The sequence below is a fragment of the Plantactinospora sp. CNZ320 genome (assembly GCF_002846275.1).
The window spans coordinates 7,301,274-7,357,738 of record NZ_PJMP01000001.1 but is presented as its reverse complement, the minus strand read 5'-3'; the positions used below and the strand labels follow the sequence as shown (position 1 = coordinate 7,357,738).

Here is a 56,465-nt window from a genome sequence, read left to right as displayed (position 1 = left end):
GGTCGACGACGCGCTGGCCGAGATCGAGCGGCTCCCCGGCCGGCACCTCTACTTCCTCGACGACCACCTCTTCGGCAACCGGCGGTTCGCCCGGGCCCTCTTCGACGGGATGGCCGGAATGGGCCGGCTCTGGCAGGCCGCCGGCACCGTCGACGCGGTACTCGCACCGGACCTGCTCGAACGCGCCGTCGACGCGGGGCTGCGCAGCCTCTTCGTCGGTTTCGAGACGGTAAACGACCCGCCGAGCTGGCGCTCCCCTGCCGGTACGTCGTCGCCCGGCTGCCCGGCGCCCCGCTGCGGGACGGCTGCGCCGACCTCGTCTACACCGGCAAGGGCGCGCTGATCTGGATGCCCGATCTGGCGGCCTGGGCCCGGGACGTCGCCCGGCTGCTCCGCCCCGGTGGCCACCTCTTCGTCTACGAGGGTCATCCGGCGGTACCGCTGTGGAGCTGGGACTCCGACGAGCCCCGGATCCGGCCGGACCGCAGCTACTTCGGCCGGTCACACGTCAACGACACCTTCCCCGGGCACGGTGCCGTGGAATGGCAGTCGACGCTGGGCGAGGTGGTCAACGCGGTACTCGGGGCCGGCCTCGAACTGCGCCACCTCGCCGAGTTCCCCGAACCGTTCTGGCGGCCGGGCGGGGTCTCGGCGGCCGCCTGGCAGGGTCGGCTGCCCAACACGTACGCCCTGCTGGCTCGGCTGCCGGGCTAGCCAGGTCGACCGGACGCCGTTGCTATATATATCGTGCTGCGATATATATAGAGCATGGAAATCAGCGAGCAGACGTTCCTGATCCTCTCCGCCCTCGCCGACCAGCCTCGGCACGGCTACGGCGTGGTGACGGAGGTCGACGAGATGACCGGCGGCAGGATCCGGCTGCGCGCCGGCACCCTCTACGGAGCCCTCGACCGTCTCGTCACCCAGGGACTCATCGCCCCCGACCACGACGAGGTGGAGAACGGCCGGCTACGCCGCTTCTACAGACTGACCGACGCGGGGGCAGAGGCCATCCGCGCCGAGAGCCGGCGGATGGCCACCGCGGTCCGGCTCGCCGAGGAACGCCTCAACAAGCGTGCCGCCCGCACCGCCCCGCGCTTCGGGACCAGCGGATGAACCCGGACGTGAGCCCGCTGGAGCGACGATATCGGCGGCTGTTGCGGCTGCTGCCGGCCGCACACCGCAGCGCCCGTGGCGAGGAATTGCTCGGCCTGCTGCTGGACCTCGACCACGGCCGCCGACACCCGAGCTGGCAGGAGACACTGCACATCATCGCCCTGGCGATCCGGCTACGACTCAGCACGCCGGTCGCCACCGCAGCCCTCAGCACCGCACTCAGCGCCCTGCTCGTCGCCGTCGGCACCCAGCCCGCCGGCAGCGTCCTGGATCTGTTCACCGGTGCCGTCCTCGCCACCGACATGCCGGCCGTCATCTCCGGTTGGCCGCGACTCGTCGCGCTCGGCCTGCTGCCCCTCGCGCCGCTGATCGCCTGGCTGTGCGGCGCGACCCGGACCGCCCTGACCGTGCAGGCGATCCTCCTGACGGTCATGGTCGGTTGGTTGGTCGTCGACATGCTCAGCGGTGCCGGCCTGGGAATCAACCCCGGCCAACGGCTCTTCGCGTACGTCGTACCGGTCCTGATCGTCGTACTGCTCGCGATCGCCGTCCGCGAGCGGTGGCCCGCGCCCCGGCCGCAGCTGTTCTGGTGGGCCCTCGTCCCGCTCGGGATCCTCGCCTGGAAAGGCACCGGGGAATGGGGACGCCACGGCGTGTACGTTGTCGACGCCGTGCCGACGATCCTCGGGATCCTCACCGCCGCCACCGCCGCTGGCGTAGCCGCCCTCGCGGTCCGCCGCCACCGGCCCGCCGTCGTCGTCGGCGTCGGACTCACCGGCTTCGTCGCCGGATGGCTCATCCCCGATCCGCTGCTCTCCAACACGGCGATGCGGCACTTCGACGGTCAGCCGCTACCACTGGCGATCCTCATCACGGTGATCGCTGTCATCCTGACCGGCATCAGTCACCTGGCCCGTCGGCACAACTCCCAGCTGCGGTCGCCATCACCCGACGAACCTGCGACGCACTGAACACCAGCCTCGACTCGGACCAGCCGCGCCCACAACGCCGGATCCGCTCAGCGCAGCCGGCTGGCGGTGGGCGGTGTCCCCGAGACGGAACCTGGCCCGGTTCCCCCACCCCGCTGCGGGTGGGGGAACCGGGCCAGGTCCGTGTCACCGACTCAGCGCCGGTACGTCGTGGTTCAGCCGGCGCGCTCGCCGGCGCTCCGCTCGACGCAGAACTCGTTGCCCTCCGGGTCGGCGAGCACCGCCCAACCGGTACCGTCCGGCCGCCGGTGGTCGGCGACCAGGGTGGCACCGAGCCCGAAGAGTCGCTCGACCTCCTCGTCCCGGGTACGGTCATTCGGTTGCAGGCAGATGTGCAGCCGGTTCTTGCCCGACTTGCCCTCCGGAACCCGCTGGAAGAAGACCTGCGGGCTGACGCCGTCCGGCGACACGAGGGCGATCTCCTCGTCGCCGGGCTGGTCCTCCGGGTGCAGGGACCGGTCCAGCACCCTCGCCCAGAAGCTGGCGAGCTGGTACGGGTCGGCGCAGTCGAAGCTGACGTTGTGGATGACGGAACTCACGGATCCTCCATGCTGGAGTGTGCGCCTCGCGGAGGAACGCGGATCGGTCAGCGGTGGCCGATGCGAGGCGCGGGACAGGACAGCGCAACCATCTACCGCACCTCCTCCCATGATCCGGGCTGACGGCGGCAAGCCTCGCACGAGGCGCCGGGATCGGCAACCCGGATTCACACCGTGCCCGGCCCTGCCCCTCGGCGTGGGCATGGCGCGACGACAACGCCAAGCACATGGACGGCCACCAAGCGGTGAGCGACACGCCGGAAATCCAGCCGGTACACCGGCCGGGCCGCTTCGGCCGTAAGGATGAGCGGTCAGGCCGGCTGGTCCGCTGGGCCGAGAGGAAGCACGACGACAGGCAAGGAGCGACGGTGCCCCTCCCACAGCTTCGCCGGGTCCGCTGGGCCGTACGCGCCACCCTCGCGCTCGGGGTCGCCGCCTCGGTGGTCGCCAACATCCTGCACGCCAGGGACAACCCGATCAGCCAGGCCATCGCCGCCTGGCCGCCACTGGCCCTGCTGCTCACCGTCGAGTTGATCTCACGGGTACCCGTGCACCGCCGCTCCCTCGCGTTCGCCCGGATGGCGGCCACCGCCACCATCGCCGGGATCGCCGCCTGGGTGTCGTACTGGCACATGGTCGGGGTGGCCGCCCGGTACGGCGAGACGGGCGCGTCGCCGTACCTGCTGCCGCTCTCGGTCGACGGCCTGATCGTGGTGGCCAGCATCTGCCTGGTCGAGCTGGGCGGCCGGATCGCCACCGCACAGGCCGCGACAACAGTCGACCCCGCCCAGGCCGCTCAGGCCGCTCCGGCACCCGACAGCCAGCCACTCGGCGCGGTCGAACCGGCCGGCACAGCCCCACCGGCCGGCACGGTCGAACCCATCAGCGCGGTCGAACCCGTCGGCGCGGTCGAACCGGACGGTCGGGTGAACGGCCAGGCCCTCCCCCGGCGGACCGGTGGAACGGGCACGGTGAACGGAACGGGCACGGTGAACGGAACGGGCACGGTGAACGGAACGGGCACGGTGAACGGGTCGGCAACGGGCGCGGTGAACGGGACGGGGACGGGCGCGGTGAACGGGACGGGGACGGTGCACGGGACTGGAACGGTGAACGGGACGGGCACGGGCGCGTCCGGCCGGACCCGGAAGACCGCGACCGCTCCGGCCCGGAAGGGGGCCTCGACCAGCCGGGCGGCCAGGTCGGGTGCTACCGCACGGCCGCGCCGCCCGATCACCGAGACCGCCGCGCTGGCGGCGGCGATCCAGGCCGAGCGCCCGGAGGCCAGTGACGCCGACGTGGCACAGGAACTCGGCATCACCACCGCCCGCCTGCGGGCGATCCGCCGCGAGGTACGCGAACTCGACCTCGTGGCGTAACCGCGACGCCGCCCTTCCGGAGCCGCCGGTCAACCGGGTACCTGATCGGTGCCCGGGCGGGTCTGCGCCAGGTCGCCCGCGCCGCCGGCGGTCGGCTGTGCCGGCGGGGTACCCGGAACCGGCACGGCGGCCGGGGTCGCCCGGCTGGACGCCGAGCCCAGCGGAACCGTGCTGGCGGCACTCGCGGCACCAGCGTTCGCCGGGCTGGCGGCACCAGCGTTCGCAGGACTGGCGGCACCAGCACTCGCGGGGCTGGCGGCACTGGCGGTGACGTTCGCCGGCACCGGCCGGACCGGCCCGGTGCCCGGACCGCCGCCGACCACCGCCGAGGCGGCCACCACCGGAGTCGTCTCGGCCGCCGGAAGGGTCACCGTCACCTCCAGGCCGCCACCGTCCTGGGCGATCGCGCTGACCGTGCCGCCGTGCGCGTCGCAGACCGCCCGGACGATCGACAGCCCCAGCCCGGAGCCCCGGGCACCGGTCCGCTCCCGGCCGCCCCGCCGGAACGCCTCGAAGAGCCCCGGCACATCCGCCTGCTCCACCTCGAAACCGGTGTTGCCGACCACCAGCCAGGCCTGCTCCGGATCCGACCCGGTCCGCACCCACATCCGGCCGTGCAGGTGGTTGTAGCGCACCGCGTTCTCGATCAGGTTGCCGGCCAGCCGCTCCAGCAACCCGGGATCGCCGACCACGGGTGCCGGCGACAACGCCGTCTCGACCTGGAGCTTGAGCCGGGCGGTCTCGTTGCGGACCGCCGAGAGCGCCGCGCTGGCCCCGGTGGCCAGATCTGTCGGCGCCTTGCGGGCCAGCCGGCGACCGGCCTGCGCCTCGCTGCGGGCCAGCACCAGCAGCGCGTCGACCAGGTTGTTGGCCCGCTCCGAGGCGTCCCGGACCACCGTGGCCATCCGCCGGTACTCGGCGACGTCCGCCTCGTCGTCGGCCATCGTGACGTCGATCTCGGTACGCATCACCGCCAGCGGCGTACGCAGCTCGTGCGAGGCGTTGGCGACGAAGCGTTTCTGCGCCTCGAAGGCACCCGCGATCCGGTCCAGCATCGCGTCGAAGGTGCCGGCCAGCTCGGCCACCTCGTCGTCCGCGCCCGAGTAGCGGATCCGCTGGTCGAGGGTGGCCTCGCCGAGCCGCCTGGCGGTCGAGGTGACCTGGTGCAGCGGGCGCAGCGCCCGACCGGCCACCGCGTACGCCCCGAGCACCCCGACGACACTGATCACCAGCAGCGCCAGCAGCGCCTTGACCAGCAGTTCCCGGGTCGCCGCCTGTGCCATCTCCCGCTGCCACTCGACAGCGCCGACCGTCCGACCGTCGGAGAGTTCGAGCGTCGGGTTCGACCGCAGCCGGATCTCCGGGGTCAGCACGTCGGCCACCAGCAGCCAGGCGAGCAGCACCAGGATCGCCCCGGCGCCGATCAGCAGGATGCCGTTGAGCAGGGTCAGCCGCAGCCGCAGGGTGGGCCGTACCCGGGGCCGTCGACGGGTCAGATAGACGGTCACGCACTCACCTGCCCTGGCACGTACGGGTCGGGTACCCGGTAGCCGGCGCCGACCACCGTCTCGATCAGCGGCGGATCGCCGAGCTTCTTCCGCAACGTCATCACTGTCACCCGGACGGTGGTGGTGAACGGGTCGGTGTTGGCGTCCCAGACCCGCTCCAGGAGTTCCTCGCTGGAGACCACCGCCCCGCGAGCCTTGAGCAACTCCTCCAGCACGCCGAACTCCTTACGGGTCAGGTCGATAGGCATCCCGCCCCGGGTCGCCACCCGCCGGGCCGGGTCGACCACCAGGTCGGCGACGGTCAGCACCGGCGGGGTGACCGGGGTGGCCCGGCGGCCGAGCGCCTGCACCCGGGCGACCAGCTCGTCGAAGGCGAACGGCTTCGGCAGGTAGTCGTCGGCACCGAGCTGGAGCCCCTCCACCCGGTCGGCGACCGTGCCGCTGGCGGTCAGCATCAGCACCCGGGTCAGCGCCTCCGAGCTGACCAGGTCGGCACAGATCTGGTCACCGTGCATGCCGGGCAGGTCCCGATCGAGCACCACCACGTCGTACCGGGTGACGAAGGCCATCTCGTGCCCTGTCGAACCGTCGTACGCGACGTCGACCGCCATGCCCCGACGGCGCAGCCCACGGACGATCGCGTCGGCCAGGTTGCGCTCGTCCTCCACCACCAGTACCCGCACCACGACCTCCCCGGCTGCCTGTAGGGGACAACCTATCCGTGCCCGACAAGTGACTCTGCCAGGCGCGGCCCGGCCGGCTGTCCGGGCAGTCGCCACACCCCGACCGAGGCGTCCGGCCGGCGGCAGTACAGCACCGTCTCGGTCAGCCCGCAGTTCCCGGACACCCCGGACAGGACCGCGAGCAGTCGGCTCCGCCAGGTCGCCGTGTCGAACTCCACCACCCAGGCCCGCTGGTCCGCGCCGTAGCGCAGGCCGACGAACCGCGATCCGCGCGGCACGACGAAGGCCCAGGGGCCGAGGTCGGCGAGGGCCTGCCCGGTGGCCGGGTCGAGGACGGAGAGCGACTCGGCCGCGCCGGTATCGGCCCGCGTGCCGAACAGCACGCCACCGGTACCCCAGACGCCGGTCCAGCGCTCGTCCGACCAGCGGATGACGCCGGTCCGCCTGTCCCGGAGGCTGACCCCGTGCTGCGGGCGCATGCTGCACAGGTCGACTCCGCAGGCGACCGGCCCGTACTCCACGACGGGCTGGAACGGGACCGACCAGCGCCGGTCCAGCCGGGGCAGGCCGTACGCGGACACCGTGCTCTCGTCGTACACCAGGAACAGCCCGGCGGCGACCTCGGCCCGCCGGTCGACCCGCGACCCGGCACCCGGCGGCGGCAGTTGGATGGTCCGCAGAATGGCGCCGGTGCCGAGGTCGCGCACCTCGACCCGACCGGTCGGCAGGGTGACGACCAGGGTCGAGGCGCGCACCGGGCCCGCCGGGCCACCTCCCGACAGGTCGAGCGCCGGCTGGGCACCGGCCGGCACCGGCAGTGACCACCGGACGGCGCCGGAGGCCGTATCCACCACCTCCAGCGTGCCCGGCCCGTTCTCCCCGTCCGGCCGCCGCTGCTCGACGGACGCCCAGAGCACCAGGTCGTCACCGGTGCTGACCGCCATCAGGCTCACGTCGCGGGTCCAGGCCACGACACCGGCCGGCACGTCCAGCACCGTCAGCCGGGCTTGTCTGCCCGACGGCCGCGGATAGGTCAGCGCCAGCAGGTGGTCGCCGACCGACTGGAGGCTGTCGACCTCGTCGGTCGGCAACGCCACCCGCCAGTCCGGCTCCACCTCCGGCAGCCGGTACGCGGCCAGCTCCGGACCGGGCTCACCGGCCTGCCGGGGTTCGGCGACGAACAGCCGGTCCCGGTCGGCGAAGACGGTGGCACCGAGCCTGGCCGGTACCGTCACCTCCGGCCAGCCGCGCGGGAGCGGATCGCCGGCCACCACCGTGCCGAGCAGCCCGGCCAGCACCGCCGCGAGCAACGCCGACCGGGGCACCCGGCGCCGGCTCGTCCGCCGCCGCGCGGTCCCGCCCGGTCCGGACACCTCCGCCGCGGCCCCGGCGGTCAACTCACCCAGCTCGATGGTGGGCATTCCCCTCCCTCTCAGGCCGCCCGGATGGTCCGGTATGGGCTGCCGCGCTGGTCCGGCACACTCCGGTCACACCGGAGCGGGTAGCGGCAATTCGGACGCGAACCCACCTGTACGATGGCGCCTCGTGGCAGTTCCGGTGGTGGACAATTCTTCGGACGCCGAAGCCGGCTCGACCGAGGTCGGTCGCTCTCGACAGTGGCGGTTCCTCCGAACGCCCGCGCGGGTCGACGTACTGGCCATCGGAGCGTACGTCCTGCTCGGTGTCTTCGTGTGTGCCAACTACTGGGTCGACATCAACCACCGGGTCTCCTCGCACCTGCCGACCGACCACAGTTGGTTCGAGTGGCTCTTCGCGCATGGCGCGTACTCGGTCCAGCACCTGGAGAACCCGCTCTTCTCCGCCCGGCAGAACGCCCCGGACGGGGTCAACATGATGGCCAACACCTCGCTGTTGGGCGTCACCCTGCCACTGGCCCCGCTCACCTGGCTGTTCGGCCCGCAGGTGACGTACGCGCTCTATCTCGGTGGTGCGCTCGCGGCGACGGCGGCCACCTCGTACTGGATGCTCTCCCGGCACCTGGTCTCCTCCCGGGGTGCCGCATTCGTCGGCGGGGCCTTCCTCGGCTTCGCCCCGGGCATCATCCACCACGCCAACGGCCAGCCGAACTTCGTCTCCAACTTCCTCCTCCCGCTGATCGTGGTCCGGGTGTTCCGGCTGGGCGAGCCGGGGCGGTGGCTGCGCAACGGGCTGGTGCTGGGGCTGCTGGTGGCGTACCAGATCTTCATCAACGAGGAGATGCTGCTGCTCACCGCGCTGGCCTGCGCGGTGGCGGTACCGCTCTACGCCGCCTTCCGCTGGTCGGTGATGCGCCACCGGGTCTGGAACCTGCTGCGCGGCCTCGGCGTCGGCGGCGCGGTGGCGCTGCTGCTGGCCGGCTACCCGATCTGGTACCAGTTCAACGGTCCGCAGTCCTACCGGGGTTTGCAGGGCGGCGTCTTCCACAACTGGGGCGAGGACCTGCGGGCCTTCGTCACCTACTCCCGGGACACCATCGCCGGTTCCCCGGAGGTGGAGAAGACGATCGGGGTCACCGAGCAGAACACCTGGCTGGGCTGGCCGCTCGTCGGGTTGGTCGTGCTGGTCGCGGTGCTGCTCTGGCGGACCTCCGTGGTCGCCCGGATCGCCGCGCTGCTCGGTGCCGGATTCGCGCTCGCCTCGCTGGGCCGGCAGATCCGTTACGACGGCCGGCTCACCGAGTACGAGGGGCCGTGGCGTCTGCTGCCGGAGGACCTGCCGCTGATCGAGATGATGATGCCGACCCGGCTGAGTCTGGTCACGGTCGCCGCCGTCGGGATCCTGGTCGCGCTCGGCTGGGACGAGGTCGCGAAGAGCCGGCCCGGACCGGCCGCCCCGAACGGCGACGCGCCCGGGGAGGTCGAGCCGGCCAGGCCACGACTGCGGATCATGGCGTACGCCGCGATCGCCCTCGCGCTGCTGCCGATCATCCCGCGCCCGCTGCCGGCAATGCACATCGATTCCCCGCCGCGTTTCATCACCTCCGGGGCCTGGCGACCGTACGTGCCGGAGGGCCGGACCCTGGTGCCGGTGCCGATCCCGAGCAACGTGCACGGCCTCTCCACGCTGCGCTGGAGCGCGCTGACCGGGCATGAGTTCCCGATCCCGGCCGGCTACTTCATCGGGCCGGACACGGAGGGCTTCGGGGTGTTCGGCGCCCCGTCCCGGCCGACCAGCCTGCTGATCTACGGAACGATTGACCGGGGTGCCGCGCCCCTGGTCACCGAGGAGAACCGGCGCCAGGCGATCGAGGACCTACGGTTCTGGAAGGCCTCGGTGGTGGTGCTCGGCGACCACCCGGCCGAGCCCGCCCTGCACGTCCTGCTCGCCGGGCTGCTCGGCCCGGGCCAGCGGGTGGACGACGTCTGGCTCTGGGACGTCCGGCCGCTCGTGGGCTGACCGTCGCCACAGCGCCTGACTGACCGACTCCGGCTCTTCAACCGAATCTGTCGGCCACCCGCGGCGTGGGTTGCGGGGCATCACCCGTTCGCGCGTGATGCCTGGGTGTCATCACGATGACTACCAGGCATCACGCTCACCGGTATCTACCGCGCCGTCCCCTACCCACCCGGTCGCGGCTCACCCGACCAGGGCGCGGACGTCCCAGACCCAGGCGCCGGAGATCTCCCGGCCCGGCCCGAGCAACTGGTCGAGTGCGTCCCGGACCGGCACGCCCCGGTGCAGCCCGCCCTGCACCACGATCGCGGCCCGCCAGTGCCGCAGGTCCTCGACCGCCTGCCGCCGTTCGGCCTCACCGATCGGCGGTACCTCGCCGGTGGCGGCGACCCGGTCGAGCAGCACCGCCGTCGGCCGGTCCGGCGCACCCCAACGGGCCTGCCGATCGTCCGGTCCGGTGGGTCCGATGAAGTAGCCGCCCGGAGTGGTGAAGGCGAGGCCGGTCCGGGCCGACCAGTACATCCCGGCGGTCGCCTCGGAGCCCCGGGTCGGCGGCACGGCCACGAGGGTACGGCCCGGCGGCACGTACGACCGCCACTCGCCGCTGGCGACGAACTCCGGTACCGGCCAGACCGGTCTGGTCTGCAACGGTGTCGGCACCAGCGGCAGCAGTACGGCGACCACCGCCCCGGTCCAGAGCAGCCGGACCGGCACCCGCCCACCGCCCGTTGTGCCATCGCCCGTTGACACGCCGCCCGCCGTACGCCGGGAGACCCCGTCGAAGGAGAGCGCCAGCAGGATCGCCAGGGCCGGTACGCAGATCAGCGGAAACCGGGCCGGCACCGCCAGGTCGATGAGCGGCAGCCCGGAGACCAGCCGGTACGGGCCGGGCAGGTCCAGCACCTCCCCGTTCAGCCGCAGGTCCTCGCCGAGCGAGAGGGCGGCGAAGACAAGTGTGCAGAGCACCAGTGCCCGCACCAGCGGCCGCCGCCACTGCCAGACCGCCACCACCGCGCAGAGCACGATCAGCGCCAGCCCGAAGAAGGAGTTCTCCTCGGTCAGGTTCGGCGAGAGCATCCCCGGCACCGAGTCGTGACCGGTGATCGACTGCCGGGACGCGGCGGTGAACGACGCCAGGTCCAGCGGGTACGCCTTCGGGTCGAACGGCAGCCCGCGATAGTGCCCCGGCCCGAAGAACTGGAACCACAGCGGGTACGCCAGCAGCACCACCCCGACCAGCGTGCCGACGCCGAGCCGGCCGACGAACGCCGGAGCCAGCCGTCGGGCGGTGCGCGGGGCCGAGACCGCGTAGCCGACGGTGAAGAGGCCGCAGGCGAGCACCAGGAAGGCAAGCACCTCCTCGCCGAGGAAGACCTGGTAGCTGACCAGCACGCCGAGGAGTACCCCGCGCCGGAGCACCCGGTCGGTGCGCGGATCGAAGACGACCGCCAGGATGGCCGGCACCAGGAACTGCGAGATCATGTGCAGGTGCCCGGTGGCCTGGGAGATCATCCCGGGCGCGAACCCGCAGAACAGGCCGGCGACAGCCGCGCCGAGCCGGGAGCCGACGATCCGGCGGGACAGGAAGAGATACCAGGCGGTGGCCGTACCGGCCAGCGAGAGCACCACCGCGAGCAGATAGCTGGCCTGCGAGCCGGCCAGCAGGGTGACCGGGGTCAGCGGCACGCCCAGGCCGAGCACCGAGGTGTTCGCCATCAGGTTGATCCCGTCCGGCGCGTTCAACGCGGTGCTGTAGAACGGGTTCTCCAGATGGGTCACCGCCCGGGCTGCCCGAGCCAGCATCCACTCGAAGAGCATCATGTCGTTGCTGGCGTAGGTCATCCGGTCCCGGTGCAGCCACATCCCGGAGGTGACGTAACCGGCGGCGGCCAGGTAGAGCAGCACCACCGCCACGTCGACCAGTGCCGCCCGCCGCCGCGCCGCCCAGCCCCGCAGCGCGCCGAGCCGCTCGGCGGCGACCCGCCGCAGCGCCGCCCGGCGCCCGGCGGTGCTCGACGGCACGGCCGCCGGGACCGCGACGTCCGGCGCGGTCTCGGCGGGTCGTCCCGACGCGCTCACCCAGCCGTGCGGTCGGTCAGGGCGCGCACGTCCCACACCCACACGTCGGCGGTACGCCGGGCCGGGCCGGCGAGCTGGTCGACGGTGCTGCGCAGCGCCTCGGCGTTGTCCTGCCGGACCGGGAGTACCAGAATCGCGGCCCGCCAGTGCCGCAACTCGTCCAGGGCCCGCCGGCGCTGCCGGTCGGTGAGCGTCGCCGGCTGGCCGCTGGTCGCGACCCGGTCGAGTACCGCGCTGAGCCCGCTTGGCCGGCCACCGAACCGGCCGGGGTCGCCGGTGTTGCCGTTGCGGGGAGCGAGGAAGTAGCCGCCCGGGATCTTGAAGTCGAGGTTGACGGCGGCGGCCCAGCGCATCCCGTGGGTGTGCCCCATCGCCGGGATCGGCACCGGCACCAGCGTCTGGTCGGCGCCGACGTAGGGCCGCCACTGGCCGGAGGTGATGAAGTGCGGCACCGGTGGCCGGCTGACCTCGCGCAGTGGCAGCGGCAGGATCGGCACCAGCGCGATCACCAACGCGGTCACCACCACGGTACGCAGCGCCCGCCGGTCGGCGATCTCCAGCTTCCAGGCCCGGTCGGTGGCGAGCGCCAGCAGCAGGCCGATCACCACGGTGGTGATCAGGCCGAACCGGGTCGGCACCACCGCGTCGAGCAGCGGGGCCTTCACCAGGATGTCCCACGGCCCCCAGAAGGCGCCCCGGTTCCACCAGGAGATCCGCTCGCCGAGCGAGAGGATCGCGAAGAGCAGCCCGGTGACCGCGAGCGCCCGGATCACCACCTCGCGGCGCAGCCAGACCACGATCGCCACGGTCAGCAGCGCCAGGCTCCAGCCGAAGAAGGCGTTCTCCTCGGAGTAGTTCGGGGCGAGGTCGAGGTTGGCCCGCTGGTTGCCGCCGAGCGTGGTGGAGCCGGGTACGAAGAACGCCGCCAGGTCGTTGCCGTAGTCCCGTACCGCGTCGCTGAGCCCGTGGTACGCCTGCCGGCCCGCGAACTGCACAATCAGCGGGTACGCCAGCAGCGCACCGGCCAGCACGGCGCAGACGGCGAGACCGGCACCGAGCGGGCGCCACGCCGCCCTCCACCGGGACGGCTCCTGCACCAGTACGGCGAGCAGGAAGACCCCGCAGGCCATCGCGGTGAAGAGCAGGATCTCCTCGTTGATGAACGCCTGGTATGTGACGAGCAGGGCGAGGATCACGCCGTCCCGTACCGGCCGGGTGGAACGGGTGAGCACCAGTACCCGCCAGACGATGAACGGCAGCAGGAACTGGGAGATGATGTTGGGGTGCCAGTTGGCGTGTGAGAGCAGCGCCGGGGAGAAGCCGCAGAACCAGCCGCCGACGACAGCCGCGATCGGTGCGCTGACCAGGTGCCGGGAGAGCACGTAGTACCAGGCCGAGGCGGTGCCGGCCAGACCGATCGTCACGAGTACCACGAAGGAGACCGCCGGCCCGAACAGCAGCGTCACCGGCACCATCGGAATGCCCAGGCCCAGGATCGCCGTGTTGGCCATCAGGTTGACGCCGTCGGGATAGTTCAGCCGGTCGGTGAAGAACGGGAACTCGCCGTGCAGCACCACCCGTACGGAGTGGGCGAGGAAGTACTGCACCTGTGCGGGGTCGCTGCTGTAGAGCGAGGCGACCCGGCCGGCGGGGTCGAGCCAGATCTGGCTGGTCACCCAGAAGCCGGCGACCAGGAATGCCGCGTAGACGGCGAGGTCACGTCGCCAGGTGGGCCAACGGGCCGGCCGGGTGGCCGGTTCGCCGGTGTTCCGGTCCGGGGTACCCGAGTCCTCGCCCACGGCACCGGAACGCGGCGCCGGCTCCCGGTCGGCGGCGGCCGCCGCCGGCGCGATCTCCGAGCCGGTCTCGGAACCGGTGCCCGAACCCGCCGGCTCCGCCGCGCCCCCGTCGGTTCCGGTCGCCGTTCTGCCTCCGGACTCGGGGCCCTCCGGGTCCGGGGTGCTGTGCAGGCGTGGCTGGGCAAGCGTCACAGTCGGCGGAGTCTACAGGAGTACCCCATTGGTCCCAGTTGCCTGGGCCGCGGGTTTCCGCAGTGCGAGTCGTGCTGCCCGGCCGGCCGTCCCCGATCGGTCGGCTTTTCCGGGTCACGCCCGAGGCGCGTCCGAGATCTCGTAGGATGTGGCTTCTGTTGACGACTGAGGCGGATCGGGAGCACAGCGGTGGGTTCACTCCCTCGTAGCGGGATCGTCGGCGCGGCCCTCACCCTCGCCCTGCTCACCGGCGGCTGCGGCACCGTTCCTAAGGAACCTCCGGTCGCGCTCCGGGTCGGCTACGACACACTGGACGGAACACTCCAGGTCTGGCCCTCGCGGGGCACCCTGGCCGGTGATCCACAGGCGACCGAGGCGGTGGCCCGGGCCGTCGACGAGTGGCGCTCCCCGGTCGAGGACCGGGTGCACCTGCCCTCCTCCGGCATCCTCTGGCTCGGCGAGGTCGACGGTGGCCGGCTCGCCCTGGTCGCCGCCGACGTGCCCGGCGAGGCGGGATCCTGGCTGTTGCAGCTCACCGGCGACGGGTCGGACTTCCGCGTCGACCGGGCGGTGGAGTACACCGAGCCCGGCTACCTGGTCTACTCCGACGTACTGCCGGTGCAGTTGCCCACCGGCCGGCGCTACCTCGTCTCCGCCCGGGTCGACCGGCTCCTCGGGCCGGACCGCCAGCCGCTGGCCGTCACCGACGGCCTGACCGGCCCGGTCGCGGTGCCCGCCTGCGCCGCCCGTACCGTCACCGCGCGGCTGCGCCCCAGCGAGTCGCTGCCCAGCGGCAAGGCCGCCGACCGGCTCATCGACCTCGGCACCGGGATCGAGGGGCCGCGCTATCCGCTGGTCGGCGACGACACAGGCTCCGGCGCCACCGTGCTGGACGGCCTGGACACCTGCGCCCTGGCCGCCAAGACCGGGCCGTTCGGCAGCATCCCGCACCGGGTGCACGGCGAGGTCCACGCCGGATCGGTGCCGGTCTCCTGGCCGATCGACCGGCTGTCGGCGAAGGAGCTGGCCGAGGTCGAGCTGGTGGGTGCCGGGGAGAAGCCGGCCAGGCTCGAACAGCTCAGTTGGCGTACCGACGAGGGCATGATGACTGCCGCCCTGCTCCGGCCCGCCGACGGCCCGCCTGTGGTGTCGGCCGCCGACCGGCTCGAACCGCTCCAGGCGTACGTCCTGCCGCTCTCCAGCCCTGTCGTGGTGCTGGCCTGGCAGCCGAATTCGGAGACCAGTCTCGCGGTGCCGCCGAACACCACCCGGCTGGTCGACCGCCCCGGTCTCGTGGTGGTGCCGAAGCCGACCACCCGGGAGACCTTCAGCCTGATCACCCCGGACAAGACCACCGACCGCTCGGCCGGCGGCAACTGAGTCGCTCCAGCGGCATCCCAGTGATTAGGGCGGCTGTTCCACTGACAGCGCGGCTGTTCCGGCGTGATGTGGTGGCCTCGCCTGACGACGAGGCCACCACGTCAGGGAAGTAGCGGGATCAGGCGACGCCCCGGCCGTTGCGGCCCTTCGCGGCGCGGTCGCCGTTGGGGGCGGTCATCCGCACGGGGGCGATCGGTTCGTCGTCCAGCTGGGAGACCCAGCCGGTGACGTCCCGGGCCACGTCCTGCGCGGTCAGTCCCAGGTCGGCGAGGATCTGCGCCCGGGTGCCGTGGGGCTGCCAGACCGACGGTACGCCGAGGTCGCGTACCGGCACCCGCAGGTCGGCGTCGCGCATCGCCTTGGCCAGCGCGTCACCGACCCCACCCGCGCGTACGCCGTCCTCGACGGTTACCACCAGCCGGTGGCTGCCGGCCAGTGTGAGCAGCTCCGGCGGGATCGGCCGGACCCAGCGCGGGTCGACCACCGTCACGCCGTACCCCTGCTCGGCGACCCGGGTGGCCACCTCGACGCCGAGCTGCCCGAAGGCGCCGACCGCGACCAGCAGCACGTCGGTACGGGCGGACTCGGCGAGTACGTCCACACCGCCGGTGACCGAGTCGGCGGCGGTGACCCGGCGTATCGCCGGCAGGTCGGCGACGACGGAACCGGTCGGGAAGCGCAGGATCGTCGGCCCGTCCTCGACCGCGACCGCCTCGCGCAGTTCCGCCCGCAGGGTGGCGGCGTCCCGGGGAGCGGCGATGCGCAGCCCGGGCACCACTCCGAAGACCGACATGTCCCAGATGCCGTAGTGGCTCGGCCCGTCCGGACCGGTGATCCCGGCCCGGTCCAGCACGAACGTCACCGGCAGCCTGTGCATCGCGACGTCGAGCAGCACCTGGTCGAAGGCGCGGTTGAGGAAGGTCGCGTAGACGGCGACCACCGGGTGCAGGCCGCCCATGGCGAGACCGGCGGCCGAGGTGGCCGCGTGCTGCTCGGCGATGCCGACGTCGTAGACCCGCTCCGGGTACTTGCGGGCCAGCGGCGCGATGCCGGTCGGCTCGGCCATCGCGGCGGTGATCCCGACCACGTCCGGCCGCTCGTCGGCGATCGCCACCAGCTCGTCGGCGAAGACGTGCGTCCACTTCACCGTGGGGGCGGCCAGCAGCTTGCCGGTCTCCACGTCGAAAGCGCTGCTCGGGCCGTGCAGACAGTCGGCGTCGTCCTCCTCGGCCGGGCGGTAGCCGAGGCCCTTGCGGGTCACCGCGTGCACTATCACCGGCCCGCCGAAGCCCTTGGCCCGGCGCAGCGCCGACTCCATCGCCGCCACGTCGTGCCCGTCGACCGGACCGAAGTACTTGATGCCGAGGTCCTCGAACATCGCCTGCGGCGCGACCGCGTCCTTGATGCCCTTCTTGACCGCGTGCAGCACCTCGTACATCGGCCTGCCGACCAGCGGGGTGGAGCCGAGCGCCTCCTTGACGGCGTCCAGCACCTTCTCGTAGCCGGGGTTCAGCCGCAGCGTGGCCAGGTGGTCGGCCAGGCCGCCGATCGTCGGCGCGTACGACCGGCCGTTGTCGTTGACCACGATGACCAGCGGGTTCCGGGCGGCGGCGATGTTGTTGAGCGCCTCCCAGCACATGCCCCCGGTCAGCGCCCCGTCGCCGACCACCGCCACCACGTTGCGCGACTCGCCGCGCAGCGCGTACGCCTTGGCCAGCCCGTCCGCATAGGAGAGCGCGGTCGAGGCGTGCGAGTTCTCGATCAGGTCGTGCTCGCTCTCCGCCTGGCTGGGATAGCCGGAGAGGCCGCCGCGCTGGCGGAGCTGGTCGAAGCCCTCCTGGCGCCCGGTGAGCATCTTGTGCACGTACGCCTGGTGCCCGGTGTCGAAGAGGAAGCGGTCCCGGGGCGAGTCGAAGACCCGGTGCATGGCCAGGGTCAGCTCGACCACCCCGAGGTTCGGGCCGAGGTGCCCGCCGGTCCGGGAGACCTTCGCGACCAGGAAGTCCCGGATCTCGGCGGCGAGCAACGCCAGTTGTTCGGCGGACATCCGCTTGACGTCCTGCGGCCCACGGACCGTGTTCAACAGTCGTCCGGCCGACGCCTCCGGCTCCTGCACGGTCATGCCGTCACCTCGCCGCGCTCGGCAGCGGTATCGGGCCGCACGGCACTGGGCTGGCTGATTCGCTCCCTACACAGGCTCATAGCCGCAGAGTCTATCGGGGCCGGGCCGACTCGCAGCCGGGCCGCCGAAGCAGGGCCACCGATCGCGCTCCGGGCGTCCGGTCGCGGGGTAGGTGCTCGACCCGGCGGGCCAGGGTAACCGATCGAGGCCGCGCTGGCCGGCTAACAGCCGCGCCGGCCGGCTAACAGCCGCGCCGGCCGGTTGCGGGCGGTCGGCGATCAGCAGAGTCCCGTTGACCGGACGGTGCCGCGGTCGCGGACAGTCGACGATTCCACACCGCGAGTGGCGGGTCGGGGTTCCGCCGAACGAACGAAAAATCGGGCAGATGCCGCCAAGGGCCGTAGCATGGCCAGTAATCCCGCCCTCCCCTAAGGTCTCGACATGTCGCCTGCTGGCTCCCGCCCCGACCGGTCTGCCGGTCGCGCCCGAACCACCCCGACATCCGGCCGGTACGCCGCCGGTCAGGTTCTCGCGGTCGGCATCGTGTTGCTGGTCGCCCTGCCGCTGCTCCCGCTGATTCTGCTGATCGTCGCCTGGATCCGGCTCCGGGACCGGGCCGCCGCCCGGGCCGCCCGCCGGGATACGGAGGCGGTCCCCACCCCGCCCCGGTCCGCCCTGCACGTCACTCCCTGACCCCGCGTCGCCTCTCACCCGCTCTCCCGGCGACCGCCGCGCTGCTCGCCGAGCGGCTGCCCGGGATCGACCATCGCCGTGCCGGTCGGTTCGTCGGAAACTCCTTGCCCGCCCGTCGGTGACCCCGGCAGAGTTGCCGGCACCGCGGCGGGTGGACGGCCGCACGGCTGGTGAGGAGGCGACGTGTCCGACTTCAACGTTCGTACCGCGAATTTGATCACGATCAACTCGTTGACCAAGTACCCGTCGATCCCGACCTACCACGCGCTGGACCCACGCAACGGCGGACTGCTGGACGAGACCGTGCGTCGAAGCACTACACCGAGTCCCGCACGGTAGGCGCCCGGCTCTTCGACGTGGTGGTGCTGGAGGACTACCCGGAGTTGCTGGAATGGCCGGTCGAGCGGATCTCGTCCTGGCGGGAGTCGGGCGGTCAGCCGTTCCTCGCCGAGCCGGAGCTGCTGGCCAGGGCCGCAGCCGCCGGGCTGCCGACGGTGCCCCGGCTCGACACGGTCGACGCCGCCGAGTTGCCGACCGACCTGGAGAAGACCCATCGGTTCCTCACCGAGCAGCTACCGGCCACGACGGTGGCCCTGGACGGTACGCCGGGCCGGGCCGAGGGCATCGTGTTGCGTTCGCAGACCCGGTCGGTGATCGCCAAGGCGCGCTTCCAGGACTACGAGCGGACCCTGAAGCGGCGCCGTACCGGCCGCTGAGCCGGCGCCGGAGGTCACCGTGTGAACCGGCGGCGGAGGTCGACACCCGGACGGGCTCGACCTCCGCCGCCGACCCGACTCAGCTCTCGTCGGGCAGCAGCAGCGCGACCAGCTCCACGTGCTGGGTCATCGGGAAGAGGTCGTAGCCGCGCAGCGCGGCGAGCCGCCAGCCCGCCTCCCGGAACGTCCGGGCGTCCCGGGCGAAGGCGGCCGGGTCGCAGGCCACATAGGCGATCGCCCGGCTGGTGGCCGTGGCGACCGCCCGGACGACCTCGGCACCGGCACCGGCACGCGGCGGGTCCAGCACCACCAGGTCGACCGGCCCGACGATCCGGCGCCGCCGCAGCGCCGGTCCGACCGAGGCCCGGACCACCTCGATCTGCGGCAGGTCGGCGAGGTTCTCCCGGGCGGCCTGGACCGCCGGCTCGGCCGACTCGACCACTGTGATCCGGCCGGCCGGACCGACCCGGTCGGCCAACGCCGCCGCGAAGAGCCCGGCGCCGCCGTAGAGATCCCAGGCCGACTCGCCGTCCATCGGCGCCAGCAGGTCGAGTACGGCCGTCGCCAGCGTCTCCGCCGCCGCCGGATGTACCTGCCAGAACGCCTCCGGCGGTAGCAGCCACGTCCGGCCGGCCGCCACCTCCCGGACCCGCTCCCCCGCCCCGTTCCGCACGGCGGCATCCGTCGGGCCGCCGGAGGGCGGGACCGCCGGCTCGCCGAGATCGCCACCGACGAGCGTCCCCGACGAGCGCCGCTCGTGCACCGTCACGTCGCCACCGGAGGAGGCGACCACCTCCACCAGGTCGGCGTCGGGCCAGAGTCGACCACTGGGCGTCAGCACCGGAAGTTCCTGGATCGCCGGGCGGGCGATCCGGCACCTGTCGATCGGGACGACCTCGTGCGAGCGGTGCTTGAGCAGTCCGGCCCGGCCGGCGGCATCGACGGCGTACCGGACCCGGGAACGCCAGCCGAGCGGGCCGCCGGGCAACTCGTCGACCCGGACATCCAGCTCGGCGACCTCCTCCGGGGTCAGGCCGGCCAGCCGGAGCAGCTGCTCGCGTACCACCTCCGCCTTCCAGCGTCGCTGCGCGGCGGGTGCGACGTGTTGGAGATCGCAGCCGCCGCACCGGTCCGGCCCCGCCCACGGGCACGGCGGGACGACCCGGTCCGGCGAGGCGTCGAGTACGGTCACCGCGTCCGCGCGCAGGAAGTCCCGGCGTACCTCGGTGATCTGGGCGACCACCCGTTCGCCCGGCAGCGCGTGCCGGACGAAGACCACCTGTCCGTCCAGTCGGGCCACGCAGTGCCCGCCGTGCGCCACCGGCCCGACGGTCAGCTCGACCCGCTCGGCCTCGCCCGGACCCGTCGAGGCGACCCGGGACCGCTGACCGGCGCTCATCGGGGACCCGCCGCGTCCCGCCCGGGGGCGGGCGGTGGCTCGTCGAGGTCGGTACCGGCCAGCGGCGACGGCGGCGGTGCCGTGGCGGCGGTGTTCGACGGTGGGGGTGGCCCGAGCAGGCCGCCGACCGGGGCGCCGCCGCGCGGCCCGCGGGCCGGTCCACGGCTGAGTGTGGCGTCGAACCGGTCCAGGTTCTTCCGGGCGGTCGAGGCGAGCTGCCACGGGACGCTTGTCACCATCACCCCGGGCTCGAAGAGCAGCCGGCCCTTGATCCGCAACGCGCTCTGGTTGTGCAGCAGGTTCTCCCACCAGTGCCCGACGACGTACTCGGGAATGAAGACCGTGACCACGTCGCGGGGTGACTCCCGGCGGGCCGACGCGACGAAGTTGAGGATCGGCCGGGTGATCTCCCGGTACGGCGAGTCGATCACGGTCAGCGGCACGGTCACCCCGTGCCGTTCCCACTCCGCCTGCACCGCACGGGTGTCCGCCTCGTCGACGTTGACGGTCAGCGCGGTAAGGGTGTCCGGCCGGGTCGCCTGGGCATAGGCGATCGCCCGCAGGGTCGGCTGGTGCACCTTGCTGACCAGCACGATCGCGTGGTTGCGGGCCGGCAGCACCGGGCGTCCCTCCGGCGGGGTCAGCTCGGTGGCGACCCGGTCGTAGTGCCGGCGGATGGCCAGCATCATGGCGTAGATGACCGCCATCGCGGCGATGGCGATCCAGGCGCCGAGCAGGAACTTGGTGAGCAGGACGACCACCAGTACCGCCCCGGTCAGCCCCATCCCGAAGGTGTTGATGGCCCGGGAGCGGACCATCCTGCGCCGTACCACCGGGTCCCGCTCGGTACGCAGCCTCCGGTTCCAGTGCCGGATCATCCCTGCCTGGGAGAGCGTGAACGAGACGAAGACGCCGACGATGTAGAGCTGGATCAGCCGGGTCACCTCGGCCTGGAAGGCGACGATCAGCAGGATCGCGGTCAGCGCGAGGAAGACGATGCCGTTGGAGAAGGCCAGCCGGTCGCCCCGGGTGTGCAACTGCCGGGGCAGGTAGCGGTCCTGGGCCAGGATCGAGCCGAGCACCGGGAAGCCGTTGAAGGCGGTGTTGGCGGCCAGGAAGAGGATCAGCGCGGTCGCGCCGGCCACCACGAAGAGCAGTACCCCGTTGCCGAAGATGGCCTCGCCGAGCTGGACGGTCACGGTCTTCTGCACGTAGTCGAGCGGGCCGTGTTCGAGCTGCCGGGCCGGGTTCTCCATGAACTGGAGGCCGGTCAGCCGGGAGAGCCAGATGATGCCCATGATCATGACGATCGCCACAGAGCCGAGCATCAGCAGCGTGGTGGCGGCGTTCTTGCTCTTCGGCGGCTTGAACGCCGGTACGCCGTTGGAGATCGCCTCCACCCCGGTCAGCGCGGCACAGCCCGAGGAGAAGGCCCGCAGCAGCAGGAAGGCCATCGCGAAGGCGGTCAGGTTGGCGTGTTCGGCGCTGACCACCAGATCGGCGCTGGGCGCCCGCAGGTCGTGGCCGAGGACGAAGATCCGGACCAGTCCGGTGAGGATCATCCCGATGATCACGATCATGAAGCCGTAGGTCGGGATCGCGAAGGCGGTACCCGACTCGCGCAGCCCGCGCATGTTGATCGCGCTCAGTACGACCACAGCGGTCACCGCCACCCCGACCCGGTGCTCGGAGACGAACGGCAGTACCGAACCGAGGTTGGCCACCCCGGAGGAGACCGACACGGCGACGGTGAGCACATAGTCGACAAGCAGCGCGCTGGCCACCCCGACGCCGAACTTCGGTCCGAGGTTGACGGTGGCCACCTCGTAGTCCCCACCGCCGGAGGGGTAGGCGTGCACGGTCTGTCGATAGCTCGCCACCACGGTGAGCATCACCACCACGACCGCCAGGGCGACCCACGGCGAGAAGAGGTACGCCGAGGCGCCGGCGATCGAGAGCGTCAACAGGATCTCGTCCGGTGCGTACGCCACGCTGGAGAGCGCGTCGGAGGCGAAGACGGGCAGCGCGATGCGCTTCGGCAGCAGGGTGTGCTGCAACTTGTCGGACCGGAAGGGTCGGCCCAGCAGCAGGCGCTTGACTAGCGAGGTGGGTCTGGCCACAACCGCTAAGGGTACGGCTGCCGGATTCGCCCGGTCGGCCGGTGCGGCCGGTCCTCGCGGTGATCCGGCTAACTGGCGTCCCGCAGGTGAGGTGACCGGGCAGCGGGGAGGTCGGGCACCACGGGCCGGGGGCCGGATGGCTACGCTCATGGTGACATCACCCCACCGGACGGGTCGGTCCCGCGGTGCTCCGGGAGGACTTGCCTTGCACGTCGTGATCATGGGCTGTGGCCGGGTCGGTTCGACCCTCGCACACAATCTGGAGTCGCGCGGCCACTCGGTGGCCGTCATCGACCAGGACGCGGACGCGTTCCGTCGGCTCGGCCCGGACTTCGGCGGGATCACCGTCACCGGCGCCGGTTTCGACGCGGAGGTGCTCCGCCAGGCCGGCATCGAGCGGGCCGACGGCTTTGCCGCCGTCTCCAGCGGCGACAACTCCAACATCATCTCGGCCCGGCTGGCCCGCGAGACGTACGGCGTCTCCCGGGTGGTGGCCCGGATCTACGACTCGAAGCGGGCCCAGGTCTACGAGCGGCTCGGCATCCCGACCGTGGCCACGGTCCGGTGGACCGCCGACAGGATCGTCCGGCACCTGGTGCCGGAGGGACACGTGGAGATCTTCCGCGACCCGACAAGCACCGTCTCGATCATCGAGGTACCGGTGCACGACGACTGGATCGGCCGGCCGATACGCGGGCTGGAGGAGGCCACCGGTGCCCGGGTCGGCTACCTGACCCGGTTCGGCATCGCCGCCCTGCCGACCGCCTCCAGCGTGCTCCAGGAGGGCGACCAGGTCTCCATGCTGGTCACCGACGACATCGCCGACCAGGTGACCACGGTGGCGGGCTCACCGCCGGAAGGAGGGCGCTGACATGCGGATCGCCATCGCCGGCGCCGGCAACGTGGGCCGCTCGATCGCCCAGGAGCTGATCGAGAACGGGCACCAGGTGATGCTGATCGAGCGGAAGCCGAAGATGCTCCGCCCGGAACGGGTACCGGCCGCCGAGTGGGTCCTCGCCGACGCCTGCGAGCTGGCCAGCCTTGAGGAGGCCGACCTGGCCAGCTGCGACGTGGTGGTGGCGGCCACCGGCGACGACAAGGTCAACCTGGTGGTCTCGTTGCTGGCAAAGACGGAGTTCGCCGTCCCCCGGGTGGTCGCCCGGATCAACCGGGCCGAGAACGAGTGGCTCTTCACCGACCAGTGGGGCGTCGACGTGGCGGTCAGCAAGCCACGGGTGATGGCGGCCCTGGTCGAGGAGGCGGTCACCGTCGGCGACCTGGTCCGGCTGATGACGTTCCGGCAGGGCGAGGCGAACCTGGTCGAGATCACCCTGCCGCCGACCGCACCGTACGTCGGTCACCCGATCCACTCCGTGCCGCTGCCCCGGGACTCGGCGCTCACCGCCATCCTGCGCGGCAAGCGGGTGCTGGTGCCGACCCCAGACGACCCGTTGGAGGCCGGCGACGAGCTGATCTTCGTCTGCACCGCCGAGGTCGAGGACGAGGTCCGCAAGGTGATCCTCGGTCCGGACAGCGTCGAGCGGACCCGCAGCAGCAGCGGTAGCGGTAGCGGTAGCTGAGCCGGGCCGGGCCGACCGGTCGGAATCCTGCCTGCCGGTGCTGCCGGTGCTGTGGTCAGCTGCCGAGCGGTGCCGGTACGGTCGGCACCCGGTTCACCCGGCGGACCGTCCAGATGGTGATCACCAACAGCAGCGCGTACGGCGGATAGCCGAGCAGCAGCCGGGCGATGCCGAGCGCGGTGTCCATGTCGGCCAGATAGAGCCCGGCCTGCACACCCACCTTGGCCAGCCACACGACGCCCCAGAGCACGGTGAGCCGGGTGAAGGTGCGGACCAGCCGTGGATCCTGCCGCCACTCCGAGCGGCCACCGGCAGCGATGATGGACCAGATCCAGCCGACCAGCGGCTGGCGGACCACCGCCGAGCCGAGCAGCACCAACCCGTAGACGATGCCGTAGAGGATGCCGGGCAGGTAGAAGTCCCGCTCGTCGCCGGTACGCCAGGCGATCATGGCGCCGATGCCGATCCCGACCAGGCCGTTTACGGCGTGCCGGACCGGTCGCCGCTGGGAGAGCCGGACGATCGCGATCAGCACCGCGACCGACACCGAGGCGATCACCGCGGGGCGCAGCTCGGTGATGATGTTGACGGCGACGAAGACGATCACCGGGACGCTTGACTCGACCATCCCCCGCCAGCCGCCGAGCTGCTCCGCCATCTGCTCGGTCAGGCTGGGGAGCTGCTCGTCGTCCTCGGTCCGGCGGGCCGTCGGGTCGCTGCCCGTGCTGTCGGTGCGGGGCTGTCCAGCGGTCATCTGCATGTCTTCCGGTCGCGGCCGGCGGTGCCGGTGTCCGTGCTCACCGTGCCGACTCCAGCTCGTAGTACGGGTTGTAGATGACTTTACGGTCATCCCGTACCGCCATGCGACCGCGCGCGGTCAATTGCCGGCCCGGCTCGATCCCGGCGATGTGCCGGCGCCCCAGCCAGACCAGGGTCACGATGTCGCTGCCGTCGTAGAGGTCCGCCTCCAGGGTCGGCAGGTTCGTCCGGGGGGTGTAGACCACGGTACGGAGCCGGCCCGAGACCGACACCACCTGCCCCCGGATGCACTGCCCGGCAGGGGTACTGCCGCACTCGGCGCTCTCCCGAAGCAGTTCCTCCGCCTCGATCTCGGCCTCGCTCGCGGTCAGCCGTTGCAGGAAGCCCCGCCACGAGATTCGGCCCTGGTCGGTCGCCATGACCCGGTGTCACCCTCCTCGACGCGCCGACCCGGCGCGTGCTCGACCACGACTGGCGTGCAGCCGTCCCGCAAGCGTACGCCGATTCGGCACCCCTGCACCGGCCGCCCGCTGGTGGGTTGCCGACCCCGACCCCGGTCACCCGGGCCGGGAGGAGCCGTCGCGGACCTGGCCGCGGTCAGGAGCCGTCGCGGCGGCGGGGCCGGGGTTCGGAGCGCGGCGGGTGCTGCTGGCCCGAGACGACGCCGTTGACCGGACCGCCGGGCTGGTGACCGTCCGGCTCCTGCTCGGCTGGGGCGGCGGCGTCGCGCGGCAACCGCAGCGGCAGCGGCTCGCGGACCGGCTTCGCCTCCTGACCCCGGTCGACCACCAGCCCGTTCAAGCACTCGGCGAGCGGACCGGCGGCGGCCGGGTCGCTGGCGGCGCGTCCCTGGAAGACGCCCTGGATCATCCAGCGCGGCCCGTCGACGCCGACGAAGCGCAGGTCGGCGATGCCGCCGTCCGGGGTACGGACCCGGGCCCGCAACTCGATGCCGTACTCGCCGTCCACCTCGTCGGCCACCACCCCGTCGGCCGCCAGCGAGGTGCGGATCTCCTCCCGCCACTCCGACCAGATCCCGTCGGTACGCGGTGCCGCGAAGACCCCAAGCTGGAGGGCGCTCTCCCCGTGCACCAGGACGACCTGCTGGATCACCCCGTCGGGGTTGGCCTGTACGCGTACCTCCACGTCCTGGACGGCCGGGATGCGCAGGCTGCCCAGGTCGAGCCGCTGCACGTCGGGCGGCGCGTCGCCGATGTCGTACGGCCCGCGCCTGGGCCCCTCGGGATCGGCCGCCGCGGCGAGGTCCTGGGTGTCGGCCGACTGCCGACCGGAGCGCTCGTCGCGGGAGTGGCGCCCGCCGCGTCCTCGGGAGAAGATCATCTTGCGTACCTGCTACCTTCCGTTTCCGGGTGCCGGATGGGCGGATCCCACTCGCATTGTCGGCCACGGGGTACGGCGACGACCGACCCGGGCACCTCTTTCCGGCCGACTGACCGTTTCCGGCCGACTCGCCGTGTCGGGCCGACTCGCCGTTTCCAGCCGAGTCACCGGCTGCCCGCCCCCTCGACCCGATCGTCGCGGCGGTCGACGTCGACCAGTCCGGCATGCCCGCCGGTGGAGCCGTGCCCGCCCGCACCGCGCGTGGAGTCGGGCAACTCGTCGACGGGCAGGAACTCCGCCCGCTCCACCCGCTGCACCACGAGCTGTGCGATCCGGTCGCCCCGGGAGATCTTCGCCGGGGTGACCCGGTCATGGTTGATCAGGTTGACCAGGATCTCGCCCCGGTAGCCGGCGTCGACCGTACCGGGCGCGTTGAGCACCGTCACACCGAGCCTGGCCGCCAGGCCCGATCGCGGATGGACCAGCCCGACGTACCCGACCGGCAGCGCCAGCGCGACACCGGTGCGGACCAGCCGCCACTGGCCGGGCGGGATCTCGACCTCCTCGGCGGCGACCAGGTCGGCTCCGGCGTCGCCGGGATGGGCGTACGCCGGCAGCGGCAGGTCCGGATCGAGTCGCTGGACGGGTACGGGCAGCACGTGCGTCACGCTCTCACTCTCCTGGCAGGTTCGCGGATCCACCGGGTGCTGCCCCCATCCTGCCGGGTCGACCGGCCGCATCGGGTCGTACCCTTCCAGCGTGGCCCCGACAAGTTCCGAGCCCACCGTCGTCCCGGCCCGTGCCGGGTACGCCGAGCGGCTGACCCTGCCCTGGTGGCTCTGGCTGGCCGGGTTCGCCGTCGCCGGACTGCTGGCCGCCGAGATCTGGCTCGGCTCGACCGGCATGCGCGCCTGGCTGCCCTTCGTGATCCTGTTGCCGCTGGCCGCCGTCGGGCTCGGCTGGCTCGGCCGGATCCGGATCGCCGTACGCGACGGCGAACTCCTGGTCGACGACGCCCGGCTGCCGGTGCGGTTCGTCGCCGACGCGATCCCGCTGGACGCCGAGGGCCGGCGCGAGGTGCTCGGGGTCGGTGCCGACCCGCTGGCGTTCGTGGTGCAGCGTCCGTGGGTCTCCGGTGCGGTGCAGGTGGTCCTCGACGATCCGGCCGACCCGACGCCCTACTGGGTGGTCAGCTCCCGTCACCCGGTACGCCTGGCCGAGGCGATCCTCGCCGCCCGCCACCCGGACTGATCCACCCGTCGACAGGGACTGTCACCCGCGATCCGGATTGATCATCCGCGCCCCGGCCGGACAGCGGACCGGGGCGGGAACGCGGCCCGCGGAGCGCCTGGTCACCTGTCGAGCGCCCTCGGTCCCTGGCTGAGATCCTCCCGGACCCGTTCGCCGAGCGCCCGGGTGGCCCGGCCGTTGAGGAAACCCGCCACCGCCGCACCGGTCAGGAACGGCCCGAGGGTGGTCAGGTTACGGCCGAACCGCCGCAGCAGCCGGTCCCGCAGCTCCTTGCGGGCGGCGGTGCCGAGCACCGCGCCGACGCCGACCCCGGGCAGCAACGGATTGACCCCGCGCTGGGCCGCCCAGGAGCGGATCAGCGTGACCGCGCGCTGGCTGGTGGCGCCCGGCAGCCGGACGCCGTACACCTCGTGCAGTTCGCCGATCAGCTTGAGCTCGATGGCGACCACTGCGACGGTTTCGGCAGCCAGCAGCACCGGTGCCGAGAGCAGGGTCGGGGTGGCCACCCACTCCACCGCCGCGACCCCGCCGCCCGCCGCGCCCACCCCGGCGGTGGAGCGTACGGCGTTGCGGATCAGCCGCTCGGCCAGCGCGTCTGGGTCGAGGCCGTCGAAGTGCCGGTGCAGGGTCTCCCGGTCGCGTATCGGGATGTGCGGCGCGATCTCGGTCACCGTGTCGGTGAGCCAGCGGACCGCCGCCTTCGGCTTGAACAGGTTGCCGGGTCGACTGGTCCGGACCTGGCTGACCAACCGGCCGAGCAGTCGTCGCCGACGGGACCTGTTGAGTTCGTCGGCGGTGAGCGCGGCGACTGTCGAACTCAGCTCGTCGTCGTCCCCGGAAGCCGGCTCCCGTCCACCGTCAGCGGAGACGAGGTCCCGACCCGGGCGCGCGGCATCCGCCGGCCGCCGGGCAGCGGGCGTGGCCGAGGTCGTGTCGTCGCCCGGCCCGACCCGGTCGGCCGGTACCGGCGCAACTGCCGGCCCGACCCGGTCAGTCGGTACCGGCGGAGCGTCGGTCGCCCTCGGCGAGGACGCGTCGGCCTGCCGTCCCTGTGTGACGGCGTCAGCCTGCCGTCCCGGCGAGGACGCGTCGGATGCCCGGTCGGAGCGGCTCATCATGACCTCCAGCGCGTGTCGTCGGTTTGGCTTGCCATCCCGCGCATCGAGTCAAGCAGTTACCCACCAACCCCGCATGTCGAATCACGCGCGGCGACCTCCAGCGGTGGAGGCCGCCGCTTCCCCCGGTCCCGGAAGACTCACCCCGCACCCGCCGGACGGGCTCCCCTGCCCGGGAAGACCGCTCCGGCCTCGGCGGTCAGGCGCACTCGCGGCAGATCAGGTCACCGTTGCGCTCCACCGCGAGCTGGCTGCGGTGGTGCACCAGGAAGCAGCGCGCGCAGCGGAACTCGTCCGACTGCATCGGCAGCACCTTCACGGTGAGCTCCTCGTCGGCCAGGTCGGCGCCGGGCAACTCGAAGCTCTCGGCGACCTCGGCCTCGTCGACGTCCACGGCGGCCGACTGTGAGTCGACCCGCCGAGCCTTGAGCTCTTCCAGGCTGTCCTCGCCGAGGTCGACCTCGTCGCGACGCGGGGCGTCGTAGTCGGTGGCCATCGGTCTCACTCTCCCATATCGATATAGTCGCTTCCGGTTGTAACGCCGGAGGACGCTGTTTCGGTTCCCGCTGGCCGGCCTTACTTCCGGTCGCCCGACCCGGCGCACGTTCCGGGTCGCGGCCGCCGGGCGGAACTGCCCCGGCGAGCGGGGTACCTTACCCCCCTTCGGGCGAGGCATGTATACCGTCCCTGCGGCATGCATGTACGTCCGAGCGCGCGGAGTTGTTCCCAATGTGACTCAGGCGACACGAAGATAGGGGTAGTGGTCGGCCGATCGTCGTCGCCGCGCCGACAGATCTGGCGGATTCAGCACCCGGTCGGACAACGGCTGGTCTCACCGGCATACTCGATAGCCACGGCGACCCGTGCGGTCGCGCGTTCCACACACCACCTTCGCAGGAGCCAAGCAGATGAGTTTCGCGCGCGTCCGAGCCCTCCTCGTCGTCGGCGTGCTCGCGGTGATCGCCATCGTGTTCGTCGCCGTCACGCTCGTCCGCGACACCCAGGCCGGCCGAGAGGTCGCCAGTGACTGCCAGGAAGGCGACAAGCTCGCCGACACCCGGTTGCGGCTGCCGAAGGACATCAAGATCAACGTTTACAACGCGACCGAGACCATCGGCCTGGCCAACACGGTGAAGACCGACTTCCAGAACCGGCAGTTCCAGGTTCTCAAGGCCGGCGACGAGCCCAACAAGAAGGGCATCGACGACGAGGTCGCGGTGCTGCGGTACGGGCCGAAGGGTGTCGGCTCCTACCACGTGCTCAAGGCGTACTTCCTGAACGAGGCGGAGCCGGAGTTCCAGCTCGAACGCGAGGACGACGTGGTCGACGTGGTCATCGGCGGCGAGTTCAAGCAGCTCGCGACCATCACCGAGGTCAACCAGGCGCTGACCCAGCGGGACAGCGAGAGCACCCAGCTGCCGCCGCGGACCTGCGCCGACCCCAACCTGAGCTGACCGGGCACTGTCTCCGGCCGCCGGCCCGAGCCGGCGGCCCGAGCCGGCGGCCCGAGCCGAACCGACGGCTCCGGCCGTCAGGGGCCGCAGCCGTCAGGGACCGCAGCCGTCAGGGGCCGCAGCCGTCAGGGGCCGCCGGCCGCGTCCAGCCGGGCCAGGTGGTCGTGCAGCGGGCCGAAGAGCGCGGGCGGGGCGGCGATCAGCAGGTCCGGCCCCGGGACGGCACCGGCCAGCCCGTCGACCCGGAGCCCGGCCTCGGTGGCGACCAGCCCACCGGCCGCGTGGTCCCAGAGGTTCAGGCCCTTCTCGTAGTAGCCGTCGACCAGGCCCTCGGCGGCCAGGCACAGGTCGATCGAGGCGACCCCGAACCGGCGGATGTCCCGGACGTACGGGATGAGCCGGTGCAGCACGCCGGCCTGGTGTGCCCGACGCGCGGGATCGTAGCCGAACCCGGTCGCCACCAGCGCCTGCCCGAGATCGGTCTCCACAGAGCCGCTCAGCCGCCGGCCGGCCCGGTAGGCGCCCCGGCCCCGGATCGCCGTCCACTCGTCCCCGGTGGCCGCGTTCCGGACCACTCCGGCGACCACCTCGCCGTCGACCTCCACGGCCAGCGAGACGGCGTAGTGCGGGAGCCCGTAGAGGTAGTTCACGGTGCCGTCGATCGGGTCGAGGATCCAGCGCACCCGGCTGTCACCGGCCGAACCGGCACCGTCGGCGTCGCCGTACTCCTCGCCGAGTACGGCGTCGTCGGGGCGGGCCGCCCGCAGGGTGGCGACCGCCTGCCGTTCCACCGCCCGGTCCGCTGCGGTGACCACGTCGGTCACCGTGCTCTTGGTCGCCACCGCGGCGACTCCCTCGGCGCGCATCCGGTACGCGGTCCCCGCCGCCTCCCGGGCCACCTCGACCGCGATCTTGAGCAGCTCCTCCGGAGCCGGTGTCGTGCCGTGCATGGCGTCCCCTTCCCGCACGCCTGTGACGTCCAGCCTCCGGCGCGAGTATCATCCTTACAAAGTCAACACGCGTATCGAGTCGGTGGCCCCGGACCACGTCTCCGGCGTGCGGCGCGGGATGATCGCCGCAGACGGCGCTACAATTCACGCCTACCCACGCGCCACGGACCGCCGAGCCCGGCCGGCCCGGGACACGGGGGTCCCTCAACCACATCGGCCCGACACAACGCATAGCGCTGCGCCGGCCGATCCCGGCCGTGCTCGCTCATCGCCTCCGGAAGGTCATTCGTGACAGAACCCCGCCACATCGGCGCCGACGTACGCTCGCTCACCGACACCCTGATCGCCCACGCGCAGAACGCTGGCGGCCAGCTCACGTCGGCGGAGTTGGCGCGTACGGTCGAGTCTGCTGAGGTGACTCCGGCCCAGGCCAAGAAGATCCTGCGTGCGCTCTCGGACGCGGGGGTCACCGTCGTGGTCGACGGCTCGGCGAGTACCCGTCGCCGGGTCGCCGCCGCCCGGTCCGCCACCCCCGCGTCCCGGGCGACCACCGCCAAGGCGACCAAGAAGTCGGCGCCGCCGGCCCCGAAGCAGGCGCCCGCCGCCGACGAGGCGGGCGCGGCCCGCAAGCCGGCGGCCCGCAAGCCGACGCTGGCGGCCGACGGCGCGTCGCCGGCCGGTGCCGCCAAGCCGGCCGCGAAGGCCGCTGAGCCGGCCGCCAAGGCTCCGGCGAAGGCCGGCCGGGCGGGGGCGAAGGCCGCCGGCACCGGCCCGGCCAAGGCCACCAAGGCCGGCGCCCCGACCAAGGGCGGCGAGTCGGAGGGTCCCGGCGACGACATCGATCCGGAGGTGCTCGCCGCCGAGATCGAGGACGTGGTGGTCGAGGAGCCGGCCGAGCTGGCCAAGGCCGCCGAGGCGGACGCCGCCGACGCCGCGACCGACAACGACTTCGAGTGGGACGACGAGGAGTCCGAGGCGCTCAAGCAGGCGCGCCGGGATGCCGAGCTGACCGCCTCGGCGGACTCGGTCCGGGCCTACCTCAAGCAGATCGGCAAGGTCCCGCTGCTCAACGCCGAGCAGGAGGTCGAGCTCGCCAAGCGGATCGAGGCCGGGCTCTACGCCGCCGAACGGCTGCGCGCCGCCGAGGAGGGCGAGGAGAAGCTCGTCCGGGAGATGCAGCGCGACCTGATGTGGATCTCCCGCGACGGCGAGCGGGCCAAGAACCACCTGCTGGAGGCGAACCTGCGGCTGGTGGTCTCGCTGGCCAAGCGGTACACCGGGCGGGGCATGGCGTTCCTGGACCTGATCCAGGAGGGCAACCTCGGCCTGATCCGGGCCGTCGAGAAGTTCGACTACACAAAGGGCTACAAGTTCTCCACCTACGCCACCTGGTGGATCCGACAGGCCATCACCCGGGCCATGGCCGACCAGGCCCGCACCATCCGCATCCCGGTGCACATGGTCGAGGTGATCAACAAGCTTGGCCGGATCCAGCGCGAGCTGCTCCAGGACCTGGGCCGCGAGCCCACCCCGGAGGAACTGGCGAAGGAGATGGACATCACACCCGAGAAGGTACTGGAGATCCAGCAGTACGCCCGGGAGCCGATCTCGCTCGACCAGACCATCGGCGACGAGGGGGACAGTCAGCTCGGCGACTTCATCGAGGATTCCGAGGCGGTCGTCGCGGTCGACGCGGTCTCCTTCTCGCTGTTGCAGGACCAGCTCCAGCAGGTGCTCCAGACGCTCTCCGAGCGGGAGGCCGGCGTGGTGCGGCTGCGCTTCGGGCTGACCGACGGACAGCCGCGCACCCTGGACGAGATCGGCCAGGTGTACGGCGTGACCCGCGAGCGGATCCGGCAGATCGAGTCCAAGACGATGTCGAAGCTGCGCCATCCGTCCCGTTCGCAGGTACTGCGCGATTATCTTGACTGACCCCAAAAGTCAACCAGTCGTGTCCATCTGATCACCACACGTACATCGGGCGCGCGGTGATTGGTGGTTCCCCACTTATGATCGTTGACGTGGCACCCTGGTGGGACGGCACACTGTCTCTACCACGTGTGACATCGGTCCCCCGGGGGCACACTGGGAAGGCCACACCCCACAAGGGTGTTGCACGATAGGTGAGCAATGAACGACGAGAGTGTTCATCGGTGACGACCGCAGGAGGAAGGCGATGACCCCGACCCTCACGCCGCCGCCCGAGACGGTGGCTCCCCCAGCCGCCGATGAACGGTGCGACCGCTGTAACGCCGCCGGCAAGCTCCGGATCACCCTCGCGGGTGGGAGCGAGCTGGTGTTCTGTGGGCATCACGCGAACAAGTACGCCGAGGATCTGGTGAAGATCACGGTTCGGTACGCGGTTGACCCTGAGTTCAGCTGGCGTGGCGCCGACTTGATGGCGAACTAACCTAACCAGGACATAGTTGACCGGAGGTGCCCCGAGTGGGCGCCTCCGGTCGTCTATTCCCCGACACTGCCCTATTGCCGACACTCGGCGAACTCGCGACAGCACGGCCGACTTGTCGACAGCGGGGCAGACTCCCGACAACGGGCGCTCCCGGCACCAGCCGTCACGTCCGCATGGCCGTCACGTCCTCAGAGCGTCTGGACGGTGGCGATCCGCTCCTCGAGCTGTTCGATGGTGGCCTGGGCGCTGGGCGGTCCGCCGCACCGACGGCGCAACTCGGCATGGATCTTGCCGTGCGGCAGCCCCGTCCGGTGATGGTGCGCCGCGACCAGCGCGTTGAGCTGGCGGCGCAGGCTGACCCGCCGTTCCGCCGCGCTGAGCGGCCGGCTCTCCGGCCGGGGCGCCGGCACCGGCTCGGCGGCCTTCCGGCGACGCTGCGCGGCCAGCTGCTCGGCCTGGCGCTTGCTGAGCAGCACCGCGACCTGGTCGGCGGTGAGCAGTCCGGGCAGGCCGAGATATTCCTCCTCCTCCGGCGTACCCGCCTGGGCGGCGGTACCGAAGGACGCCCCGTCGAAGATCACCTGGTCGAGTTCGGCAGTGGCGGAGAGCGCCTCGAACCGCTTCTCCAGTTCCCCGCTGGCCTGCTCGTTGCGCTGCGCCCGCTCCAGCAGGTCGTCGTCGAACCCTTCACCGCGCTTCGGCGCGCCCAGCACGTGGTCCCGCTCGACCTCCATCTCGCTGGCCAGCCCGAGCAGGTGCGGCACGCTCGGCAGGAAGACCGACGCGGTCTCGCCGGGGCGGCGGGCCCGGACGAACCGCCCGATCGCCTGGGCGAAGAAGAGCGGCGTGGAGGCGCTGGTCGCGTAGACGCCGACGGCCAGCCGGGGAATGTCGACCCCCTCGGAGACCATCCGCACCGCGACCATCCAGCGCTGGTCGGAGGCGGCGAAGGCGGCGATCCGGGCCGAGGCTCCCTGGTCGTCGGAGAGCACCACCACCGCCCGCTCGCCGGTGATCCGTTCGATCAGCCGGGCGTACGACCGGGCGGCGTTCTGGTCGGTGGCGATCACCAGACCGGCGGCGTCGGAGACTCCCCCGGCCCGGAGCACCTCCAACCGGGCGTCGGCGGCCCGCAACACCTGCGGCATCCAGTCCCCGGCCGGATCCAGCGCCGTACGCCACGCCTGGGCGATCAGGTCCTGGGTCATCGGCTCGCCCAGCCGGGCGGCCAACTCGTCACCGGCACTGGTCCGCCACCGGGTCTCCCCCGAGTACGCCAGGAAGATCACCGGGCGGACCACGCCGTCGGTGAGCGCGTCGGAGTAGCCGTACACGGAGTCGGCCCGGGAGCGTTGCAGGCCGTCGGCGCCCCGCTCGTAGCTGACGAAGGGGATCGGGTTCTCGTCGGAACGGAACGGGGTACCGGTCAGCATCAGCCGGCGTACGGCGGGCTCGAAGGCAGCCTTGACCCCGTCGCCCCAGGAGCGGGAGTCACCTGCGTGGTGGATCTCGTCGAGGATCACCAGGGTTCGTCGGGTCATCGTCCGCCGGCGGTGCACCTGCGGGGCGATGCCGACCTGGGCATAGGTGACCACCGCTCCGTGGAAGTCCGCCGAGGAGTGCAGGTCGGCGTTGCGGAACGCGGCGTCGAGCTGGATACCGACCCGGGCCGCCGCGACGGCCCACTGCGTCTTCAGGTGCTCGGTCGGTGCGACAACGGTGACCGCCTCGACCGTGCCGTCGGCGAGCAGTTCGGCGGCGATCCGCAGGGCGAAGGTGGTCTTGCCGGCACCGGGAGTGGCGACGGCCAGGAAGTCCTCCGAGCGGCGTCGCAGGTATTCGACAAGCGCCTTACGCTGCCACGCCCGCAGCGCCGGGAACGACTCGAGAACCGGCAGTGGGGCTCCCACCCAGAACACTCCCCTCCGACGGCCAGGTATCCGACCACACGAAAACGCCCCCGCGACCGGATCGAGCGCGAAGGCCGTACCAGCATAACCAGCCGGACCCGTTCGACCCAGGCGACACCGACGCCACAGCGACCACACCTGACACGTCGCGGCGGACCTCGACGATGCCCGCCCGGCGCGGGCCGGCCAGAGGTCAGCGGCCCCGGTCCGCCGGCCGTCCGTCGTCGGCCGGCCGGTCCGCGGGGCCGGCGCCGTCGTCGGCCCGGGCGGCAGCGTGCTCGGCCGGTGCAGAGAGGTCGCCCGGGGCGGAGAGGTCGCCCGGGGCGGGAGCGTGCTCGGCCCGAACGGGAGCGTGCTCGGCCGGGGCGGAGACGCGGTTGCCCAGGGCGGAGACGTCGGCCGGGGCGGCGACGCGGTCGGCCGGGACCGGGGCCGACCAGCGCCGGCGCAGGGCCACCAGCCGGAGGGCGAAGACGAATAGCGCCGCCGCCATCAGCGGCCCGGGGGTGGCCAGGCCGACCCGGTCGAGGCCGACCACCGCGACAGCGCCGGCCAGCGCCGCCACCGCGTAGATCTCCCGGCGCAGCACCACCGGGATCTCGCCGGTGAGCAGGTCCCGACCCAGACCGCCACCGATCCCGGTCATCATGCCGATCATGCCGGCGCCGAGTGGCGGCAGGCCGGCATCGAGCGCGATGAGGGTACCGGTGACGGTGAAGAGGCCGAGCCCGGCCGCGTCGAGGACCAGGACGGTGGTACGCAGCCGCGCCAACTGGGGGTGCAGCCAGAAGACCGCCGCGGCGGTGACCATGGCGGTGACCGCGTATCGCCAGTCGGCGAGGGCCAGCGGTGGCCCGTCACCTATCACCACGTCCCGGAAGAGCCCGCCGCCGAGCGCGGCGACGAAGCCGACGAAGACCACTCCGAACAGGTCGAGGCGTTTCACGACCGCGGCTGACGCACCGGAGGCGGCGAAGATCGCGACACCGGTGAGGTCGGCGAGGAGCAGGGCGGTTGCGGCGGTCACCGCAAGATGTTACGCGCCCGGGGGCGGCCTCGGCTCGGCTCAGTCCCGCATGGAGTCGTAGATCTCCTTGCACTTCGGGCAGACCGGCGAGCCGGGTTTGGCGGCCTTGGTGACCGGGAACGTCTCACCGCAGAGCGCGATCACGAAGGTTCCCATGACCGCACTCTCGGCGATCTTTTCTTTCCGGACGTAGTGGAACATTTCCGGCCCGGTGTCCGCGTCCTTCAGCTCCGGACGCTCGAGAACCTCTGTGCTCACGGCAGCAATTCCTCCCTAAGTGACCCCGCCAACGCTCAAGTTTGGCAGGTCACTGCCGAGCGGTCCACCGGTACACCCGCCGGCTCCGACCCGTACGGTGGTCAGCCGTGAACGATTTCCAGATCCGGTACGGCGCCGAGGTGGCCGAGGCACTGCACGCCGGACGTCCCGTCGTCGCCCTCGAGAGCACGATCGTCTCGCACGGCCTGCCCCGCCCGGACAACCTGCGGGTGGCCCGCGAGATCGAAGCCACGGTACGCGCCGAAGGCGCCGTACCGGCCACCATCGGCATGGTCGAGGGCGAACTCGTGGTGGGCCTCGACGACGCCCGGCTGACCCGGCTCGCCTCCTCGGACGGGGTGGCCAAGCTCTCCGTACGCGACCTGGCGGTGGCCGCCGCGACCGGGGCGGACGGCGCGACCACGGTGGCCGCCACCAGCGCCGTCGCGGCGGCAGCGGGAATCCGGGTGTTCGCCACCGGCGGGCTCGGCGGGGTGCACCGGGAGGCGGCGCAGACCTTCGACGAGTCGGCCGACCTCACCACACTTTCCCGTACCCCGATCGCGGTGGTCTGCGCCGGGGTGAAGTCGATCCTCGACGTCGGCGCGACGCTGGAACGGCTGGAGACCCTCGGTGTGGCGGTGGCGGGTTACCGCAGCCGCCGGTTCCCCGGCTTCTTCGTCACCGACGGCGGCTTCGACCTGGACTGGTCGGTCGACTCGCCGGAACAGGTCGCCGCGGTGCTGGCCGCCCGGGCCGCCCACGGGGTGCAGTCGGGCGCGCTGATCGTGGCCAACCCGCTGCCCACCGACGAGCAACTCGATCCGGCCCTGCACGACCGCACCCTGGCCGACGGGCTGGCCCGGCTCGCCGAGGGCGGGGTGACCGGCAAGGCGGTGACCCCGTTCCTGCTGGCCCACTTCCACTCCGCCACCGAGGGCGCGAGCCTGGCGGTGAACGTCCGGATCATCCTGCGCAACGCGGCCCTGGCGGCCCGGATCGCCGTGGCCGCCGCCAACCGCTGATGACCACCCCGAAGTCCGGGACGGGGCCCAGGATCCTCGTCGTCGGCGACATCGTCACCGACGTGCTGGCGGTGCTGGCCGGGCCGGTGGCGCCCGGCTCGGACACCTCGGCCGAGATCCGGGTCACCGGTGGCGGTCAGGCCGCCAACACCGCCGCCTGGCTGGCCTGGCAGGGCTGCCCGGTCACCCTGGTCGGCGAGGTCGGCGCCGACGAGGCCGGCACGGCGCGGCTCGCCGAACTGACCGCGCTGGGCGTGCGGTGCGCGGTGCGGCGGCATCCGGACGTACCGACCGGGACCGTCATCGTGCTGGCCGGTGACGGGGAACGGACCATGGTCACCCAGCGCGGTGCGAACCTCCGGCTGAGCCCGGAGCACGTGGAGGCCGCGCTGGGCGCGAGCGTGGACGCGGGGCATCTGCACCTGTCCGCGTACACCCTGTTGGACGCCGGGTCGCGGGAGGCCGGGCGGCGGGCGCTGGCCGTCGCGCGCGGGCGCGGCCTCACCACAAGCGTCGACGCGGCCTCCGCCGAACCGTTGCGCCGGGTCGGCGCGGCGGCCTTCCTGTCCTGGGTACGCGATGCGGACCTGCTGCTCGCCAACGCCGACGAGGCGGCGGTGCTGGCCGGCCCGGGTTCACCGGCCGGGCAGGCCCGCACTCTGACCGAGGCGACCCGGCGCGTGGTGGTGAAGGACGGCGCCGCCGGTGCGGTCTGGGCCGGGCGCGACGGCGAGCTGGTCTCCGCGCCGGCCCGCCGGGTGCCGGTGCGGGACGTGACCGGCGCCGGTGATGCCTTCGCCGCCGGCCTGCTGGCGGCCTGGGTCACCGGAGCGTCCCCGGCGGACGCGCTGGCGCACGCGGCCGAACTGGGCGCGGCGGCGGTCGGCACCCTCGGTGCCCGCCCGACAGCCGGCGAACGCACCGAGTCTGCCGGGACCGGCGGGACCGGCGGCTGACGGTCCAGCGGGGCTGGTCGGCGACCGGGCGGGGTTCAGTCCGTGGCCGCTTGCTGGGCCGCCGCGATGAACCGGTCGAAGGTCTCCACGAGTACGGCCCGGCGACTCTCCCGGGCCTGCGCGGACTCGACGAGCCCGCCGATGCTCTCGTCCCAGACGGCCAGGTAGTGCCGTTTCCACTCGGTGGCGACGCCCGGCTCGGGCAGCACCACGCCGACGTAGGGAAGCTCGGCGAGCCGGTAGAGCAGTTCGAGGTTGCACGGCACCGCGACGCCCCAGTACTCGTCCGGCTCGATCTCGACCGGGTCGCCGGACATCGCCTCGGCGACCTCGTCCAGCAGGCGTTTGGTGACGATCGACAGGTGGTCGGCGGCGGTGTCGTTGTCGAAGTTTCCGAAGCCCCAGTTGCCCACCGCTGCTCCTTCTGACCGTTCGACGTCGCGACAGGGGCGACCGGCACCCGAAGTGGATCACCGGTCGGCCCGGTGAGACTACCGACGCGGCCTTGCGGTGCGAATCCGTTTCGAGTCAGGTGCGGGTCACGGCTCGGCGTCGATCACCCGGTGCGGCCGCTCCTCGGCGGGCAGCGCCCGGGGCAGGGTCTCGACGAGGTTCCTGCGGCGCAGCTTGGCGCCGATCCGGTGCTGCTCCTTCGGCGGGCGGTCGTTCGCCAGCAGCACCGCCAGCCACGGGATCAGCACCATGCCGACGGCGCAGAGCGGCAGCCAGAGCCAGAGCAGCGGGGCCTTGGCGCCGACCAGGATCGCACCGATGACGACACAGAGCGCCCGGATCAACATCATCACGATGTACCGGCGCTGGCGGGTACGGAGTTGGTCGTCCTGGCTGCGCGAGGCGTCGGTGATCAGGATCGGCTGGTACGCCTGACGCTTCACCACGGCCTCCGGAAGGGATGCGGTCGGTCCACCCCCGAACTCCCGTCCCGGGATGCCACCCCCATCCTCGCACCTTCACGTTGGCGGCGGCACCGGGCCAGGGCGGATCCGACGTACCCGGCATACCCCGCGCTGCGTGTTACGTACGTGGTACGCTCCCCCGGTGGGCAGCAGGTTCAGCTTCACCGACGAGGCACTGGGCAATCTGCGGGTCCACGACGTCACTCCCGGCGAGGTGTGGGAGGCGCTGCACAGCGCCCGACGGGTGATCCGCCACCTCGGTGACGACGTGATGGTCGTCTACGCCGTGGCACGGCGTGGGCGGCGACTGGCCATCCTGCTGGCCGAGGCCGAACAGAACGACAACGACTGGGACATCCTCTCCGCGCGCGACCTGACCGACATCGAGTCCAAGCGCTACGAGGAGGCGATCCAGGGGCGGCGGGGATGACCCCGTCCCCCCCAGCGGCGGGCCCAGGATCGCCCACCGGGATGTCGCGCGCAGCAGACCGGGACCGACCACGAGATCGAGCACGGGTACGAGGAGGAGGCGGTGACGATGCACCGAGACGATGCCATCAAGCGGTTCGACGCCGGAGACGACCAGATCGCGGACCTGATCAACGACGCGCAGCCGGTCGAGCTGCCCACCCCGGACACGGACGTGCCGATGGTCAGCCGCTCCGTACGCCTGCCGCTGGACACCTACGAACGGGTCCGCTCGGCCGCCGAGGCGCGGGGCATCGGGGTGACCACCCTGATGCGGCAGTGGATCGAGGCAGGGCTGGCCGACCTGGACGACTCGGCAACGGTGTCGCTGGCCGACGTACGCCGGGCCCTGGCTGCGCTCGCCCACCCGACAGCGGCCTGAGCCGACCGCCGACGGTCGACTGTTTGGGGCGCCCCCGGTCAGCCCGGCGGAGGCCGGCACCGGTCAGACCGGCGGCGCCGGCTCCTCGAGTGCCTGGCCCCGCGCGCGGCGCAGGTCGAAGAGGGCCACCCCGAGCAGCACCGCGGCGGCGGCGGCGGCGACCGCAAGCAGCGGCAACCGGCCGGTCGCCGGTACCACCGCTCCCAGCATGAACAGACCGGCGACCCGAGGTCGGGAGACCCGCCCGAACACCTGGAACTCGAAGCCGGCCCGCCCGGCCAGAAACAGCGCGGGCCCGCCCAGGATGGGGATCAGCCAGCCCGCTACGACATTGTCGAACGGGTGCTTGATGGTCAGCTCGTAGCCGACCCCGGTGAGCACGATCCCGGCAATCATGATCAGGTGTGTGTATGCGGTCGAGAGGCCGAGCCTGATCGGATTGCGAGCCCCGATGATCGCGAGCGGGAGCACGTGCCCGGCCCGGTAGAAGTAGATCCGCCAGAGCAGCACGGTGGTCAACAGCGCCATCCCCAGGCCGCTGGTCCGACCCAACGTAAAAGAATCGCCACCTGCGGTGAAGGTGAATCCGGTGACAAGGATCACCTCGCCGAGCGCGATCAACAGGAACTGCTGGTAGCGCTCGGCCAGATGTTCCCCGCCGAACGCGCTGCTCTGCGAACCGTAGGACAGGCGGCCGAGCCGGGGAGCCGGCCAGCGCAACGTGAAGCCGAGGTAGTCCACGGTGAGCGCGACGCTCCAGAGCACCGCCCGGAGGACGTTCTCACCAGCCAGGCCGCCGACGATCCACGGCACGGCGGTCAGCGCGGCCCACAGGAACACCCGTCGTGGGGACGATCGATCGCCCCTGCTGGTCCAGGTGCGCGTGGCGGACAGGAAGAACCCCATCCGGCCGAGCTGGATCGCCAGATAGGCCACGGCGAAGATGAGAGCCCGCTCGCCGAACCCCTGCGGCAACGCGACCGCCAGCACCATGCTGCCGACCATGGTGATCACCACAAAGCCCTGCACGGCGAACGCCTCGGGCTCCACGGCACTGGTGACCCAGGCCGTCGACGCCCAGACCAGCCAGAGCGCCAGGAAGAGCAGCAGGGTCTTACTGGCCTCCGGGAACACAATGCGCTGATCAGTGGTGAAGTCCGCGACCAGACGCTGGGAGACCCGGGTGAGCGCGAAGACGAAGACCAGGTCGAGGAAGAGCTCCAGGAAGGTCGCCCGCTGGGAACTGGCCTCGGCGCGCAACACCCGGCCAATTGGCGGGTCAGCCATTGGGCACCAGCCCGACGGATCCGGTCGGCGATCCTGGGCGTACCCGGGCCCGAGCCGTCACAACCACCACTCGCCCCCTGAGCGTCGAGGATCTCAACACTCAACGAGCCAGCGACGCCCCGGACGCAACGAGCCGGCGTCGCGCCGGGGCAGGGAGCGGGGCGGGGCGGGTCAGCCGGCCGCGGGCTTGGCGGCGGCCTTCATCTGCTGCTTGTGCTGGCGCACCTTCGCCAGGGACGTGTCGTCCACCACGTCGGCGACCGAGTAGTGGGCCCCTTCGACGCCGTAGTCACCGGCCGCCTCGCGCCAACCGGGTGGCTGGACGCCGAAGCGCTTGCCGAGCAGGGCCAGGAAGATCTGCCCCTTCTGCTTACCGAACCCGGGCAGCCCGGTGATCCGCTTGAGCAGCTCGCGGCCGTCCTCGGCCTCCGCCCAGAGCCGGCTCGGGTCACCGTCGTACCGCTCGACGAGGGTCCGGCACACCTCCTGCACCCGGCCGGCCATCGCCTTGGGAAACCGGTGCAGGGCGGGGCGCTCGGCGAAGATCGCGGTCAGCGTCTCAGGGTCGAATCCGGCCAGTTCGGCCGCGTCCGGCATGTGGCCGAGCCGCTTGGCCAACTCATGCGGTCCAGCGAAGGCCTTCTCCATGCTGACCTGCTGGTCGAGGGTCATGCCGATGAGCAGTGCCAGCGGGTCACGGCGAAGCAGTTCGTTCGCCGCAGGATCGATCGGAAGGGAGAGTGCCATGCTCTGATAATGCCGCAGTTCGTCGGACGAGCAGCTCCGGCATGTTGATGGGTGACGACGACATCACACGATAGAGCCATCGCTTCCGATGAACGAGGGACGTACGTCGCGCTCAGGCCGTGGCGGACCAGGAGATGCCACCCCAGTCACGACAACGCGGTCAGCCGGACGCCGAGGGATCGGTGGATCTACCACTTCACCCATCTCGACAACATCGGAGCTATCTTCGCGACCGGTCATCTCACCTGCGATCTCCTGGCACGAGCAGGCCTGACACGAACCGAGGTCGGCGATCCGGCAATCAAGCAGTCCCGCCGTCAGCGGTCGGTACTGGCCGGACCTGGCGGACAGGTAGGTGACTACGTCCCCTTCTACTTCGCGACCCGGTCTCCGATGATGTACCGCATAGCCTGTGAGCACCGCGATGGCCGGCCGAACTGCTACCCGGGGGGGTCAGACCACCTGGTACTACGGATACGAACGGGGGTGAGGAGCATGATCGAGGAAGGCCACGGCAACCTGCTCACTGCTGATGTCGAAGCTCTGGTCAACACCGTCAACACGCTCGGTGTCATGGGCAAAGGCATCGCTCTGCAGTTCAAGCGGGCATATCCGGCGAACTTCCGCGCATACCGTGAGGCTTGCGCACGGGGCGAGGTCCGTACGGGAGAGGTCTGGACGTTCGATAACGGTGTCCTGGGTCCTAGACGCTATATCCTCAACTTCCCCACCAAGCAGCACTGGCGCGCCGGCGCCCGCCTGGAGGACATCGCGTCCGGCCTCGAGTCACTGATCGAGGTCGTCCGAGAGCACCGGATAAAATCGCTCGCCATCCCCGCGCTGGGCTGCGGCAACGGTGGACTGCCGTGGAGCGATGTCCGTCCCCTCATCGAGCAAGCCTGTGCGCGGATGCCGAGGTCCGCGCTGTGGTCTTCCCTCCCGAGGGGGCTCCGGCGCCGAACGCGATGCCCAACGCGACGCCTCGCCCTGATCTGACCCCTCATCGAGCGATGTTGTTGATCGCGATCGCCCATTACCTCGACCGCGCCAAGCTCCAGGAAGTGCGTGAAGGTATCAGCGAGCTCGAAATCCAGAAGCTCGCCTACTTCCTGCAGGTACTCGGCGCCCCGCTCAGGCTGACGTTCGTACGCGGAACCTACGGCCCCTACGCCGCTGGATTGAACCACACTCTGGACACGCTCGAGGGGCATTACCTGACCGGAATCGGTGACAGATCAGCACAAGTTACCCATCTCGTACCGGTGAACCCGCTGCCCGGCAGCGTCGAAGCCTCCGACGCGGCCCTTCGAGACGAGCCTGGATTCCTTCAGCGCGTAACTGACCTGCTGCAACTGGTCGATGGTTTCGAGACGCCGTACAGCCTCGAACTGCTGGCCACTGTGCACTTCGCCTCCGTGCAGCCTCCCCCAACGGCTGACCCCGCCGAGCTAACCGACCGGGTAGCTTCTTGGAGCCTCCGTAAAGCGCGCATGTTCACGGACAAGCATGTGCGGGTAGCCGCCAGTCGCCTTCTGGAGCAGGACCTTCTGCCGGGGTAAGAATGTGCAGACCACTCTCCATACTCAGCGCATGTACTGCTCGAGGGTCGTGCCCGATGAGCAGTGCCAGCAGGTCACGGCGAAGCCGGCTGTGCCGGTCGAGCCGGGCGGCTAGGTCGGCATGCTGCGCGGACGAGAGTTGGCGGTCGGCCCGCAACGCCACCCGGGGTCGGGGCCGACCCACCGGACCCCGATCCGGTACGTCGGTTGGCCCGGTGTACCGCGGAGTGCCGCCAGCAGCGCGGCGGCGGATGGTACGCCGCGCTCTGCGCCTCGGCGTCGGTGACGGCTGCCGGATCGACCTCGGTGATCGACTCGACGGCGACAACCCCGGCGGCGGTGACCAGGGTGTCACCGGCCCGGACGTCAGGTCGGGCCCAGCGCCGAAACACGAGGGTCACTCCCGGCCGCCACGCCCTCGGCGATCGCACGAGAAGGAATCATCTCGGCCGTCCTCCGTCCGCGCCGCCTGCCGGCCCGCTGCCGTGGGTCGACTCCCCTGCGGACGGACGGGCCTCGCCGCTACGCCCCCCTGTTCACCGGACTGCCGTAGTCTAGCCAGGCGCCCTATCTGCGACGGAGACGCTTGTGTTACCAGTCGAGTGCTTCCTGTCGAGTGGGCCGTCGCTTCCAAATCTTCGCGGATGTCTCGGAGGGCCGTGGCTCTGATCCTGGTGACGACGTTGGGTGCGCTCGCCGCCGTACTGGCGGTCGGCGTACTGGTGATGGTCGGTCGAGGGGCGACGGGCAGCGGCTGGTCCGCTGGTCGGGGCTGGTGATCACCGGACTGGTGGCGGTCATCCTGGCACCGCTCACCGTCGAGGACTCCGGTGTGGCAGCCATCTTCCTGCTCGGCGTACCGGTGCTCGCAGCCGCCCTGCCAGCACTGGCCCAGCGGTTCTTCCCGCGCGTCGGCGGGTACCCCGATCTCGTCGCGGCTGTCGCGATCGGCGGCTGGGGGCTGCTGCTGGCCCTCGGCGGCCTCGGTATCGCGTTCCTGCCCTCGGCGCTGCTCTTCCTGGCTGGCGCGACTCGGGGCCTGGTCCCCGGTCATCGTCCGCCGCCCGGTCCGGCGCCGGGTCGATGACGACCGGCAACCTGCCCGGACGGCGGTGTGGTCCGAGCCGGACGGCACGGACCACACCCGCAGCATCGACCACCCCGGCCGGAAGCCTGGCCAGGTCCGGCAGTGGTGTAGCCGGCTACCGGCAGTCAGCCGCCGGGAAACCTCGGGCCGGCGGAGCCTCCCGTCAGCCGGGGACCTTGTCCAGGAAACCGTAGATCGCCCGGATCCGCCCGTCGGCGCCGAGGTCTGCGACGTCGAAGCCGACCGCGACCGGTTCACCGCCGGTCGAGGGTACGAGTTGCCAGCCGAACCGGACGATGCCGTGATGCCCGTCCACCGCCCCGCTCGGCGCGAAGCGCAACCCCGGGAACATCTCCCGAGCGCCGCCGATCACCGCGTCGATTCCGTCATGTCCGCTGACGTCGGCGAGCGGATCGGTGTAGGTGGCGTCCTCGGCGAAGATGGCGGCGATTCCGGCCGACCGGGCGGCGCTGTCCGGCTCGTTCCACAGGTCGATGTACCGGTCGACAAGCCCGTTGAAGTCGGTCATGCGAATGTCCTTCCTGGACGACGGTGCAGGTGCGCCGGCGGCGCAGGTGAGTGCCGCCGACGCCGTCGAACCTGCCACCGAGCCCGGGAGGCTGTCGATTACCTCCGAGGTCAGGCGCCCCGGCTACCTCCGGGGTCAGGAATCGCAGCGGACCGGTGAAACGGGGTCAGCAGTACCGGTAAACCTGGGTGGCCCAGTTCCGGTACGGCGCGACGTCGCCGAGGGCCCGCGCGGCGACGCCCACCGAGAAGAGCCGAGTGCCGTTGTAGAGGAACGCCACCGATCCCCTGGTGAGGTTGTAGTGCGCGGACTCGACCCGGTACTGCCAGCCCCAGGTCGCGAGGTTCTGCCCGCCGCAGTCGGAGAGCCTGCCCCGGGGGTAGCCGTAGCTGGTGCGGTCGTAGAAGCAGTACCAGTCCCGCGGGCAGTCGGCGACCGCGGCGCGGGTGTGTGCGGGGCGGGTCAGGGTGACGACGAACCGCCCGCCGTCGTAGGCGATTTCGTTGTCGTTGAGCACCACGCCACCGGGATGCGTGGCGAGATAGTCCGAGATCACCTTCGGCACATCGGTCGGCCGGGCCGGCGAACTCGCGGCCGGGGTCGCGGGAAATGCGACGACGGCCGCACCGAGCAGACTGAGCAGGATGGCTGAGCAGCGTCTGACAATTGGTGTCATGGATGGCCTCACGGGGGTGGATGCATGACAGAGAAACGCCGGCGACGCGGTCACCCGGAGAGCGTCGAGGAGGCGGACGATCAAGTATCCGCGTCAACACTCTCCGCTGTCACCGCTGCTCCCAGAGTAGGAACGAGGCGCACTTGATCGCCACTCGTGCCAGGCAAGTGACGTGAGTGAATCGCTGTCGGAAAGCAGCTAATGGCGAGGACGTTCTAGACTGTCCGCCGATCCACCAGGTCCGCCGGCCGGTCGCGGCTGTTCACGGCGATATCGTCCCGATCTGGTACGCGAATGCGCCGTGAATCAGCAACGCACCGGTCACTCGTGACGCGAAATTGACAGCCTGCCGCGAAATCGGCACCTTACGCCTCAACCCAGGCGATCAGTACGCGTCCGTTCGAGGAAGAGCGCCCAGTCGCTCGTGGCACCGTAGGCCGGATCCGGTCCACCGGGACCGGGCAACCTGCTCGTCTCCTGGCTGAGCAGCTCGCCGCTCGTCGTACTGAAGATCAGGGTGACCCGTTCGAGAAGCGGGCCGCCCCCGGTGACGTCAGCGCTGATCGCGATGCCCTCCCGGCCGGCCCGGTCCTGCATCGCACCCTGGTAGCTCAGGCCCTCCGTCTCGGCGAGCACCGTCAGGACGGCGGCCCGCTGCTGCCGGTCGAGCGGGTGGAACATGTTGACGCTGGCCACGGCGCGCAGCCGGCCCACCGGCCCGCTGTGTGGCTGCTCCCCGTCGAGCTGTCCGGCCAGGATCGTCGGATCCACCGAGGGATACCTGATGACGATCGTCATCCCGCCGGGCGGGGACGGAGCCGAGGTGCGTACCTCGGCCCCCTGATCCGTCCGGATCACGATCCGCAACCCGGAGAGGTCCTCGGCCCACCACAGCCGTTCCTCCTCGACGGCGGGCGCCCCGGCCTGCCCTGCCGGCGTCGTCTCCCGGGACCAGAACTGGATCCGGGTGTACGCGTACCGCCCGGTCGCCGGCGCGTCCGAGCCGTGCCGTACCAGCTCAGCGAGGTGGTACAGCCGATCCCGCACACTGCTCGCCTCGGGGAGCGCGGGTGTGCCCGACCCGACCGGTGGACTCGACGGCGCGTTGAGGACGGCCGGACGCTCCCAGTCGCCCCGGACGGCCACCAGCACGCCACCCGCGAGGATCATCCCGACGACCCCGGCCACCACCACGCCAAACACCCGGCGACGGGTCCAGTCGATGCCGGCAAACCGGGCCGGAACCGGGGACGGCGGTTCCAGGGACGACGCGGGAGCCGGGGCCACGGGCTCGGGGATCGAGGGTACGGACTCGGGCCTTCGAGGGGTGGGAATGACCGGCGACGTCGCCCCCGGTAGCAGCTGCGCACGAGCCGGGCTCGCCGGTCGCGACAATGCGATCTCGGCGAGCAGGTGGTCTCTGCGGCACCGTTCGCGGATCCGCGCAAGGTGCTTCCGCCAGTACCGGACGTCGCCGTCGATCCCGCCGCAGGCGAAGACGACGTGGTCGAACACCGCCTCGGTCGGCGGGCGGCTCCGGTCGACGAACTCCGCGACGATCTCCGACTCGGGTACCGGCCGGACCGTCCACTTCTTCCGGTCCTTCTTCGTCTCGCCGATGACGCTCCCGGCCGCCTCGACCAACCGCCCGGCCAGCACGGCGGTGTCCAGTCGCTCGTCAACGGTCAGTCCCTGCCCTGAGGCAAGTGCGAGCAGGGCATCCACCAGGTCGTCGTCGGTCTCGCAGTTCGCCAGGTCCGGCCGGAACGCCACGACCGCCGCGGCCGCCTCCTCCCAGATCCGGAGGACCTCGTCATAGGTGTCGCCGTCCGTGATGCCACACCCTCGGAGGAACGCCTCGACACACTCCCGGGTCGGCATCACCTGACCGTTCTTCGCCCGGGACAGGTTGGCGGTACTGCTGCTGGGGCCGAGCCTCATCTGTTCGAGCGGCGGGCTGCCGGCCTGCTCGTGAACCCTGCGCAGCACCGAGGCGAGCCGAGCCACCGGCCCGAAGCCCTGCAACTCGTTGCTCGGGCGGCCGGTCCGCGCCCCTTCGGTACGGCGTCGCCCGCCCTCACCCTTCCCAGCCCCGTCCACACCGATCGAGGCCGCCGGCTGCCCCACCTGTCGAAGCGGATCGGCACGTCCCGGCTGTCGGAGCGGATCGGGGCGTCCCGGCTGTCCGAGCCGATCGGGGTGTCCCGGCTGTCGGAGCGGGCGGGGGTGCCCGAGCGGTCTGGGCACGACACCGGGTTCGGTCGACTGCTGGCGACGATGCCAGTCGCTGTCTTGCACGTTCTCGTGGCCTTTCGAGGGGCGGGTAACGCCTCGCGGCGCGATGCGTCACCCGCCGGGTCCAGCGGTTCCAGACCATCGTCGGAGATCATTTCCCGCCCGGACCGGTTGCAGCCGGCCCGATGATCTCGAACGACAATTCGGATCATCTCATCGTGTCGCGGCCGAGGCTAGTCCACAAAAAGCAAAACTTCGGCCGCGATCCGCCCATAAATCGGTCAATCCCTATGTGTCGTGACAACAATCGCACCATCAAGAAAGTTTTCCAGTCAATCTGAAAATGCTTCACCTAAGTCCGGCCGCCTGAGTGGCGACGCCCACCGACCCGAGGCCAAAGTAGACTGTCGCCACTCGACTACCTACGGTAAAGTCTGTACGAGTCGTGACCGGGTGATCACAGGTTCCCGATCCGGCCTTCCATGGGTCCAGCGGAGTCGGGCGGGGGCCTTCCGTTGCAGCGGAAGGCCCCCATTCACCATCGACTCCTCCAGCGCCGCCCCGGCCCGGAAACCGCAGTTCACTGCCCTGGGCCGACGCCGATCCCGCTCATGATCGCCACCTTGAGCAACCGGCCTACCCAGCCCTCGCGCCCCTGGCCCGCCGCCGGCGCCGTGACCCGGCGGACCACCGCGACCGCCACCCCACAGAGCACGACGAGGACCGCCAGGGCGGGCCACAGGGGTACTCCGAACCACAGCAACAGCAGCAGGCAACCCATCAACATCGCGAGTACGGCGACGAGCAGTACGGCCGCAATCGCGACGCCGGCAACGAGGCGGCCCCGTTCCGACGATTTCCCTCCAGACCCGGAATCCGGGTCTGCTTTCTTCGCAGGCATCTCGGCCTTCCTCAGTTTCGCCGACGGCGGCACCTGAGCGTGCACACCGACCGCAGGTCCAATGGTCACGACGAGAGCAGGATCTGCCGGGCGGTCTGCAGCCCGCCCGCTGATCTCCTCGATTGGAGGGATCATGTGCAGGCGAACAGGATTCGTCAAGACGCGAAATGAGTCCGTTCTTGTTCCGATTTTCGGAAGGAGGATTTTCCGTATCGCAAATACGAATCGTGTATCGGTACGGAGACGGGAAGGAAGGACGGAAAAAGGCCGTACGCTGCGGGTTCGTACGGCGGGAAAACCTCGGCGAGGCCGGAAGAACTGTCAGCGGGCGGTCGGATCAACCAGCGGCCCGGCATCGGTGCGGATGGGCGGGTCGGGGCAGCGGAAGAACCGCGCCACCCCGATCCACAGGTGCCCGCCACGGTCAGGCCGGTCTCGGCCAGGAGTCAGACCGGGCCGACGGGCCTCGCTGGCTCGTACCGCCACCAGCCGGAGAGGTGTCAGTCGCCGACCGCGACGGCCTCGATTTCGAGCAACCATTCCTCGGTGTAGATGTCGGTGATGATGATCGTCAGCGCGGGAGTGTGGTCGCCGAGCACCTCCTCGCGGATCCGCGAGTTGGCCTCCCGGTAGCGCCGGTCCGAGAGGTACGTCGTCACCTTGGCGAGATTGCGCACTCCCATGCCCGCTTCGGCGAGTACGGCCAGGACGTTGCGCCAGACCAGCCGGCACTGCGCGTCGAAGTCCTCCGGGATCTGTCCCGCCTCGTCGCGCCACGGCACCTGACCACTGACGAAGACCGTACGGCTGCCGCCGGTGACCAGCGTGCCGTGGGTGTAGTTGCCCGTCGACGCCGGCAGTACGGCCGGGTTCAGCGGCTGGATATCGACCTCGTTCACAACACTCCCCGTTCACGACGTATTGATCATCTACCTGCGCGCGTGGCACCGTACGCAACCCGGACCGGCAGGGCAAGCAGTATCGAACGGGTGGGGTGCCGGCGGCGACGGCGGATCGGGCCGGCCGCTGAGGATCGTCGATGTTGCCGGGGCGGGGCGCGGCGTGCTGGAATGACTCATATCGCCGCAGTGCGGGGGCAACCGCACTGAGAACGGTCAGCACGGGAGCCTCGCAGTGCCCGCAGCGCGCCGGCCCCGACGCCAGATCCGCGGGATCGGGCGCCCGTCGGAATCGCCGCGCGCGTCGGGATTCGCACCGCGTCCGCCGGGCCACTTCCGCCAACCACGAGCCGGACCCACCCACCCCACCTCGGGTCGGCGCGTCCGACCAGATCTGCCAAGCACCAGATCTGCCAAGCACCAGACCGGCGACGAGACGAGAAACGATCATGAATATCCGGAACAGTTTCGCGGGCTGGTACCGCAACCGCTTCCTGTGGGTGGCGGTCATCCTGCTGGCGGTGTCGGCCGGCACGGTCGTACTGATCAACACGGCCGGTTCGGAGGCCAGGCCGCCGGATCTGCGGGGGCAGATCATGACCCGGTTGCGTACCACACTGGAGTCTGCCGACCCGGCGCAGCACCAGCACGCGGGCCACGACGCGCAGGCGACCGCCGGTAAGGACGGCAAGAAGCCGGCGGTCGTCTGTGGGGTCCGCGTCTACGGCTTCGAGCCGAGCGAGGTCACCACGCTCGCCGAGGTGAAGACGGTCTACGGCTTCCACCTCTGCGGGGTCGCCGAGCAGAACCGGCCCTGGGACTGGGCGGTCAAACTGGCCGGTCCGGTGATCGTTGACATGACCACCGAACCGCCCGGCATCCAGGTGGTCGAGGCGACCGCCGACGTCCGGTTCATCGACCGGCTCCGGGAGATGTTCCCGGACAAGTACGAGGAACTGGCGGTCAAGGAGGCACTGGACGAGTCCGAGATGGCCAGTCTGCGCCGCCGGTACGACGAGGCGGCCGGGCTCTGATCCGCCGGGGCGGCCGGCGGCGAGGCAGCACGCGATTCCGTCCGGCCGCCGGCGCGTACCCCGCTCGGTAGACTTCCGGTCCGTCGGGTTTCGCCGGCGTACCCGAATGGAGGTCGACCCGTGACGACGCCGCAGCGACCTCCGCTGGCCGAGCGGCTCGACCTGGCTCCGCACCCGGAGGGCGGCTGGTTCCGCGAGACCTGGCGCTCGACGCACGCCTTCACCCCCGACGGGTACGCCGGGCCGCGCGCCGCCGCGACCGCGATCTACTTTCTGCTGCACCCCGGGGAGCGGTCCCGCTGGCACGTCGTCCGCTCCGACGAACTGTGGTTCTGGCACTCGGGCGGCCCACTGCGGCTGCGGCTCGGCGGCGCGACCGAGCGACCGGCGGAGGAACCAACCGAGGCCCGGCTCGGCCCGGACGTGACCGCCGGTGAGCGACCGCAGGTGCTGGTTCCCGGCGGCGTCTGGCAGTCTGCCGAGCCGGCGGGCGACGAGCCGGTCCTGGTGAGCTGCGTGGTGGCGCCCGGCTTCGACTTCGCCGACTTCCAACTGGCCTGAGCCGCACTCCAACTGGCCTGAGCCGCACTCCAGCCGACTGCCCCGCCGATGCCGCACTGGCATCGAACCGGCACCCTTGGCACATGACGACCGCACCCCCGCCGGGCACCGCCTACCATCGGCTGGCCCGGACCGACCGGCACCGCTGGTGGCGTCCGGTGCTCGGAACCCTGCTGATCCTCGGTGGCACCTTCGTGGTGCTCTGCATGCTGGTCGGCACAGCCAGCGCGATCGCCGCGGTCGCCGGGCGTCCTACCGGCCCGGACGGGCTGCCGACGCTCGGCGCGCTGGGTGATCTCGTACTGATGCTGATCACCATCGCCGCCGCACTGCCATTCGTCCTGCTCGCGGCGCGCTGGGTGCAGGCTCGTCCGGCCGGTACGGTCTCCTCGGTACTCGGCCGGATCCGCTGGCGCTGGCTCGGCTGGTGTGCGCTGGTCGCCGTACCGGCGATCCTGCTGTTGCTCGGTGGCAGCATCGGCCTGCTCGCCCTGACCGGCAGCGCCGACGGTGACGAGGCGGTCAGCACCGGCTGGCCGGGTTGGGCGGGCTTCCTCGGCACGCTGGTGCTGCTGCTCCTGTTGGTGCCGTTGCAGGCCGCGAGCGAGGAGTACCTCTTCCGGGGCTGGCTGGTGCAGCTCGTCGGGGCGTTCCTCCGGACACCGTGGCCGGGTATCGCCCTCCAGGCGGTGCTCTTCGCCCTGGCGCACGGCTGGGGCACCGCGTGGGGATTCACCGACCTCGTGATCATGGGCGGCGTACTCGGCTGGCTGACCGTCCGTACCGGCGGCCTGGAGGCGGCGGTCGCGCTGCACGTGGTGAACAACCTCGTCTCGTTCGTCGGCGCGGCGGCGCTGGGCCAGCTCGGCATCGACGAGACCGCCGCCGACGCTCCCTGGGAGATGTTCGTGGTCAGCCTGCTGGTGAACGCCGGCTACGCCGTGGTGGTACTCCGGCTGGCCCGCCGCCGGCAGCTGCCGACCGTCTCGCCCGAGCGGCCCACCCCACCCCCCGGCCACCCGGCCCCCGTCGGCGGACACCTCTTCCCACCACCCGGCTATCCGGCCCCCGTTCCCAGCCCTCCCTTCTCCCCGCCCGGCTACCCGAGCCCCGTTCCCAGCCCTCCCTTCTCCCCGCCCGGCTATCCGAGCCCCGTTTCCGGCTACCCGAGCCCACTTCCCGGATCCCCGTCCTCCGGCCCGGCACAACCGCTCCCCGGGCCGAGGCAACCGCTCCCCGGGCCGGGGCAACCGCTCCCTGGGCCGAGGCAACCGTTCCCTGGGGCGGCGCAACCGTTCCCTGGGGCGGCGCAACCGTCGCCGGGGGAACCGCTCCCCGGGCTGCGGCAACCGTTCCCCGGGGCGGGGCAACCGTCGTCAGGGCAGCCCTCCCCCGGTGACGGGCAGCCGTTGCCCGCGACCGAGCGGCGCCCTATCGAGGCTGGTGAAACGCCGGTCGGGCCGAGCGACTGAACGGCGCTGTTCCGGCCGCTGCACCCGACGGGTGGTTCCGGAGCGCCAACTGCGGGGGTTGCGGGTCGGCCCGGTTCGGGCGGCGGGCAGGATGGACGCCGTGGACGGGAACGAGATGCTGCTGTCCCCGGCTGGGGTGGACCAGCTCCGGACGGCACTGACCAGCGCGGGCTACACCTCGAGCGGCATCGCCGACCGGCTCGGCCCGGCCGCGACGAGCGGACTCACCCGCAACGACTACCGGGCCGCACTGCGCAGCACCGAGGGCCGCGACCCGCTCGGCACGCTGATCCGACTCTTCGTCTGCGCCCAGACCGAGCCGGAGGCGGCGGTGCGGGCGGCCCTCGCGCCGCTGCCACTCGACGAGGCACTCGCCGGTGGGCTGCTCGAACGGGTCGGCGACGGGTTCCGCCAGGGCGTCGACCTGGAGCCGTACGGGGACTCCTGGTGGGTTCTCTCCGACGTACCGGCCAGTGCCCGGCCCGGCCAACCACTCGCCGGGGACCATGTGCTCGGGATCGGCGGGGCGACGACCACGCTCGTCGGGGCGACGATCCGGCGCCCGGTCGGCAGCGCGCTCGACCTCGGCACCGGAAGCGGCGTGCAGGCCCTGCACCTGGCCGAGCACGCCCGCTCGGTGACCGCCACCGACGTCTCCGAGCGGTCGCTGCGGTTCGCCGCGACCACCGCCGCGCTCAACGGGTACCGCTGGGAGCTGCTCAAGGGCGACCTGGTCGGCCCGGTGGCCGGTCGCCGCTTCGACCTGGTGGTGAGCAACCCGCCCTTCGTGGTCGGTCCGGGCACCACCACGCACAGCTACCGCGACTCGGGCCGGGTCGGTGACGGGATCGCCGCCGAACTGGCCGCCGCCGCGCCGGGCCTGCTCACCGAGGGCGGCACCATGCAGTACCTGGCGAACTGGCTGCACGTGGCCGGCGAGGACTGGGGCGAGCGGGTGGCCGGCTGGTTCACCGGTACCGGACTGGACGCCTGGGTGATCCAGCGCGAGGTCGCCGACCCGATGGCGTACGTCGACCTGTGGCTCTCCGACGCCGGCGAGGCAGCCGACCCGCACCGGGTGGCCGCCTGGCTGGACTGGTTCGACGCGCAGAAGGTGGAGGCGATCGGCTTCGGCCTGGTGAACCTGCGCCGGGGCGGGCACAGCGATCCGGTGCTGCGGATCGAGGACCTGCGGCAGGCCGTACAGCCACCGATGGGCGAGCAGGTCGCGGCCTGGTTCGACCGGCAGGACTGGCTGCGCGCCCGGGACGACGAGGCGCTGCTGGCGACCAGGTTCCGGGCGGTCGACGGGTTGAAGCTGCGCCAGGAGGCGTCGATGGGCGACGACGGTTGGGCGGTGGACCGGCAGGTTCTCGTCCAGTCGCACGGGCTGCGCTGGACAGAGGAGGTGGATCCGCTGGTGCTGGCCCTGGTCGGCGGAGCCAACGGCCAGGTGCCACTGCGCGAGCAGCTCGCGGTGCTGGCGCTGGCGCACGACGTACCCGAGTCGGACCTTGCCGAGGCGGCCGCGCCGATCATCGCGCACCTGGTGGAACGCGGCGTCCTGGCGCCCGTGGCAGACTGACCGCCGTGCGTGCGGTGGTGCAGACGGTCAGCCGGGCCAGTGTGACGGTGGACGACGAGGTGGTCGGGGCGATCTCCGACGGGCTGCTGGTGCTGGTCGGGGTGACCCACGCCGACACCCGGGCCACCGCCGAGACGATGGCCCGGAAGGTGCACGAGCTGCGGATCCTCCCGGACGAGCGGTCCGCCGCCGAGGTGGGGGCGCCGCTGCTGGTGGTCAGCCAGTTCACCCTCTACGGCGACGCCCGGAAGGGCCGCCGGCCCACCTGGAGCGCGGCGGCCCCGGCCGAGGTGGCCGAACCGCTGGTGACGGCGTTCGTCGAGGCGCTGCGGCTGCGGGGTGCCAAGGTCTCCACCGGCCGGTTCCGGACGCACATGCTGGTCGAGAGCGTGAACGTCGGCCCGCACACCGTGCTGCTGGAGCTTTAGCTGCCACCCGCGCCGCAGCCATCGCCGGCACCCGCGCCCACCGCCGGCACCGCCCGCACCCCGGCCCGTCGCGGCAGGACGGCCTAGAAGAACAGGCCGCGCTTCTGCATGGACTGACGCAGCCAGCCGTCGAGCTGGCCGGCCCAGTCGGTCCGGTCCACCGAGGCGTAGTCGACGGTGAACCGGCCGAACGCGTCCCGGCCCTCGGTGAAGAGTCCGCCCCGCTTGTCGATCTCCAGCACGATCTGCAACTGCTGCGGCGTGGCCACGAAGGTCAGTTCGAGCTGGTTGATCGCGCGGGCGTACTGCGGCCCGGGGTAGAACTCGATCTCCTGGTAGAACGGCAGGCTCTGCCGTACGCCGTAGATGTGCCCCCGCTCGACGTCAGCTCGGCTGAACCGGAAGCCGAGCTGGACCAGGGCGTCGATCACCCGCTCCTGCGCCGGCAGCGGATGCACCGCCACCGGGTCGAGGTCACCCTTGTCCACCGCGCGGGCCACCTCCAACTCGGTACGCAGCCCCATCGTCATCCCGTGCAGGTGGTGCCCGGCGACCTCGGTGAGCGGCGTCTCCCACGGCACCTCGAAGCGGAACGGGATGTCGTGACGCTGCCCGCTCTCCAACCGGAACGGGCCGGTCACCCGCTGCCGCTGGAACTCCTGGGTGGTGTTGTACTCGCTGTCACCGCTCTCCACCTCGACCCGGGTCACCAGGCCGAGCGCGACGTACTCGACGTCCACCGGATGGTCGCCGCCCGCGACGTGGACCTGGCCCTCCAGATAGCCACCTGGCCGGCAGTTCGGGTTGGCGAGCACCGTCTCGACCGACGGCCCGCCCACACCCATCGCCTGCATCAACCGCTTGAAGACCACCACGTCCTCCATCCGTTGTCGATCTCCGTTCCGTCCCGCACGGTAACCGTCCCCGGCAAGTAGCGCCCGGGTACCGGCGACACGGCCCGGTACCGAAAGGCGATGATCAATCGGATCAAGGCCAGGAAATCGGGACGAACCAGCTCCCCGTGCTCTCCCTGTTTCATGCCAACCCGACGCTCTCCTCACCTCGGCTTCACGCCCTACCGGCCAAGCTATGTGTCACCAGCGCGGTTGTCCGCTGGGACGCGCCACATTGTCGAAGCGGGGAGGCGACAGATGATGGTCCTGCAACACAGCGAGAGCCACACTCACCCGGCCAGCGCGGCCGGCGTGCACACCGAGCCGACCGGGGACGGCGGGCAGGTCATGGTCGACCTCGACGCCACCGACGAGCGCGGCGCCTCGGCCGACCTGGTCCGGGCCTACCTCAACGGCATCGGCCGGACCAAGCTGCTCACCGCCGTCCAGGAGGTGGATCTGGCCCGGCGGATCGAGGCCGGGCTCTACGCCGAGGAGAAGCTGAACTCCGACACGCGGGGGGCGTTGTCGGCAGAGCTTCGGGCGGATCTGGAGATCATTGCCGTGCAGGGGCGGGCCGCGAAGAACCACCTGCTGGAGGCGAACCTGCGGCTGGTGGTCAGCATCGCGAAGCGGTACACCGGGCGGGGCATGGCGTTCCT

56 protein-coding genes and 3 pseudogenes (2 of these 59 cut by a window edge) are annotated in these 56,465 nt (G+C 71.6%); 30 read left to right on the top strand and 29 right to left on the bottom strand.

Going from position 1 to position 56,465, the window contains the following annotated elements:
* The 4 genes in view from CLT71_RS32935 to CLT71_RS32920 are tightly spaced (at most 54 nt apart) and all read left to right on the top strand, a layout consistent with a single transcriptional unit that may run on beyond the window.
* Window positions 1-343, top strand: the end of a protein-coding gene (locus tag CLT71_RS32935) for a B12-binding domain-containing radical SAM protein (RefSeq protein WP_486483582.1). The gene continues 584 nt to the left of window position 1, outside the view; 343 of the gene's 927 nt are visible here — the last part of the coding sequence; its start codon lies beyond the left edge, outside the window; it ends in the stop codon at window positions 341-343.
* Window positions 247-714, top strand: coding sequence for a methyltransferase domain-containing protein (locus CLT71_RS36735; protein WP_486483745.1), 468 nt, complete (start codon window positions 247-249; stop codon window positions 712-714). The genes CLT71_RS32935 and CLT71_RS36735 overlap by 97 nt, the downstream gene beginning before the upstream one ends.
* Window positions 715-768: 54 nt before the next feature.
* Complete coding sequence (locus tag CLT71_RS32925; protein ID WP_101370526.1) at window positions 769-1,116, top strand: PadR family transcriptional regulator; 348 nt, start codon at window positions 769-771, stop codon at window positions 1,114-1,116.
* Window positions 1,113-2,087, top strand: coding sequence for a hypothetical protein (locus CLT71_RS32920; RefSeq protein ID WP_101370525.1), 975 nt, complete (start codon window positions 1,113-1,115; stop codon window positions 2,085-2,087). Before CLT71_RS32925 ends, CLT71_RS32920 begins: the two co-directional genes overlap by 4 nt.
* A gap of 173 nt (window positions 2,088-2,260) precedes the next feature.
* Here CLT71_RS32920 and CLT71_RS36730 read toward each other — a convergent pair whose 3' ends face one another.
* A complete protein-coding gene (locus CLT71_RS36730; RefSeq protein ID WP_143743700.1) occupies window positions 2,261-2,644 on the bottom strand; it encodes a VOC family protein in 384 nt (127 codons plus the stop codon).
* A 368-nt stretch (window positions 2,645-3,012) separates the two neighbouring features.
* Here CLT71_RS36730 and CLT71_RS38385 point away from each other — a divergent pair, with 368 nt between their 5' ends.
* Window positions 3,013-4,023, top strand: a complete 1,011-nt coding sequence (locus CLT71_RS38385) for a DUF2637 domain-containing protein (RefSeq protein WP_486483581.1) — start codon at window positions 3,013-3,015, stop codon at window positions 4,021-4,023.
* Window positions 4,024-4,373: 350 nt separating this feature from the next.
* Here CLT71_RS38385 and CLT71_RS32900 read toward each other — a convergent pair.
* From CLT71_RS32900 to CLT71_RS32890, 3 genes and pseudogenes are all read right to left on the bottom strand, one after another.
* A pseudogene (locus CLT71_RS32900) lies at window positions 4,374-5,519 on the bottom strand (sensor histidine kinase); the annotation flags it as partial.
* Window positions 5,520-5,527: 8 nt separating this feature from the next.
* Window positions 5,528-6,214, bottom strand: coding sequence for a response regulator transcription factor (locus CLT71_RS32895; protein ID WP_101370523.1), 687 nt, complete (start codon window positions 6,212-6,214; stop codon window positions 5,528-5,530).
* A gap of 32 nt (window positions 6,215-6,246) precedes the next feature.
* Entirely contained in the window at window positions 6,247-7,635 is a 1,389-nt protein-coding gene (locus CLT71_RS32890) for a PQQ-binding-like beta-propeller repeat protein (protein WP_101370522.1), read from the bottom strand.
* A gap of 136 nt (window positions 7,636-7,771) precedes the next feature.
* Here CLT71_RS32890 and CLT71_RS32885 point away from each other — a divergent pair, with 136 nt between their 5' ends.
* Window positions 7,772-9,610 (top strand): hypothetical protein, encoded by a 1,839-nt coding sequence (locus CLT71_RS32885; protein ID WP_101370521.1) that lies wholly within the window; start codon window positions 7,772-7,774, stop codon window positions 9,608-9,610.
* A 180-nt stretch (window positions 9,611-9,790) separates the two neighbouring features.
* Here the strand turns inward: CLT71_RS32885 and CLT71_RS32880 are convergent, their stop codons facing one another.
* Together CLT71_RS32880 and CLT71_RS32875 are read right to left on the bottom strand one after the other, a co-directional pair.
* On the bottom strand, window positions 9,791-11,686 hold the full coding sequence (locus CLT71_RS32880; RefSeq protein ID WP_486483580.1) for a DUF6311 domain-containing protein: 1,896 nt from the start codon (window positions 11,684-11,686) through the stop codon (window positions 9,791-9,793).
* Window positions 11,683-13,539, bottom strand: coding sequence for a DUF6311 domain-containing protein (locus CLT71_RS32875; RefSeq protein WP_486483744.1), 1,857 nt, complete (start codon window positions 13,537-13,539; stop codon window positions 11,683-11,685). Before CLT71_RS32875 ends, CLT71_RS32880 begins: the two co-directional genes overlap by 4 nt.
* A gap of 327 nt (window positions 13,540-13,866) precedes the next feature.
* On the opposite strand from CLT71_RS32875, the gene CLT71_RS32870 reads away from it, so the two are divergent.
* The gene (locus tag CLT71_RS32870) at window positions 13,867-15,057 is read left to right on the top strand and encodes a hypothetical protein (RefSeq protein WP_101370520.1); all 1,191 of its coding nucleotides are present in this window, start codon (window positions 13,867-13,869) and stop codon (window positions 15,055-15,057) included.
* Window positions 15,058-15,175: 118 nt separating this feature from the next.
* On the opposite strand, the gene dxs is transcribed toward CLT71_RS32870, so the two are convergent.
* Window positions 15,176-17,179 carry a 1-deoxy-D-xylulose-5-phosphate synthase gene (gene dxs / locus CLT71_RS32865; protein ID WP_101370519.1) on the bottom strand — a complete coding sequence of 668 codons (2,004 nt, stop codon included), beginning with the start codon at window positions 17,177-17,179 and terminating at the stop codon, window positions 15,176-15,178.
* 441 nt (window positions 17,180-17,620) lie between these two features.
* Between dxs and CLT71_RS36725 the strand changes: the two genes are divergently transcribed.
* From CLT71_RS36725 to CLT71_RS32860, 3 genes are all read left to right on the top strand, one after another.
* Window positions 17,621-17,872 (top strand): hypothetical protein, encoded by a 252-nt coding sequence (locus tag CLT71_RS36725; RefSeq protein ID WP_143743699.1) that lies wholly within the window; start codon window positions 17,621-17,623, stop codon window positions 17,870-17,872.
* Between the two features lie 183 nt (window positions 17,873-18,055).
* A complete protein-coding gene (locus CLT71_RS37625; protein WP_199187798.1) occupies window positions 18,056-18,211 on the top strand; it encodes a hypothetical protein in 156 nt (51 codons plus the stop codon).
* Between the two features lie 17 nt (window positions 18,212-18,228).
* Entirely contained in the window at window positions 18,229-18,588 is a 360-nt protein-coding gene (locus CLT71_RS32860) for a hypothetical protein (RefSeq protein ID WP_199187797.1), read from the top strand.
* 79 nt (window positions 18,589-18,667) lie between these two features.
* Here CLT71_RS32860 and CLT71_RS32855 read toward each other — a convergent pair whose 3' ends face one another.
* Window positions 18,668-19,987 carry a TRAM domain-containing protein gene (locus CLT71_RS32855; RefSeq protein WP_101370518.1) on the bottom strand — a complete coding sequence of 440 codons (1,320 nt, stop codon included), beginning with the start codon at window positions 19,985-19,987 and terminating at the stop codon, window positions 18,668-18,670.
* A complete protein-coding gene (locus CLT71_RS32850) occupies window positions 19,984-22,107 on the bottom strand; it encodes an amino acid permease (protein WP_101370517.1) in 2,124 nt (707 codons plus the stop codon). The genes CLT71_RS32855 and CLT71_RS32850 overlap by 4 nt, the downstream gene beginning before the upstream one ends.
* A 205-nt stretch (window positions 22,108-22,312) precedes the next feature.
* On the opposite strand from CLT71_RS32850, the gene CLT71_RS32845 reads away from it, so the two are divergent.
* Window positions 22,313-22,978: a potassium channel family protein gene (locus CLT71_RS32845; protein WP_101370516.1), complete on the top strand. Its 666-nt coding sequence runs from the start codon at window positions 22,313-22,315 to the stop codon at window positions 22,976-22,978.
* 1 nt (window position 22,979) lies between these two features.
* The gene (locus CLT71_RS32840; protein WP_101370515.1) at window positions 22,980-23,687 is read left to right on the top strand and encodes a potassium channel family protein; all 708 of its coding nucleotides are present in this window, start codon (window positions 22,980-22,982) and stop codon (window positions 23,685-23,687) included.
* 55 nt (window positions 23,688-23,742) lie between these two features.
* On the opposite strand, the gene CLT71_RS32835 is transcribed toward CLT71_RS32840, so the two are convergent.
* The 4 genes from CLT71_RS32835 to dut form a co-directional block, all read right to left on the bottom strand.
* A complete protein-coding gene (locus CLT71_RS32835) occupies window positions 23,743-24,441 on the bottom strand; it encodes a DUF3159 domain-containing protein (protein WP_101371994.1) in 699 nt (232 codons plus the stop codon).
* A 43-nt stretch (window positions 24,442-24,484) separates the two neighbouring features.
* On the bottom strand, window positions 24,485-24,865 hold the full coding sequence (locus tag CLT71_RS32830) for an OB-fold nucleic acid binding domain-containing protein (protein WP_101370514.1): 381 nt from the start codon (window positions 24,863-24,865) through the stop codon (window positions 24,485-24,487).
* A gap of 178 nt (window positions 24,866-25,043) precedes the next feature.
* Window positions 25,044-25,787, bottom strand: a complete 744-nt coding sequence (locus tag CLT71_RS32825) for a DUF3710 domain-containing protein (RefSeq protein WP_101370513.1) — start codon at window positions 25,785-25,787, stop codon at window positions 25,044-25,046.
* 164 nt (window positions 25,788-25,951) lie between these two features.
* On the bottom strand, window positions 25,952-26,527 hold the full coding sequence (gene dut / locus CLT71_RS32820) for a dUTP diphosphatase (RefSeq protein WP_101370512.1): 576 nt from the start codon (window positions 26,525-26,527) through the stop codon (window positions 25,952-25,954).
* A 19-nt stretch (window positions 26,528-26,546) separates the two neighbouring features.
* On the opposite strand from dut, the gene CLT71_RS32815 reads away from it, so the two are divergent.
* Complete coding sequence (locus CLT71_RS32815; protein ID WP_101370511.1) at window positions 26,547-27,038, top strand: DUF3093 domain-containing protein; 492 nt, start codon at window positions 26,547-26,549, stop codon at window positions 27,036-27,038.
* Window positions 27,039-27,139: 101 nt separating this feature from the next.
* Here the strand turns inward: CLT71_RS32815 and CLT71_RS32810 are convergent, their stop codons facing one another.
* Window positions 27,140-27,859: a DUF697 domain-containing protein gene (locus CLT71_RS32810; protein WP_101371993.1), complete on the bottom strand. Its 720-nt coding sequence runs from the start codon at window positions 27,857-27,859 to the stop codon at window positions 27,140-27,142.
* 493 nt (window positions 27,860-28,352) lie between these two features.
* Window positions 28,353-28,649 (bottom strand): DUF4193 domain-containing protein, encoded by a 297-nt coding sequence (locus CLT71_RS32805; protein WP_101370510.1) that lies wholly within the window; start codon window positions 28,647-28,649, stop codon window positions 28,353-28,355.
* Window positions 28,650-29,061: 412 nt separating this feature from the next.
* Here CLT71_RS32805 and CLT71_RS32800 point away from each other — a divergent pair, with 412 nt between their 5' ends.
* Window positions 29,062-29,607, top strand: a complete 546-nt coding sequence (locus tag CLT71_RS32800) for a LytR C-terminal domain-containing protein (RefSeq protein WP_101370509.1) — start codon at window positions 29,062-29,064, stop codon at window positions 29,605-29,607.
* 125 nt (window positions 29,608-29,732) lie between these two features.
* Here the strand turns inward: CLT71_RS32800 and CLT71_RS32795 are convergent, their stop codons facing one another.
* Entirely contained in the window at window positions 29,733-30,557 is an 825-nt protein-coding gene (locus tag CLT71_RS32795; RefSeq protein WP_101370508.1) for an inositol monophosphatase family protein, read from the bottom strand.
* A 288-nt stretch (window positions 30,558-30,845) separates the two neighbouring features.
* On the opposite strand from CLT71_RS32795, the gene CLT71_RS32790 reads away from it, so the two are divergent.
* Together CLT71_RS32790 and CLT71_RS32785 are read left to right on the top strand one after the other, a co-directional pair.
* A complete protein-coding gene (locus tag CLT71_RS32790; RefSeq protein WP_101370507.1) occupies window positions 30,846-32,489 on the top strand; it encodes an RNA polymerase sigma factor in 1,644 nt (547 codons plus the stop codon).
* A gap of 244 nt (window positions 32,490-32,733) precedes the next feature.
* Complete coding sequence (locus CLT71_RS32785) at window positions 32,734-32,967, top strand: DUF7455 domain-containing protein (protein ID WP_101371992.1); 234 nt, start codon at window positions 32,734-32,736, stop codon at window positions 32,965-32,967.
* Between the two features lie 188 nt (window positions 32,968-33,155).
* Here the strand turns inward: CLT71_RS32785 and CLT71_RS32780 are convergent, their stop codons facing one another.
* The 3 genes and pseudogenes from CLT71_RS32780 to CLT71_RS32770 form a co-directional block, all read right to left on the bottom strand.
* A complete protein-coding gene (locus tag CLT71_RS32780; RefSeq protein WP_101371991.1) occupies window positions 33,156-34,877 on the bottom strand; it encodes a DEAD/DEAH box helicase in 1,722 nt (573 codons plus the stop codon).
* A gap of 424 nt (window positions 34,878-35,301) precedes the next feature.
* Window positions 35,302-35,904, bottom strand: a pseudogene (locus tag CLT71_RS32775) (trimeric intracellular cation channel family protein); the annotation flags it as partial.
* Window positions 35,905-35,943: 39 nt separating this feature from the next.
* Window positions 35,944-36,162, bottom strand: coding sequence for a DUF3039 domain-containing protein (locus CLT71_RS32770; RefSeq protein ID WP_101370506.1), 219 nt, complete (start codon window positions 36,160-36,162; stop codon window positions 35,944-35,946).
* Window positions 36,163-36,269: 107 nt separating this feature from the next.
* Here CLT71_RS32770 and CLT71_RS32765 point away from each other — a divergent pair, with 107 nt between their 5' ends.
* Window positions 36,270-37,187, top strand: a complete 918-nt coding sequence (locus tag CLT71_RS32765) for a pseudouridine-5'-phosphate glycosidase (protein WP_101370505.1) — start codon at window positions 36,270-36,272, stop codon at window positions 37,185-37,187.
* Window positions 37,187-38,143, top strand: coding sequence for a PfkB family carbohydrate kinase (locus tag CLT71_RS32760; protein WP_101370504.1), 957 nt, complete (start codon window positions 37,187-37,189; stop codon window positions 38,141-38,143). The genes CLT71_RS32765 and CLT71_RS32760 overlap by 1 nt, the downstream gene beginning before the upstream one ends.
* 35 nt (window positions 38,144-38,178) lie before the next feature.
* Here the strand turns inward: CLT71_RS32760 and CLT71_RS32755 are convergent, their stop codons facing one another.
* Entirely contained in the window at window positions 38,179-38,556 is a 378-nt protein-coding gene (locus CLT71_RS32755; RefSeq protein WP_101370503.1) for a DUF4259 domain-containing protein, read from the bottom strand.
* Window positions 38,557-38,682: 126 nt separating this feature from the next.
* A complete protein-coding gene (locus CLT71_RS32750; RefSeq protein WP_101371990.1) occupies window positions 38,683-39,039 on the bottom strand; it encodes a DUF3099 domain-containing protein in 357 nt (118 codons plus the stop codon).
* 163 nt (window positions 39,040-39,202) lie between these two features.
* On the opposite strand from CLT71_RS32750, the gene CLT71_RS32745 reads away from it, so the two are divergent.
* Together CLT71_RS32745 and CLT71_RS32740 are read left to right on the top strand one after the other, a co-directional pair.
* A complete protein-coding gene (locus CLT71_RS32745; protein ID WP_486483579.1) occupies window positions 39,203-39,490 on the top strand; it encodes a hypothetical protein in 288 nt (95 codons plus the stop codon).
* 108 nt (window positions 39,491-39,598) lie between these two features.
* Complete coding sequence (locus CLT71_RS32740) at window positions 39,599-39,910, top strand: hypothetical protein (protein ID WP_101371988.1); 312 nt, start codon at window positions 39,599-39,601, stop codon at window positions 39,908-39,910.
* Window positions 39,911-39,973: 63 nt separating this feature from the next.
* Here CLT71_RS32740 and CLT71_RS32735 read toward each other — a convergent pair whose 3' ends face one another.
* Complete coding sequence (locus CLT71_RS32735) at window positions 39,974-41,197, bottom strand: low temperature requirement protein A (protein ID WP_101370502.1); 1,224 nt, start codon at window positions 41,195-41,197, stop codon at window positions 39,974-39,976.
* Between the two features lie 171 nt (window positions 41,198-41,368).
* Complete coding sequence (locus CLT71_RS32730) at window positions 41,369-41,944, bottom strand: HhH-GPD-type base excision DNA repair protein (protein WP_101370501.1); 576 nt, start codon at window positions 41,942-41,944, stop codon at window positions 41,369-41,371.
* Between the two features lie 51 nt (window positions 41,945-41,995).
* Here CLT71_RS32730 and CLT71_RS38380 point away from each other — a divergent pair.
* From CLT71_RS38380 to CLT71_RS32715, 4 genes and pseudogenes are all read left to right on the top strand, one after another.
* Window positions 41,996-42,415 (top strand): annotated as a pseudogene (locus CLT71_RS38380) (DarT ssDNA thymidine ADP-ribosyltransferase family protein); the annotation flags it as partial.
* A 24-nt stretch (window positions 42,416-42,439) separates the two neighbouring features.
* Window positions 42,440-42,940 carry a macro domain-containing protein gene (locus CLT71_RS38375; RefSeq protein WP_486483743.1) on the top strand — a complete coding sequence of 167 codons (501 nt, stop codon included), beginning with the start codon at window positions 42,440-42,442 and terminating at the stop codon, window positions 42,938-42,940.
* A gap of 14 nt (window positions 42,941-42,954) precedes the next feature.
* Entirely contained in the window at window positions 42,955-43,503 is a 549-nt protein-coding gene (locus CLT71_RS32720; RefSeq protein WP_101370499.1) for a hypothetical protein, read from the top strand.
* A gap of 775 nt (window positions 43,504-44,278) precedes the next feature.
* Window positions 44,279-44,590: a hypothetical protein gene (locus CLT71_RS32715; protein WP_101370498.1), complete on the top strand. Its 312-nt coding sequence runs from the start codon at window positions 44,279-44,281 to the stop codon at window positions 44,588-44,590.
* Window positions 44,591-44,753: 163 nt separating this feature from the next.
* Here CLT71_RS32715 and CLT71_RS32710 read toward each other — a convergent pair whose 3' ends face one another.
* From CLT71_RS32710 to CLT71_RS32690, 5 genes are all read right to left on the bottom strand, one after another.
* Complete coding sequence (locus tag CLT71_RS32710; RefSeq protein ID WP_101370497.1) at window positions 44,754-45,119, bottom strand: nuclear transport factor 2 family protein; 366 nt, start codon at window positions 45,117-45,119, stop codon at window positions 44,754-44,756.
* Between the two features lie 166 nt (window positions 45,120-45,285).
* On the bottom strand, window positions 45,286-45,795 hold the full coding sequence (locus CLT71_RS32705; protein ID WP_143743698.1) for a hypothetical protein: 510 nt from the start codon (window positions 45,793-45,795) through the stop codon (window positions 45,286-45,288).
* Window positions 45,796-46,167: 372 nt separating this feature from the next.
* Window positions 46,168-47,922, bottom strand: coding sequence for a hypothetical protein (locus CLT71_RS32700; protein ID WP_101370495.1), 1,755 nt, complete (start codon window positions 47,920-47,922; stop codon window positions 46,168-46,170).
* A gap of 688 nt (window positions 47,923-48,610) precedes the next feature.
* Window positions 48,611-48,931: a hypothetical protein gene (locus CLT71_RS32695; RefSeq protein ID WP_143743697.1), complete on the bottom strand. Its 321-nt coding sequence runs from the start codon at window positions 48,929-48,931 to the stop codon at window positions 48,611-48,613.
* Between the two features lie 500 nt (window positions 48,932-49,431).
* Window positions 49,432-49,830 carry a RidA family protein gene (locus tag CLT71_RS32690; RefSeq protein WP_101370493.1) on the bottom strand — a complete coding sequence of 133 codons (399 nt, stop codon included), beginning with the start codon at window positions 49,828-49,830 and terminating at the stop codon, window positions 49,432-49,434.
* Between the two features lie 449 nt (window positions 49,831-50,279).
* Between CLT71_RS32690 and CLT71_RS32685 the strand changes: the two genes are divergently transcribed.
* The 5 genes from CLT71_RS32685 (at window position 50,280) to dtd (ending at window position 54,910) form a co-directional block, all read left to right on the top strand.
* Window positions 50,280-50,864, top strand: coding sequence for a hypothetical protein (locus CLT71_RS32685; RefSeq protein WP_101370492.1), 585 nt, complete (start codon window positions 50,280-50,282; stop codon window positions 50,862-50,864).
* A gap of 120 nt (window positions 50,865-50,984) precedes the next feature.
* The gene (locus tag CLT71_RS32680) at window positions 50,985-51,425 is read left to right on the top strand and encodes a cupin domain-containing protein (RefSeq protein WP_101370491.1); all 441 of its coding nucleotides are present in this window, start codon (window positions 50,985-50,987) and stop codon (window positions 51,423-51,425) included.
* 83 nt (window positions 51,426-51,508) lie between these two features.
* Window positions 51,509-52,897, top strand: a complete 1,389-nt coding sequence (locus tag CLT71_RS32675; protein ID WP_199187794.1) for a type II CAAX endopeptidase family protein — start codon at window positions 51,509-51,511, stop codon at window positions 52,895-52,897.
* A gap of 100 nt (window positions 52,898-52,997) precedes the next feature.
* Window positions 52,998-54,482 (top strand): DUF7782 domain-containing protein, encoded by a 1,485-nt coding sequence (locus CLT71_RS32670; RefSeq protein ID WP_199187793.1) that lies wholly within the window; start codon window positions 52,998-53,000, stop codon window positions 54,480-54,482.
* 5 nt (window positions 54,483-54,487) lie between these two features.
* On the top strand, window positions 54,488-54,910 hold the full coding sequence (dtd, locus tag CLT71_RS32665; RefSeq protein ID WP_101370490.1) for a D-aminoacyl-tRNA deacylase: 423 nt from the start codon (window positions 54,488-54,490) through the stop codon (window positions 54,908-54,910).
* A gap of 83 nt (window positions 54,911-54,993) precedes the next feature.
* On the opposite strand, the gene CLT71_RS32660 is transcribed toward dtd, so the two are convergent.
* Window positions 54,994-55,782 carry a sporulation protein gene (locus CLT71_RS32660; RefSeq protein ID WP_101371986.1) on the bottom strand — a complete coding sequence of 263 codons (789 nt, stop codon included), beginning with the start codon at window positions 55,780-55,782 and terminating at the stop codon, window positions 54,994-54,996.
* Window positions 55,783-56,151: 369 nt separating this feature from the next.
* On the opposite strand from CLT71_RS32660, the gene sigB reads away from it, so the two are divergent.
* Window positions 56,152-56,465, top strand: the 5' portion of a protein-coding gene (gene sigB / locus CLT71_RS32655; protein WP_101371985.1) for an RNA polymerase sigma factor SigB. It continues 637 nt past the right edge of the window; only the first 314 of its 951 coding nucleotides appear in the window; the start codon lies at window positions 56,152-56,154; its stop codon lies beyond the right edge, outside the window.

Excerpts from the sequence above, each read along its gene's own strand:
- CLT71_RS32925 (WP_101370526.1), top strand. The coding sequence starts at position 769 with ATGGAAATCAGCGAGCAGACGTTCCTGATCCTCTCCGCCCTCGCCGAC.
- CLT71_RS32920 (WP_101370525.1), top strand. The coding sequence starts at position 1,113 with ATGAACCCGGACGTGAGCCCGCTGGAGCGACGATATCGGCGGCTGTTG.
- CLT71_RS32890 (WP_101370522.1), bottom strand. The coding sequence starts at position 7,635 with ATGCCCACCATCGAGCTGGGTGAGTTGACCGCCGGGGCCGCGGCGGAG.
- dxs (WP_101370519.1), bottom strand. The coding sequence starts at position 17,179 with ATGACCGTGCAGGAGCCGGAGGCGTCGGCCGGACGACTGTTGAACACG.
- CLT71_RS36725 (WP_143743699.1), top strand. The coding sequence starts at position 17,621 with ATGTCGCCTGCTGGCTCCCGCCCCGACCGGTCTGCCGGTCGCGCCCGA.
- CLT71_RS32855 (WP_101370518.1), bottom strand. The coding sequence starts at position 19,987 with ATGAGCGCCGGTCAGCGGTCCCGGGTCGCCTCGACGGGTCCGGGCGAG.
- CLT71_RS32840 (WP_101370515.1), top strand. The coding sequence starts at position 22,980 with ATGCGGATCGCCATCGCCGGCGCCGGCAACGTGGGCCGCTCGATCGCC.
- CLT71_RS32835 (WP_101371994.1), bottom strand. The coding sequence starts at position 24,441 with ATGACCGCTGGACAGCCCCGCACCGACAGCACGGGCAGCGACCCGACG.
- CLT71_RS32830 (WP_101370514.1), bottom strand. The coding sequence starts at position 24,865 with ATGGCGACCGACCAGGGCCGAATCTCGTGGCGGGGCTTCCTGCAACGG.
- CLT71_RS32825 (WP_101370513.1), bottom strand. The coding sequence starts at position 25,787 with ATGATCTTCTCCCGAGGACGCGGCGGGCGCCACTCCCGCGACGAGCGC.
- dut (WP_101370512.1), bottom strand. The coding sequence starts at position 26,527 with ATGCGGCCGGTCGACCCGGCAGGATGGGGGCAGCACCCGGTGGATCCG.
- CLT71_RS32805 (WP_101370510.1), bottom strand. The coding sequence starts at position 28,649 with ATGGCCACCGACTACGACGCCCCGCGTCGCGACGAGGTCGACCTCGGC.
- CLT71_RS32800 (WP_101370509.1), top strand. The coding sequence starts at position 29,062 with ATGAGTTTCGCGCGCGTCCGAGCCCTCCTCGTCGTCGGCGTGCTCGCG.
- CLT71_RS32795 (WP_101370508.1), bottom strand. The coding sequence starts at position 30,557 with ATGCACGGCACGACACCGGCTCCGGAGGAGCTGCTCAAGATCGCGGTC.
- CLT71_RS32785 (WP_101371992.1), top strand. The coding sequence starts at position 32,734 with ATGACCCCGACCCTCACGCCGCCGCCCGAGACGGTGGCTCCCCCAGCC.
- CLT71_RS32760 (WP_101370504.1), top strand. The coding sequence starts at position 37,187 with ATGACCACCCCGAAGTCCGGGACGGGGCCCAGGATCCTCGTCGTCGGC.
- CLT71_RS32740 (WP_101371988.1), top strand. The coding sequence starts at position 39,599 with ATGCACCGAGACGATGCCATCAAGCGGTTCGACGCCGGAGACGACCAG.
- CLT71_RS32735 (WP_101370502.1), bottom strand. The coding sequence starts at position 41,197 with ATGGCTGACCCGCCAATTGGCCGGGTGTTGCGCGCCGAGGCCAGTTCC.
- CLT71_RS32730 (WP_101370501.1), bottom strand. The coding sequence starts at position 41,944 with ATGGCACTCTCCCTTCCGATCGATCCTGCGGCGAACGAACTGCTTCGC.
- CLT71_RS38375 (WP_486483743.1), top strand. The coding sequence starts at position 42,440 with ATGATCGAGGAAGGCCACGGCAACCTGCTCACTGCTGATGTCGAAGCT.
- CLT71_RS32720 (WP_101370499.1), top strand. The coding sequence starts at position 42,955 with ATGTTGTTGATCGCGATCGCCCATTACCTCGACCGCGCCAAGCTCCAG.
- CLT71_RS32710 (WP_101370497.1), bottom strand. The coding sequence starts at position 45,119 with ATGACCGACTTCAACGGGCTTGTCGACCGGTACATCGACCTGTGGAAC.
- CLT71_RS32705 (WP_143743698.1), bottom strand. The coding sequence starts at position 45,795 with ATGACACCAATTGTCAGACGCTGCTCAGCCATCCTGCTCAGTCTGCTC.
- CLT71_RS32695 (WP_143743697.1), bottom strand. The coding sequence starts at position 48,931 with ATGCCTGCGAAGAAAGCAGACCCGGATTCCGGGTCTGGAGGGAAATCG.
- CLT71_RS32685 (WP_101370492.1), top strand. The coding sequence starts at position 50,280 with ATGAATATCCGGAACAGTTTCGCGGGCTGGTACCGCAACCGCTTCCTG.
- CLT71_RS32675 (WP_199187794.1), top strand. The coding sequence starts at position 51,509 with ATGACGACCGCACCCCCGCCGGGCACCGCCTACCATCGGCTGGCCCGG.